Annotated in this window: 48 protein-coding genes (2 of these 48 cut by a window edge); 24 read left to right on the top strand and 24 right to left on the bottom strand. The window is 46.1% G+C overall.

Features of this window, described 5'->3' with window-relative positions:
* Together lptG and lptF are read right to left on the bottom strand one after the other, a co-directional pair.
* A protein-coding gene (gene lptG, locus SSED_RS05225) for an LPS export ABC transporter permease LptG (protein WP_012141363.1) crosses the window boundary here: on the bottom strand, window positions 1-733 show its 5' portion. The gene continues 326 nt to the left of window position 1, outside the view; the window shows 733 of its 1,059 coding nt (coding positions 1-733); the start codon lies at window positions 731-733; its stop codon lies beyond the left edge, outside the window.
* Window positions 730-1,842 carry an LPS export ABC transporter permease LptF gene (gene lptF / locus SSED_RS05220; protein ID WP_012141362.1) on the bottom strand — a complete coding sequence of 371 codons (1,113 nt, stop codon included), beginning with the start codon at window positions 1,840-1,842 and terminating at the stop codon, window positions 730-732. The genes lptG and lptF overlap by 4 nt, the downstream gene beginning before the upstream one ends.
* A 220-nt stretch (window positions 1,843-2,062) precedes the next feature.
* Here lptF and pepA point away from each other — a divergent pair, with 220 nt between their 5' ends.
* The gene (gene pepA, locus SSED_RS05215; RefSeq protein WP_012141361.1) at window positions 2,063-3,571 is read left to right on the top strand and encodes a leucyl aminopeptidase; all 1,509 of its coding nucleotides are present in this window, start codon (window positions 2,063-2,065) and stop codon (window positions 3,569-3,571) included.
* Window positions 3,572-3,819: 248 nt separating this feature from the next.
* On the opposite strand, the gene SSED_RS05210 is transcribed toward pepA, so the two are convergent.
* From SSED_RS05210 to rsgA, 3 genes are all read right to left on the bottom strand, one after another.
* Window positions 3,820-4,272: a DCC1-like thiol-disulfide oxidoreductase family protein gene (locus SSED_RS05210; RefSeq protein WP_012141360.1), complete on the bottom strand. Its 453-nt coding sequence runs from the start codon at window positions 4,270-4,272 to the stop codon at window positions 3,820-3,822.
* Between the two features lie 121 nt (window positions 4,273-4,393).
* Window positions 4,394-6,274, bottom strand: coding sequence for a methyl-accepting chemotaxis protein (locus SSED_RS05205; RefSeq protein WP_012141359.1), 1,881 nt, complete (start codon window positions 6,272-6,274; stop codon window positions 4,394-4,396).
* A gap of 497 nt (window positions 6,275-6,771) precedes the next feature.
* Window positions 6,772-7,962, bottom strand: a complete 1,191-nt coding sequence (gene rsgA, locus SSED_RS05200) for a ribosome small subunit-dependent GTPase A (RefSeq protein ID WP_012141358.1) — start codon at window positions 7,960-7,962, stop codon at window positions 6,772-6,774.
* Between the two features lie 417 nt (window positions 7,963-8,379).
* Between rsgA and SSED_RS05195 the strand changes: the two genes are divergently transcribed.
* The 4 genes from SSED_RS05195 to SSED_RS05180 all read left to right on the top strand — a co-directional run bounded on the left by SSED_RS05195 (window position 8,380) and on the right by SSED_RS05180 (window position 14,233).
* Window positions 8,380-8,637 carry a hypothetical protein gene (locus tag SSED_RS05195; protein WP_041421551.1) on the top strand — a complete coding sequence of 86 codons (258 nt, stop codon included), beginning with the start codon at window positions 8,380-8,382 and terminating at the stop codon, window positions 8,635-8,637.
* A 611-nt stretch (window positions 8,638-9,248) separates the two neighbouring features.
* Complete coding sequence (locus SSED_RS05190) at window positions 9,249-10,487, top strand: ABC transporter substrate-binding protein (protein WP_150104309.1); 1,239 nt, start codon at window positions 9,249-9,251, stop codon at window positions 10,485-10,487.
* Window positions 10,488-10,831: 344 nt separating this feature from the next.
* Window positions 10,832-11,302: a DNA polymerase III subunit chi gene (locus tag SSED_RS05185; protein WP_012141356.1), complete on the top strand. Its 471-nt coding sequence runs from the start codon at window positions 10,832-10,834 to the stop codon at window positions 11,300-11,302.
* Between the two features lie 15 nt (window positions 11,303-11,317).
* On the top strand, window positions 11,318-14,233 hold the full coding sequence (locus tag SSED_RS05180) for a valine--tRNA ligase (RefSeq protein WP_012141355.1): 2,916 nt from the start codon (window positions 11,318-11,320) through the stop codon (window positions 14,231-14,233).
* 410 nt (window positions 14,234-14,643) lie between these two features.
* Here SSED_RS05180 and SSED_RS05170 read toward each other — a convergent pair whose 3' ends face one another.
* The 3 genes from SSED_RS05170 to amrS all read right to left on the bottom strand — a co-directional run bounded on the left by SSED_RS05170 (window position 14,644) and on the right by amrS (window position 19,765).
* A complete protein-coding gene (locus tag SSED_RS05170) occupies window positions 14,644-16,365 on the bottom strand; it encodes a methyl-accepting chemotaxis protein (protein WP_012141354.1) in 1,722 nt (573 codons plus the stop codon).
* A 367-nt stretch (window positions 16,366-16,732) separates the two neighbouring features.
* Window positions 16,733-18,454 carry a methyl-accepting chemotaxis protein gene (locus SSED_RS05165; protein WP_012141353.1) on the bottom strand — a complete coding sequence of 574 codons (1,722 nt, stop codon included), beginning with the start codon at window positions 18,452-18,454 and terminating at the stop codon, window positions 16,733-16,735.
* 219 nt (window positions 18,455-18,673) lie between these two features.
* The gene (gene amrS / locus SSED_RS05160; RefSeq protein ID WP_041421979.1) at window positions 18,674-19,765 is read right to left on the bottom strand and encodes an AmmeMemoRadiSam system radical SAM enzyme; all 1,092 of its coding nucleotides are present in this window, start codon (window positions 19,763-19,765) and stop codon (window positions 18,674-18,676) included.
* A gap of 92 nt (window positions 19,766-19,857) precedes the next feature.
* Between amrS and amrB the strand changes: the two genes are divergently transcribed.
* Window positions 19,858-20,670 carry an AmmeMemoRadiSam system protein B gene (gene amrB / locus SSED_RS05155; protein WP_012141351.1) on the top strand — a complete coding sequence of 271 codons (813 nt, stop codon included), beginning with the start codon at window positions 19,858-19,860 and terminating at the stop codon, window positions 20,668-20,670.
* Window positions 20,648-21,223: an AmmeMemoRadiSam system protein A gene (amrA, locus tag SSED_RS05150; protein WP_012141350.1), complete on the top strand. Its 576-nt coding sequence runs from the start codon at window positions 20,648-20,650 to the stop codon at window positions 21,221-21,223. Before amrB ends, amrA begins: the two co-directional genes overlap by 23 nt.
* A gap of 179 nt (window positions 21,224-21,402) precedes the next feature.
* On the opposite strand, the gene SSED_RS05145 is transcribed toward amrA, so the two are convergent.
* Window positions 21,403-24,657 (bottom strand): methyl-accepting chemotaxis protein, encoded by a 3,255-nt coding sequence (locus SSED_RS05145; RefSeq protein WP_049772103.1) that lies wholly within the window; start codon window positions 24,655-24,657, stop codon window positions 21,403-21,405.
* 220 nt (window positions 24,658-24,877) lie between these two features.
* Window positions 24,878-25,438 carry a GNAT family N-acetyltransferase gene (locus tag SSED_RS05140; protein ID WP_012141348.1) on the bottom strand — a complete coding sequence of 187 codons (561 nt, stop codon included), beginning with the start codon at window positions 25,436-25,438 and terminating at the stop codon, window positions 24,878-24,880.
* Between the two features lie 489 nt (window positions 25,439-25,927).
* Here SSED_RS05140 and SSED_RS05135 point away from each other — a divergent pair, with 489 nt between their 5' ends.
* Entirely contained in the window at window positions 25,928-27,460 is a 1,533-nt protein-coding gene (locus tag SSED_RS05135; RefSeq protein ID WP_012141347.1) for an MFS transporter, read from the top strand.
* Between the two features lie 101 nt (window positions 27,461-27,561).
* Here SSED_RS05135 and SSED_RS05130 read toward each other — a convergent pair whose 3' ends face one another.
* From SSED_RS05130 to SSED_RS05110, 5 genes are all read right to left on the bottom strand, one after another.
* On the bottom strand, window positions 27,562-28,173 hold the full coding sequence (locus SSED_RS05130) for an acetate uptake transporter (protein ID WP_012141346.1): 612 nt from the start codon (window positions 28,171-28,173) through the stop codon (window positions 27,562-27,564).
* A gap of 814 nt (window positions 28,174-28,987) precedes the next feature.
* Window positions 28,988-31,288, bottom strand: coding sequence for an OmcA/MtrC family decaheme c-type cytochrome (locus SSED_RS05125; RefSeq protein ID WP_012141345.1), 2,301 nt, complete (start codon window positions 31,286-31,288; stop codon window positions 28,988-28,990).
* A gap of 171 nt (window positions 31,289-31,459) precedes the next feature.
* Window positions 31,460-32,425: a LysR family transcriptional regulator gene (locus SSED_RS05120; protein ID WP_012141344.1), complete on the bottom strand. Its 966-nt coding sequence runs from the start codon at window positions 32,423-32,425 to the stop codon at window positions 31,460-31,462.
* A gap of 109 nt (window positions 32,426-32,534) precedes the next feature.
* Window positions 32,535-33,236, bottom strand: a complete 702-nt coding sequence (locus SSED_RS05115; RefSeq protein ID WP_041421548.1) for a pseudouridine synthase — start codon at window positions 33,234-33,236, stop codon at window positions 32,535-32,537.
* Window positions 33,237-33,249: 13 nt separating this feature from the next.
* Window positions 33,250-33,870 carry a helix-turn-helix transcriptional regulator gene (locus SSED_RS05110; protein WP_012141342.1) on the bottom strand — a complete coding sequence of 207 codons (621 nt, stop codon included), beginning with the start codon at window positions 33,868-33,870 and terminating at the stop codon, window positions 33,250-33,252.
* A gap of 143 nt (window positions 33,871-34,013) precedes the next feature.
* On the opposite strand from SSED_RS05110, the gene SSED_RS05105 reads away from it, so the two are divergent.
* Genes SSED_RS05105 through SSED_RS05095 form a run of 3 tightly spaced genes read left to right on the top strand, consistent with a single transcriptional unit; the run spans window position 34,014 to window position 35,538 of the window.
* On the top strand, window positions 34,014-34,670 hold the full coding sequence (locus tag SSED_RS05105) for an NAD(P)H-dependent oxidoreductase (RefSeq protein ID WP_012141341.1): 657 nt from the start codon (window positions 34,014-34,016) through the stop codon (window positions 34,668-34,670).
* Window positions 34,671-34,691: 21 nt separating this feature from the next.
* Window positions 34,692-35,078, top strand: a complete 387-nt coding sequence (locus SSED_RS05100) for a VOC family protein (RefSeq protein WP_012141340.1) — start codon at window positions 34,692-34,694, stop codon at window positions 35,076-35,078.
* Window positions 35,079-35,118: 40 nt separating this feature from the next.
* Window positions 35,119-35,538 carry a VOC family protein gene (locus tag SSED_RS05095; protein ID WP_012141339.1) on the top strand — a complete coding sequence of 140 codons (420 nt, stop codon included), beginning with the start codon at window positions 35,119-35,121 and terminating at the stop codon, window positions 35,536-35,538.
* 190 nt (window positions 35,539-35,728) lie between these two features.
* Here SSED_RS05095 and SSED_RS05090 read toward each other — a convergent pair whose 3' ends face one another.
* Window positions 35,729-35,971 carry a hypothetical protein gene (locus tag SSED_RS05090; RefSeq protein ID WP_041421547.1) on the bottom strand — a complete coding sequence of 81 codons (243 nt, stop codon included), beginning with the start codon at window positions 35,969-35,971 and terminating at the stop codon, window positions 35,729-35,731.
* A gap of 403 nt (window positions 35,972-36,374) precedes the next feature.
* Between SSED_RS05090 and SSED_RS05085 the strand changes: the two genes are divergently transcribed.
* The 6 genes from SSED_RS05085 (at window position 36,375) to SSED_RS05060 (ending at window position 43,065) form a co-directional block, all read left to right on the top strand.
* Entirely contained in the window at window positions 36,375-36,749 is a 375-nt protein-coding gene (locus tag SSED_RS05085) for a hypothetical protein (protein ID WP_012141337.1), read from the top strand.
* Window positions 36,750-36,995: 246 nt separating this feature from the next.
* The gene (locus SSED_RS05080) at window positions 36,996-37,466 is read left to right on the top strand and encodes a YcxB family protein (protein WP_012141336.1); all 471 of its coding nucleotides are present in this window, start codon (window positions 36,996-36,998) and stop codon (window positions 37,464-37,466) included.
* A 259-nt stretch (window positions 37,467-37,725) separates the two neighbouring features.
* Complete coding sequence (locus tag SSED_RS05075) at window positions 37,726-38,604, top strand: universal stress protein (protein WP_223295949.1); 879 nt, start codon at window positions 37,726-37,728, stop codon at window positions 38,602-38,604.
* A gap of 106 nt (window positions 38,605-38,710) precedes the next feature.
* Window positions 38,711-41,527: a PAS domain-containing hybrid sensor histidine kinase/response regulator gene (locus tag SSED_RS05070; RefSeq protein ID WP_012141334.1), complete on the top strand. Its 2,817-nt coding sequence runs from the start codon at window positions 38,711-38,713 to the stop codon at window positions 41,525-41,527.
* On the top strand, window positions 41,520-41,888 hold the full coding sequence (locus SSED_RS05065) for an Hpt domain-containing protein (RefSeq protein ID WP_012141333.1): 369 nt from the start codon (window positions 41,520-41,522) through the stop codon (window positions 41,886-41,888). Before SSED_RS05070 ends, SSED_RS05065 begins: the two co-directional genes overlap by 8 nt.
* Window positions 41,857-43,065 carry a response regulator gene (locus tag SSED_RS05060; protein ID WP_012141332.1) on the top strand — a complete coding sequence of 403 codons (1,209 nt, stop codon included), beginning with the start codon at window positions 41,857-41,859 and terminating at the stop codon, window positions 43,063-43,065. The genes SSED_RS05065 and SSED_RS05060 overlap by 32 nt, the downstream gene beginning before the upstream one ends.
* 185 nt (window positions 43,066-43,250) lie before the next feature.
* On the opposite strand, the gene SSED_RS05055 is transcribed toward SSED_RS05060, so the two are convergent.
* On the bottom strand, window positions 43,251-44,426 hold the full coding sequence (locus SSED_RS05055; protein WP_012141331.1) for an acyl-CoA dehydrogenase: 1,176 nt from the start codon (window positions 44,424-44,426) through the stop codon (window positions 43,251-43,253).
* A gap of 298 nt (window positions 44,427-44,724) precedes the next feature.
* Here SSED_RS05055 and SSED_RS05050 point away from each other — a divergent pair, with 298 nt between their 5' ends.
* The 4 genes from SSED_RS05050 to SSED_RS05035 are packed head-to-tail and all read left to right on the top strand — an operon-like array spanning window position 44,725 to window position 48,096.
* The gene (locus SSED_RS05050; RefSeq protein ID WP_012141330.1) at window positions 44,725-45,609 is read left to right on the top strand and encodes a MipA/OmpV family protein; all 885 of its coding nucleotides are present in this window, start codon (window positions 44,725-44,727) and stop codon (window positions 45,607-45,609) included.
* A 5-nt stretch (window positions 45,610-45,614) separates the two neighbouring features.
* Window positions 45,615-46,034: a DUF3019 domain-containing protein gene (locus SSED_RS05045; protein ID WP_012141329.1), complete on the top strand. Its 420-nt coding sequence runs from the start codon at window positions 45,615-45,617 to the stop codon at window positions 46,032-46,034.
* Entirely contained in the window at window positions 46,034-46,747 is a 714-nt protein-coding gene (locus SSED_RS05040; RefSeq protein ID WP_012141328.1) for a response regulator, read from the top strand. Before SSED_RS05045 ends, SSED_RS05040 begins: the two co-directional genes overlap by 1 nt.
* 56 nt (window positions 46,748-46,803) lie before the next feature.
* Window positions 46,804-48,096, top strand: a complete 1,293-nt coding sequence (locus tag SSED_RS05035) for an ATP-binding protein (RefSeq protein WP_012141327.1) — start codon at window positions 46,804-46,806, stop codon at window positions 48,094-48,096.
* 85 nt (window positions 48,097-48,181) lie between these two features.
* On the opposite strand, the gene SSED_RS05030 is transcribed toward SSED_RS05035, so the two are convergent.
* On the bottom strand, window positions 48,182-48,493 hold the full coding sequence (locus SSED_RS05030; protein WP_041421975.1) for a DUF1289 domain-containing protein: 312 nt from the start codon (window positions 48,491-48,493) through the stop codon (window positions 48,182-48,184).
* A gap of 162 nt (window positions 48,494-48,655) precedes the next feature.
* Between SSED_RS05030 and SSED_RS05025 the strand changes: the two genes are divergently transcribed.
* Window positions 48,656-49,192: a DUF4136 domain-containing protein gene (locus SSED_RS05025; RefSeq protein WP_041421974.1), complete on the top strand. Its 537-nt coding sequence runs from the start codon at window positions 48,656-48,658 to the stop codon at window positions 49,190-49,192.
* A 105-nt stretch (window positions 49,193-49,297) separates the two neighbouring features.
* Here the strand turns inward: SSED_RS05025 and SSED_RS05020 are convergent, their stop codons facing one another.
* Window positions 49,298-50,767 carry an AAA family ATPase gene (locus tag SSED_RS05020; RefSeq protein WP_012141324.1) on the bottom strand — a complete coding sequence of 490 codons (1,470 nt, stop codon included), beginning with the start codon at window positions 50,765-50,767 and terminating at the stop codon, window positions 49,298-49,300.
* Between the two features lie 356 nt (window positions 50,768-51,123).
* On the opposite strand from SSED_RS05020, the gene SSED_RS05015 reads away from it, so the two are divergent.
* Window positions 51,124-51,933, top strand: a complete 810-nt coding sequence (locus tag SSED_RS05015; RefSeq protein ID WP_012141323.1) for a tetratricopeptide repeat protein — start codon at window positions 51,124-51,126, stop codon at window positions 51,931-51,933.
* 105 nt (window positions 51,934-52,038) lie between these two features.
* Here the strand turns inward: SSED_RS05015 and SSED_RS05010 are convergent, their stop codons facing one another.
* Together SSED_RS05010 and SSED_RS05005 are read right to left on the bottom strand one after the other, a co-directional pair.
* Window positions 52,039-53,175: an HlyD family secretion protein gene (locus SSED_RS05010; RefSeq protein ID WP_012141322.1), complete on the bottom strand. Its 1,137-nt coding sequence runs from the start codon at window positions 53,173-53,175 to the stop codon at window positions 52,039-52,041.
* Between the two features lies 1 nt (window position 53,176).
* Window positions 53,177-53,584 carry a DUF3302 domain-containing protein gene (locus SSED_RS05005; protein WP_012141321.1) on the bottom strand — a complete coding sequence of 136 codons (408 nt, stop codon included), beginning with the start codon at window positions 53,582-53,584 and terminating at the stop codon, window positions 53,177-53,179.
* 314 nt (window positions 53,585-53,898) lie between these two features.
* Between SSED_RS05005 and purT the strand changes: the two genes are divergently transcribed.
* Window positions 53,899-55,074, top strand: a complete 1,176-nt coding sequence (gene purT, locus SSED_RS05000) for a formate-dependent phosphoribosylglycinamide formyltransferase (protein ID WP_012141320.1) — start codon at window positions 53,899-53,901, stop codon at window positions 55,072-55,074.
* Window positions 55,075-55,140: 66 nt separating this feature from the next.
* Here the strand turns inward: purT and SSED_RS04995 are convergent, their stop codons facing one another.
* The 3 genes from SSED_RS04995 to djlA form a co-directional block, all read right to left on the bottom strand.
* Window positions 55,141-56,112, bottom strand: a complete 972-nt coding sequence (locus tag SSED_RS04995; RefSeq protein ID WP_012141319.1) for a D-2-hydroxyacid dehydrogenase — start codon at window positions 56,110-56,112, stop codon at window positions 55,141-55,143.
* Between the two features lie 42 nt (window positions 56,113-56,154).
* Entirely contained in the window at window positions 56,155-56,784 is a 630-nt protein-coding gene (locus SSED_RS04990) for an outer membrane beta-barrel protein (protein ID WP_012141318.1), read from the bottom strand.
* Between the two features lie 139 nt (window positions 56,785-56,923).
* A protein-coding gene (djlA, locus tag SSED_RS04985) for a co-chaperone DjlA (RefSeq protein ID WP_012141317.1) crosses the window boundary here: on the bottom strand, window positions 56,924-57,671 show its 3' portion. Its footprint extends 32 nt past the window's final position; only the last 748 of its 780 coding nucleotides appear in the window; the start codon falls outside the window, past its right edge — the gene reads right to left on this strand; its stop codon occupies window positions 56,924-56,926.

Genomic DNA, 57,671 nt, shown 5'->3' with positions numbered 1-57,671 from the left:
TTGAGAGCGATTCAGGCTTAACCGAAACGACACTCAGTTTATCCGGAGTCAGGGTCGACTCCCAACGGTAGAGCGTTAAATCCGTGAGTGTCACCTTATCTTCTGTCAGATCGGTCTGCCTCACGTCCATTAAGCGCCAATGGTCATTAGAATAGACACCATGTTCGGCATGAATGGTACGCACTAAAGAGAGCGTCTCATCAAACTCATACAAGGTGATATTACCCAGATGATTGATATCTTCGACTTCACCGATATTCACAAACAGATCGCCATCTTTGGCCCAGATCCCACGACTTGATTTAATCAGGCTACCGCCGGAGAGTTTGGTCGCCTGTAATTCATTGGCTTTTTGCTCCGCAACCGGGGCCCCCCATTCACCTAACGCCATAATCAACAGCATCAGAGGTATGGCGGTTTTCATCGCCGATAGGGTAATCTGCCAACGAGACAAGCCCGAAGACTGCATCACAACCAACTCAGAGTTGGATGCCAGCATCCCCATGCCAATCAGGGCACCTAGCAGCACACCCAGAGGGAAAAACATCTCCAAGTCTCTGGGAATAAGGAACAAGACATAAATACCGGCATCGAGCATGGTGTAACTACCACGCCCGACTAAACGTAGCTGATCTACCCATTTAATGATGCCTGAAAGCCCGGTAAGAATAAGCAAACATAGAGCAGAGGAACTGACTATTGTTCTGGCAATATAGAGATCTAAAATCCTCACGCAGCCACCTTCTTACGCTTAAACATACCCGATAGTTTCGCCCCCGAGGGCCGCTCCTTGCCCAAGAGCAATATCCCCAGGAACAGGGCCGAGGCATGTATCCACCACATGCCGAGGTAGGCAGGCACCACACCATCTTCTAAGGCTTTTCGTCCGGCTATCATCAAGCCGAAATAGCCAAGGTAGAGTAAGATGGCCGGGAACATCTTGGCAAATTTACCCTGACGAACATTAACCCGCGCCATAGGTACGGCAATCAGTGTCATTAAGGGGATAGCCAGCGGTATCGCTAATCGCCAATGAAATTCGGCCGTGGCCTCCGGGCCATCTAAGGCCATCAGATCTTTGATGGGCAGTGCAGAAAGCTTGCGTCGACGCTCGTCAACTTCTTGCTCCTTAATCTGCATCTGGTAGCCACCAAACTCAACGACCTGGAAATCGACCTTCTTAGGCGTCCCCTGATACTGCACACCATCATTGAGTTGTAAGCGTTGTCCACCGGAGCCGTCTTCGACAACACTGCCACCTTTAGCCATGACAATATTACTCTGCCCCGACTCATCTTCGGGGTCGGGAAGTTGAGCAACGAAGACTTTATCGAGTTGATTATCTCTGTCGATTCGCTCGACAAACAATACGGCTCTGCCGTTAGGGCTGGTCTGGAAACGCCCCTGGGTGATTGCCGCAAGCCCGGCTTCAGACTGAGCCGACTCCAGCACCTGATTCTGTTTCTCTTCGGCCCAAGGCGTCACAAAAACGGACAGGTAACCGGTGAAGAGCATATTTATCACGGCCAGCAAGAGAGTGACTCGTGTGATATACCATTCACTCACACCGACACCGTGTAATACCACCATCTCACTTTCGGCGTACATACGCCCATGAGCCAATAATATTCCTAAGAATAAGCTTAAAGGTAAGACTAAGACCGCAAGATAGGGAAGGTTGAGTCCCAACAGGGTCATGACCAGAGAGGCTGGAAATTCACCGTCTGAAGCGTTTGCGAGCACTCGAACAAAGTGTTGGCTAATAAAAATAGCCAGAAGCACGAAAAGCACCGCAATTTGTGCCTTAAAAACTTCTCTTATCAGATATCTAAATACAATCACAGGCTGGATCCGGTCTCTAAACTTATAATTATGCTGGTGTCACTCAAACTTTCATGTAGACTGTCTACTTTTGGTAGTTTTGTGACCAGCCATGAACTAAAAATGGCGAAAAAACACCTAAAAAACAGACTTTGGTGTACCAATTTTAGGCCCGTTTTGGGCGCAAGCAGACATTATCTAATAAATATTAAAATTTGTCTTTAAGAATCTAGGAGAGCTCATGGAGTTTAGCGTTAAGAGCGGTAGTCCGGAAAAACAACGTTCGGCCTGTATTGTGGTTGGCGTGTATGAACCTAGACGTCTGTCTGGTATTGCTGAGCAGCTTGATAAAATAAGTGAAGGCTATATCAGTAACTTACTTCGTCGTGGCGATTTAGAAGGAAAACCTGGACAGATGCTACTTTTGCATCATGTGCCAAACGTACTAAGTGAGCGAGTATTACTTGTCGGCTGCGGAAAAGAGCGAGAGTTAGATGAGCGCCAATATAAGCAGATCATCACTAAAACGATTAAGACTCTGAACGAAACTGGCTCAATGGAAGCCGTTTGTTTTCTGACCGAGTTGCACGTTAAAGGCCGTGACACCTATTGGAAAGTGCGTGAAGCAGTAGAAACGACTCAAAACAGTCTCTACAGTTTCGATGCCCTTAAGAGTGCCAAAGGTGAGACTCGTCGTCCACTGCGTAAACTGGTATTTAACGTACCGACGCGTCGCGAACTGACCGTGGGTGAACGCGCCATCGAGCATGGTATGGCAGTCTCTGCCGGTATGCGTCTTTGTCGTGATGTGGCTAACATGCCGCCAAACATCTGTAACCCGGCTTATCTCGCTTCTCAGGCTCGTCAAATGGGTGAGAACAGTGAAGAGCTTACCGTGACTACGGTTGGCGAAGAGCAGATGGCTAAACTCGGTATGAACTCATACCTGGCTGTGGGCCGTGGCAGTGATAACGAATCGATTATGACAGTCATGGAGTACAAGGGTGCCGTCGACAACACCGAGAAGCCAATAGTCTTGGTCGGTAAGGGTCTAACCTTCGACTCGGGTGGTATTTCGCTTAAGCCTGGCGAAGGCATGGACGAAATGAAATATGATATGGGTGGCGCTGCCGGTGTTATCGGTGCGATGAAAGCCCTGTGTGATATGAAACTACCGATCAATGTAGTGGCTATTCTTGCCGGCTGTGAAAACATGCCATCGAGCAACGCATACCGCCCAGGTGATATCCTCACGACTATGTCGGGTCAGACTGTCGAAGTGTTAAATACCGATGCCGAAGGTCGCTTAGTCTTATGTGACGTATTAACTTATGTTGAGCGTTTCGATCCTGAATTAGTGGTCGATACCGCAACCTTAACCGGTGCTTGTGTTATCGCACTGGGTAAGCACGCATCGGGTCTGTTCTCCGGGCATAACCCACTTGCACACGAGCTGTTAAATGCCGGTGAGCAAAGTGGTGACCGCGCATGGCGCTTGCCAATTTGGGATGAGTACCAAGAGCATTTAGAGAGCCCATTTGCCGATATGACTAACCTTGGCGGTCGTCCCGCTGGTGCTATCACGGCGGCTTGCTTCCTGTCTCGCTTCACTAAAAAGTACAACTGGGCACATATCGATGTGGCCGGTACGGCTTGGAACAGTGGTGCTAATAAAGGTTCTACCGGACGTCCGGTACCTTTGTTAACTCAGTTCCTGATCAACCGAGCGGGTGTTGAGCAAGGCGATTAAACAGTTGCAGAGCCCGGCTCCGATATTCGGTTAAACCAGGCGCTAAACAGACTATCAGTTTAACTCAATTAAAAAAGGTGAAGCGGAAACGCTTCACCTTTTTTGTTTGCCTACTTCTCCCACAAAGCATCAAGCCCTAGGGCTTGTCCATAACTTAATTCGAAAAAGTTGCCGTCAGAGACTCAGATACCAAAGCAATAACCGGCGGAGGAATAGTCCTCACGAACGCCCCAAACCCAAATATCCTCTTATAAGCGTCCTTCACGCTTGAGCCGTTTGTACACGGACTTGTGGTACCAAGCAGACAGCACGGGACGCACGAGACTCAGCCCCATCAACCAGGCTAAGGGTTTCAACACTGGTACCTTTTGCATTAACAGGATATACGCATCCAGCTCGGATAATACTCTTGGCTCGCCCGGTAAGCCTAAACCAGAGCCAACCTCAGCGGACGCTATTTCCCTACTCTTATTCGACTTTTCCAAGCTCTCATCTGAGCCAACAATCACATGTAACTCAGTTAACGCCTTGTGTGGATCGATCCCCCAACTCTTTAGTTGCTCATCCTTGCCGGTGATATCGAACCAGCTCACGCCTTCTGCCCGGCCTCCTGCCAGGCGCAGATAGTTATCCCGGTCCTTGATACAGCGGGGACAGGCACCATCATAAAGCACACAAATTTTAGTCGGAATCCTCTTCATAATTAAATTCTAGATGAAACCAGACTATTTGCCTCATGTCATAGCATGTAGTAAAAAGCCGTGGTCACCAAGGATCACGGCCACATCTATGCGTAACATTAACGGATATTTAAGGCTACCTTCAAAGCTTAAATTGGCTCACAATACCATTTAGGGTATTCGCCATTCCGCCCAGCTGTTGTGCGAGTTCCGTAGTGCTATCGGCGTGCTTATTGGTTTCTTTTGCCGAATCATTGATCTCCAGAACACTCTGGTTAATCTCCGCTGCCACCTGAGTCTGCTGCTCTGATGCCGTGGCGATCTGGTCATTCATATTTAGAATGACAGAAACAGAAGTCGTTATTTGTGTCAGGGATAGGTTTGCTTCCTCCGTCTTTTTCGAAGTCAGTCGAGCAAGCTTGGCATTACTCCCCATCCGCTCTACCGCTTTCTTAGCCTCTGTTTGCAGCTTTTCAATCATCACAGATATCTCATTGGCGCTCTCTTGCGTACGGCTTGCAAGACTTCGAACTTCATCTGCCACAACCGCAAAACCTCGACCTTGCTCACCGGCTCGTGCCGCTTCAATTGCAGCATTTAACGCCAAAAGATTAGTCTGGTCGGCAATGCCTTTAATCACATCGAGAATACTACCAATATTGACAGTTTCGGCCTCAACATTTTCGATGACATGGGTGACATCGTTCATCTCGTTGACCAGTGAACGGATATTGGCATTCATATCCTCTACCACCTTCATTCCAACCTCGGAATGCTCGTTAGTGCCCTGGGCCGACTCTGCCGCTTGCAGTGCACTTCGTGCCACTTCATCGACTGTGGAGGTCATTTCGTTCATCGCCGCCGAAGTCTGCTCGAGCTGCACTGTTTGTGCCTTTGATCCATCACTCATAGTCTCTGCTGACGATGATAGGGAGACAGAGGAGCGATTTAGTTCACCTGTCGTTTCATTGATATTGGTGACAATGACCCTAAGATTCTGTGCCATGGAGATCACATTGCCATAAATACCTTCCTTCAACCCGGAAGAGGTTAAATCCATACTCAAATCACCCTCTGCCACTTGCTTAACAATGTTTGAAATCTCCAGTGGTTCACCGCCAATAGGCTTGTAGATAAGACGAATAACCATCTGGTAAATAACGATCATGAGTGCAGCCAGAGAGATGAAAATCAAGATTAGCGCGTCATATAGATTATTCATGCTGGCAGCTTCAATAACATTAACCGCTTCATAGCTAGCCACAGTCCAATTACGAACCTTCAACTTATTACTTGTAACGAAGTAATCGCCCAAACCTTGAGCTGTGTATGTCATCGACTTGTTTGATTCTGATATCACCCTGTATTGTGGGCGTATTTCAAATATGTTCTTACCAATATTATCTTTATCCTCACTCGATAAAATATAGCCATCGCTGCGGTAGACGAACATCTGGTTGTTACTGGTAAGAGAGGCGGCGAAATCACTGAATAACTTAACCGGGATGTTGATCAACACGACTCCGGAAGTTCGCCCTTGGTGCATAATAGGCACTGAAAGGCCAAACACTTCGACGTTCTTAGTGACATCCACAAAAGACCTTGAAACTACGTAATGCTCACCTTCAAAGATTTTCAAGAACCACTCACGCTTAGCCGTGATCGCATTGAAATTAGCCACAACCTTGCCATCACTAATCAGGGTGCCATCTTTCAAGCCCAAATAGATACCGGCCTCCCCTTTTACCGTTCTGGCAATCTGCTCAACGGTGATATTTGCTCGTTCAAGATCGAGCTCACCATTGTCGTCGAAAAAGAATGCGGCGGAATCGATCACATCGAAAAAGCGCATTAACTTTTCATCTAATGCCTGAGCCACCAACTTAGATTGCGTTTCAACCTTTGCCTGGTAACTAGCCTGGCTGAACTCTGCAAAATTTTGATAAGCAACAATCGATACAAGAAGTACCATAAAAAATGATAACGAAGTGAACAGCCCCGTTATTTTATGTTTCAGTAGCATAGTTTTCTCAGCCTATATTTCGAACAAGCAATCAAAGTTTTTACCTAACAATTACAGGTTAGATAAGAAAAATTCATTTTTATTACATGTTAAGATACAAGCGAATTTCGTATCGAGCAAAGCAATTGGACCAGACTTTTGAAGCACTCAGCAACAGGGAAAACATGTGCAAACTCTGTCCACTTATGGAAATAATTCCAAAGAGATAAGTACGTCAGAGAACGGAGGAATAAAGAGAACTGAGATAAAGAGGGACTGAGAGCATGAACTATAGATACTACAAAAAAACCAAACAAAGAGAAACGATATGTCCCAATAAACGAGTATAAATGTGGCGGTAACCTTCAACCATTAGGCCGTTAATTGACATCCTTGTCATCACTCATTCGAGCATCCATGCCTCATGCTATAAACCCGGAAACACCAACTTCCCCAGTCCCGCGACAACTTGAATGAAGAACGCTGTAAGCATTACCTAGTCTTGTTAACTCCCCTGATCACTCGCCGCGTTTATTGGCTCTCGAGCTATCTTGTATGCGTTTGTATAGCTTACTCTGACTACGTCCCTGGGCACGCTTCTCGGCGATACTGGCACCATTGAGGGCCTGTTCGCGCAGCAGTTTTTGATAACTCACGAGGCGGCGCTCACTCAAGCAGCCCGATAAGATAGCCGCTTGAACCGCACAGCCCGGCTCCTCTTGATGCTGGCAATCACCAAAGCGGCACCGCTCGGCTAAGCTAACCAGCTCAGAGAAGGTGTCATTCACTCCATCTTCGCAATCTGCCAACTGTAGCTCGCGCATCCCCGGCGTATCTAGCAATAGACCACCACTTGGCATCAGATGCAGGGAGCGTCCCGTGGTTGTGTGTCGCCCCTTACTGTCATCAGTCCGAACGCCTGAAGTGCTCTGCTCACTCTGACCCAGTAAACTGTTAACCAGAGTCGACTTACCGACACCGGATGAGCCTATCAGCGCCACCGTTTTACCATTGCTGCAGTAACTCTCGAGCGCCTGCACGCTGTCACTATCGAGACCATTAACGGTTTCGATGAGTAAGTTGCTGTCCAGCGCCCTGAGCCGCTCGGTATAAGCACTAATATCATCGCAGAGATCTCGCTTGGTCAGCACGACTACAGGTGTGACTTTAGCGTCATTGACCAGCGCCAGATATCGCTCGATACGGTTGATATTAAAGTCGTGATTGAGCGATGAGACGATAAATACCCAGTCCAGATTCGATGCGATCAGTTGCCTTTCAGACCGACTCCCCGCCGCCTTACGACTAAAGAGCGAATCACGTTCAAAAAGGTGTAAAAAGCGCTCTTGCTCATCGAGCAGTAACCAGTCTCCCACAGTCATAGGCGGGAGATCGCTTTTGATGGCTAAGTTGGTTTCACCCTGCTCAGTCAACAAGCCGTACTGGCCACGATGATGGGCAGAGACTCGCGCCGCTCTTCCACCTTGAAATTCCAGACTCGCTAACTGACGCTGAAATGTCGCACGCCAACCCAGCCGTGACAGGCTTAAGTCGCTTACATGCTCGACAGTAGGATCACTGTCAGCGATTTCTCTACCAACAGTTTCTCTACCAACAGAGTGCTCGACGACCGAATTAGGATTAGCTTGCTGTGTAGTAATGGTTTTTTTAGTGGAGCGGATAGAGGCGAAACGATTTGATTTTGTCATATTGACCCCAGCGCAAAGCGCCTGAATATTTTGATTCTGGGATTCTTGATAATACTTATAAGACCCCGGTAAAAGTGAACTTCACTACCGGGCAGGTGCAGGTTTAACTTAAGTGGAAACCCTTCTTGTCAAATTAAGAGTGGTAACTTAAGCAAAGTTAACTTGCAGTGTTTGCCCGGTAAAGGGAAACGACAATCATCAAATACTCCTTGGCTTGCTGTTGGTTTAGATTTAATCAAAATATTGTTTGGTTACTATTTCGGCTGACAGTTCAACCAATGACTAATTTACCAGTAAGCTAGCTGGCTTACCAGCGGCTTGTCTCACACTTAAAGAGGACTAATGAAATTATATTGATATAAACTTGCCCCAAGATAAGACATAATATGTCAACAAACTCTGAATTAAGGATAATAGATGAGATTCGTCGCTTTTTTCGTTCAATCATTATTGTGGTTATCCATTGCATGTTCACCAACGCTCATCGGCGCTTTTATCGGGGTCATGATTAGCCTGCAATCGGGAGAGGTGTACTCTCAATACGTACCATTATGGGCAGCAGTTGGCTTTCTTATCGGCGCTTACTGGGCAGAACACGTCAGGAAAACCATAGGTTTATCTCACTTTTTTGGCCGACTCCTTGGTGCAAGGGATACCCAAAAAAAGACAAAGTGATAGGACTCCCCTGCTACCCTGTTTACCCTGTGCATAGGCAGTATAGATTTGCCCTCAATGTGAGTTAGCTTCGAATAAAGCTGAATTACATTTTCTATGCAGGTTATTGCTATTTACTGATGTGTTTGAAAGCCTTGCCTTCATTACTCTATCGCTTGCACAGGGCTTATGTGTAAGTCATCTCTCGGTATGCTGGCTATTGATTTCAAAAGAGTCATCCTTCAGCGCTATGCGATTTTAAACAACGTCCGTGTTTAGATGCCTGCTCGGTAAAGTATCTCCATATACAAATACCAGTTCAGCCTCCATTCTTCTCGTTCATAAGCTTATGGCTTTGCAATATTCCCCCGACCTCTCGCTCAGTGAGTTTCACTATGTGAAACTTCGCCCTGAAATCGAAGCCCTCTCTCTCACTTACACCGAGTAATTTATCTCTTCGATTACCTAAACTCTCGGTATCTATAACCACAATGGTCGTTGCTTCACAGAAATTTTACGGGCTCGCGGTTAAAATCGTTGCAAATATGTTGCACTAAGCAACTGAATTGGTTGTCAGTGAGTAAGCTAAGCTGTTCAACAGACTAACTTATTAAGTTTTTTGAAGGATTATTTTGTACAAACTCACAAAAATTCTGCTATCGATCGGATGTATATTTTGTTTACTTCCAACAATAGGGGCTGCAAAAGAATCATTAAAGATTACGCTAATGGTTTCTAGTGCCGACCAGAGAAGCACTTTTTTTAATAAGATTAAAGAGTTTGAGAAGGAACATCCAGAAATTGAGGTTACGCGTAAAGAGATAGGACAAGAAGCTTATAAAGCAGCAATTGAAGGATGGCTTCATTCCAAAAAATTCCACAGCGATGTCTTGTTTTGGTTTGCGGGAGCCAAACTCGATGAGTTTGTGTCAAAAGAATGGGTAGAGCCGATTGACGACATATGGAAAAAACAAAATTGGGATGAAGAATTTTCTAAAACTTTCAAAACCGCAGTTACCACTCATGATAAAACCTATGGTCTCCCGATATCTTATTATCAATGGGGATTCTATTATCGGAAGTCGATTTTTAGACAGCATAATCTCCGGCCTCCTCAGAATTGGAAAGAGTTTATTCAAGTAGGAGAAAGCCTGAAAGCGAATAATATCGCTCCTATTGCGTTAGGTACTAAGGACCCTTGGGCTGCCGCAGGTTGGTTTGATTATTTGAACCTCCGCATCAATGGTTTAGCCTTCCACCAAAGCTTAATGAAAGGCAAAGTATCTTATACCGACCCTCGCATAAAAGAGGTATTTCGATATTGGAAAGAATTGCTGGACCATCAATTTTTCCTGGAGCCTCACAACAAGCTCGATTGGCGAAGTACCCTACCATATATTTATCGGGGTAAAGCCGGAATGTTACTGATGGGCAACTTCCTTGTACCTCAGCTTCCTAAAAGTATAAGAGACGACATTGGTTTTTTTCGCTTTCCTCAGATCAAGTCAGACCTTCCATACTATGAGGAAGCTCCTATGGATATTCTTATCATTCCGCATAATGCAAGAAATAAGAAAACAGCTAAACAATTTCTGGCCTTTATGGGGAGGGCCGATATTCAATGCGCGATGAATAATCAAATGGGAATGATTTCTCCCAATCAAGCAGCTGAAAAAGGGAAGAACCAACTCATACAGGCGGGATACAAAATTCTTGAAGAGGCAGCTGGAATTACCCATTTTTATGATAGGGATACGCCTTCAGATATGTCTGCTCCGGGTATGGAAGCGATGATTCAATTCTTAAATCAACCGATGAGTACTGAGGAAATACTGGAAAAATTGGATAAGGTAAGAAAACAAGTATTCTAGTAACGGCTATCGATAAAGAGTGTTGAGGTAAAAGGCAAATCCTACACTCTTTTACGCTCATTACCTGTTTGTGAGTGCGTTGCCTTTGCGAAGTTTCTCGTAGGCCTACCGCTATTTACATAGTTCTATAATCTCAATCCATATCTACATAACAGTGAACCGTTAATTTTAGAGTTACACTATTTCTGTCTAGAGTAGTGTTGAGCAAAAAAAGTTAAAATCAAAGCTAAACGCCACAATAAACCTTGATGACAAAAATGGAAGTCGGAGAACAGAAAAAGTGGCTGATCACTAGCCGCATCTAGTGTAAAATCTCCTCTTTCGTCCGCTGAATAAGCCTAACTATGACACAGACCCTATTTTATCTTATGCCAACTGAGCCTCGAAGCTCGGGAACGGCATTAGAGCAGATGTATCATCTGGCTTGTGAACTGGCTCAGCAGGCATTTATGCAGCAGCAACTGGTTTATCTTCACTGCCAGGATAGAGAGCAGGCCTATGCCATCGATGAACTTTTATGGCAGTTTGAACCGCGCTCTTTCGTTCCCCATAATTTGAAAGGGGAAGGACCCACCACCGGTGCTCCGGTTGAAATCGGCTTCGATAAGCTGGGTCCCAATAAAAATCGTCATCTTCTGATTAATCTTGCAGACCAAGTCCCCTCATTTGCGGTAAACTTTGGTCAGATTATCGATTTCGTTGCCAACGATACCAGCCATAAAGCGATCGCCCGCGATCGATATCGGCAGTATCGGAGCCTGGGAGTTACATTGAACACCCAGGATTTAGCAAAACAACCACTTAATTTAGTTTGAGAAGCATACGCTCCCATGGAAAAAACATACAATCCGCAGTCTATTGAACAGTCTCTCTACCAAAGCTGGGAAGAGAAAGGTTACTTCAAGCCACATGGCGATGAGTCGCAGGGCAACTATTGCATCATGATCCCGCCACCAAATGTGACGGGAAGTCTGCATATGGGCCATGCCTTCCAAGATACCATTATGGATACCTTGACTCGTTATCAGCGTATGAAGGGCAAAAACACCCTTTGGCAGGTCGGTACCGACCATGCGGGTATCGCGACTCAAATGTTGGTTGAGCGTAAAGTCGCCGCCGAAGAGGGGTTGAATCGTCACGATTTAGGCCGTGAGAAGTTCATCGACCGTATCTGGGATTGGAAGAACGAGTCCGGCGGCACTATCACTAAGCAACTACGTCGCCTTGGCGCATCGGTTGATTGGGATCGTGAACGTTTCACCATGGACGAAGGTATGTCTGAAGCGGTACAGGAAGTATTTGTACGCTTGTACGAAGATGACCTTATCTATCGTGGCAAGCGCCTGGTTAACTGGGACCCTGCCCTGCACACCGCTATCTCAGATCTCGAAGTTGAGAACAAAGAGAAGCAAGGTAGCATGTGGCATTTTCGCTACCCACTTGCCGACGGCGCGTTAACTGCCGACGGTAAAGACTACTTAGAAGTGGCGACCACGCGTCCTGAAACCATGTTGGGTGACAGCGCCGTTGCGGTTCATCCCGATGATGAGCGTTATGCGTCACTGATCGGCAAGTTCATCCTGCTGCCAGTCGTTAACCGTCTTATCCCAATTGTTGCCGACGATTATGTCGACATGGAGTTCGGTACCGGCTGTGTGAAGATCACCCCGGCCCACGACTTTAACGATTATGAAGTCGGTAAGCGCCATGAATTGCCAATGTATAATATCTTAACCTTCGATGCGGCGATTCGTTCATCTGCAGAAGTGGTTAACACAGATGGCACGGCTAACAATGAATTAGATAACAGCCTGCCTGAGCGCTATGCCGGTCTCGACCGCTTCGAGGCTCGTAAAGTCATTGTTGCCGAATTCGAGACGCTTGGCTTGCTGGGTAAGATCGACCCACACGGACTGAAAGTCCCTTATGGCGATCGCTCTGGCGTGGTTATCGAGCCACTGCTTACCGACCAATGGTATGTCTCGGTTGCACCTATGGCTAAAACAGCGATGGAAGCCGTTGATAATGGTGACATCAAGTTTGTGCCACAGCAGTATGAGAACATGTACAACTCTTGGATGCGTGATATTAACGACTGGTGTATCTCACGTCAGCTTTGGTGGGGACATCGTATCCCGGCTTGGTATGACGAAGCGGGTAAAGTCTATGTTGGACGTGATGAAAGCGAGGTTCGCGCTAAGCATAAGCTTGACGATTCAGTGGTACTTCGCCAGGACAACGATGTGCTCGATACCTGGTTCAGCTCTGCGTTGTGGACCTTCTCTACACTGGGCTGGCCAAAGAACACCGAAGAGCTTAAAGCCTTCCACCCAACCGATGTGTTGGTGACAGGTTTTGACATCATCTTCTTCTGGGTTGCCCGCATGATCATGATGACCATGCACTTCATCAAAGATGAAAACGGCAAGCCACAGGTACCATTCAAGACGGTTTATGTTACGGGTCTTATCCGTGATGAAGCCGGTAACAAGATGTCTAAGTCTAAGGGTAACGTACTCGACCCACTGGACATGATTGACGGTATCGATCTTGAGTCACTGGTCACTAAGCGCACCGGCAACATGATGCAGCCTAAGCTTGCAGCAAAAATAGAGAAGAGCACACGTAAAGAATTTAGTGAAGGCATCGAAGCCCACGGTACCGATGCGCTACGCTTCACCCTAGCGTCTATGGCATCAACCGGCCGTGATATCAACTGGGATATGAAGCGTCTCGATGGTTACCGCAGCTTCTGTAACAAGATCTGGAACGCATCACGCTACGTGTTGATGAATACCGAAGTTCAAGTTGAAGATGCCGCTGACGATGCAATTGGCGAAGCACTAGATTGCGGTCAAATCTTAGTTGACGGCAAGCCGGGTGAAATGGAGCTATCTCTTGCAGATCGCTGGATCATCGGTCTGTTCAATGAAACCGTTAAAGCCTACGACGAGCATATGGAGAACTACCGCTTCGACCTAGCGGCTAATACCATCTATGAGTTTACCTGGAACCAGTTCTGTGACTGGTACCTGGAGCTGACTAAGCCAGTGATGCAAAGTGGCACAGAGGCTCAGCTTCGCGGTACACGTCATACGCTTGTGACAGTACTCGAGAAGATGCAGCGTCTGATGCACCCGATGATGCCTTACCTGACAGAGACTATCTGGAAGCGTGTACAGCCACTCGCTGGCGTCGAAGGTGATACTCTTATGTTGGCTGAGTTCCCGCAATATCAAGCGGACAAGGTTGATGACGCAGCGATGGAAGATCTTGAGTGGGTTAAGCAGGTGATCACTGCGGTACGTAACATTCGCGCCGAGCTGAACATTGCACCATCTAAGCCACTTAACGCCCTTCTTCGCGGCGTGAGCGAGCAGGACAAGGCACGCCTCGAGGCGAACCAGACCTTCTTCAAGACGTTGGCTAAGCTTGAGTCTATGACAGTTCTTGCCGACGGTGAAACAGCCCCAATGTCTACCACTCAGTTGATTGGTGATATGGAGCTGCTTATCCCTATGGCAGGCCTAATCGATGTGGCTAAAGAGGTCGCTCGTATCGACAAGCTACTCGAGAAAGCGGCCGGTGAGTTTAAGCGTATCGAAGGTAAGCTCTCTAACCAAGGCTTCGTGGCAAAAGCACCTGCTGCCGTGATTGAGAAAGAGCGTGCTAAGCAAGCCGAGTACCAGCGCGATATTGAGAAGTTAACCGAGCAGAAAGCGGAACTGGCTAAGCTGGAAGGTTAAAAGAAGCGATAAGTGTTGAGCTGTAAGCTTTAAGTTCAAGACAGAGCAAAGAGAGGCGGCCATCAGGCTGCCTTTTTTATTGCCCGTGTTCCGTCATTCCGGCATCTTGTTGGCCGGAACCCACGCTTTTACCGGGAACAGATAAGCTAATAAGTTAAACCAAAAACAACAGCTGAATTCTGAAACATTCGCGGCTAAAGCCGCTCCTACATAAAGAATGTCGACTGTTATAGTCGAGTGGCTCGTAGCCTTTAAGAATTCGCGGCTAAAGCCGCTCCTACATAAAGAATGTCGCAGCCCGTGCCTCGTTCCCCGTTCCCCGTTCCCCGTGCCTCGAACCTCGCACCAATACAAGAAAAGGGCTGTCATCCCGACAGCCCTTTTTGCATTCTCAATTTCATCAAATAACACTACACCCGATACTGCGCGATCTCCTGCTGCATAGACTCAGCCAGATTAGCTAACTCCTGGGTAGCCACATTGCTCTGCTCGGCCCCTGCTGCCGTCTGATCTGAGATATCACTGATATTGATGATGTTCTTATTTATCTCTTCGGTAACCGAGCTCTGCTCTTCGGAAGCGGTTGCGATCTGTGCATTCAGGGCGTTGATCTGTTCGATACTGGCCATAATTTTCTGCAGTGCATCACCGGCTTGCTGTGACTTATCTACACTCAATTTCGCCTGCTCGGTTCCACGTTCCATCATCACCATAGAGTCATGAGCACCTTGCTGTAGTCGCTGGATCATCTTCTGGATCTCTTCCGTGGAGTCCTGAGTACGCTTAGCTAAATTACGAACCTCATCGGCCACGACCGCAAAGCCTCGCCCCTGCTCACCGGCGCGAGCAGCCTCGATGGCAGCATTGAGTGCTAACAGGTTAGTCTGTTCAGAGATCCCTTGAATAACATCGACCACAGAGCCAATTTCATCTGAGTGTTGCGACAGTAGCTTCATCGCCTCGGTCGCACTGTCCATCTCTTGTGAGAGGGTTTCTATGACCTTGATGCTCTCATCGACAACACTCTGACCATTACAGGCAGCAGTATTCGCTTCTTCCGACGTCGTTGCAGCGGCAGCTGCACTCTGAGCCACCTCACGTACCGTCGCCGTAAATTGATGAATAGCCGTTGCGATCAGCTGAGTCTGCTGTTGTTGATCGATCACATTTCGTTGGGTCTGAGTCGAAACCACAGAGTTTTGTTCGGCAGAACTCGCCAACCTGGATGTCGAATCATGGGTATTTAGCACCGCACTTTGAAATCTGGAAGTAATATGATTCACGAACTCTGCAATATGTGAAAACTCATCATCTCCACCCAGTTTGATACGCTTGGTCAGATCGCCATTAGTGATATCGACCGCAGTATTTTCAAGTTGCGTCACTGACTGGTTAACTCGTCTGACAATCATAATAGAACAGATACTGATAATCAGGGTACTGATGCAGGAAAGCATAGCGACTAACAGAATGAAGGAAGCCATATTCTCCTGAGACTGTTCAAAACTCTCTTCCCCTTCGGCGATCTGAAGATCCAAAAATGACTGCGCTTCTGTGGTGATATTCTTAAATAGAGGGTTAATTTGAGTCAGTAATACGTGATTCGACTCCTCATACTCTCCCCTTCTTAACGCATCGAGTGCGGGCTCAAATCCTGAAATGGTGACCTTATCCAGCAGCTCAGTTAATCGATTAATTTGCTCACGTTCCTCAGCTTCCAGAGGAGAGCTTAAAATCTCATTATCAACGATATGATGCAGCAGCTTGATAGAGGCTTGGGTATCCTTGATATGCTTTTCCAGCGGATGATTATGCATCTCTGAAAATTTGCCACTCGGGTCGTGTTGAAATGCCAGCAAAAGTCCACTGCGTGCACTTGCGAGCTCATTGAGCACCTTACCAGCCCTTATACTGTGCTGCATGCCCTGGCTGTAGAGATTCTCGATAGAGTCTCCCGCATCCTGCATGCCGGTGATCCCCTTATACCCCAAAAGTATAAAAGAGATAACCGTAAGAAATACAATTAACTTGAGTTGAAACCTAACTGACCTTATCTGCTGCATAAGGCCAGACCCCGATGTGATGGAGCTTTGAGCACTTCCATTCCCTGATTGAGCGATTAAAGCAGACATAATGATTCCCTATTAATATCTAAGACAGATCAGCTAAATATGGGCATTTTTAATAATTTTAGATATACAAATATAGGTATCAGCTTAGTACATTACCTACAATTAAGTAGCTTAAAGTAAAAGGAATGTAAAAAGAGTTGAGCCCTATCACATCATAAGAATGAGTGTCTCTTAACGCACAATAATAAGATTGAGACAGTGGTATTACTGGGGGCGGCACATCGAGTCAACCTCCAAGGCTTCGCGGCTAAAGCCGCTCCTACATAAAGAATATCGCAGCCCGTGCCTTGTAGCCCGTAGCAAGAATAAAAAAAGGGCTGTCATCTCGACAGCCCTTCTTTCGTTCTAAATTGTAGCTCAAATAACGCTACACCCTGTAGTGGGCGATCTCCTGCTGCATCGACTCGGCCAGGTTAGCTAACTCCTGAGTGGCCACATTACTCTGCTCGGCCCCTGCTGCGGTCTGATCCGAAATATCGCTGATATTGATGATGTTTTGGTTTATCTCTTCGGTAACCGAGCTCTGCTGTTCGGAAGCGGTCGCTATCTGAGCATTCAAAGCATTGATCTGCTCGATACTGGCCATGATCTGCTGCAGCGCATCACCGGCTTGCTGGGATTTATCGACACTCAACTTCGCCTGCTCGGTTCCACGTTCCATCATCACCATAGAATCACGGGCACCTTGCTGTAGTCGCTGGATCATCTTCTGGATCTCTTCCGTAGAGTCCTGAGTTCGCTTAGCCAAATTTCGTACTTCATCGGCCACGACGGCAAAACCTCGTCCCTGCTCTCCGGCGCGAGCGGCCTCGATGGCAGCATTGAGAGCTAACAGGTTCGTCTGCTCTGAGATCCCCTGAATAACATCGACCACTGAGCCAATTTCATCCGAATGTTGTGATAATAGCTTCATCGCTTCGGTGGCACTGTCCATCTCTTTAGAGAGGGTTTCTATGACCGAAATGCTCTCATCGACAACACTCTGACCATTAGTCGCGGCGCCATTAGCCTCTTCCGACGTCGTCGCTGCTGCGGCGGCGCTCTGAGCCACCTCACGTACCGTCGCCGTAAATTGGTGAATAGCCGTTGCGATCAATTGGGTCTGCTGCTGCTGATCGACCACGTTACGTTGGGTCTGGGTCGATACCACTGAATTTTCTTCGGCCGAACTCGCCAAGCGGGATGTCGAATCATGGGTATTTTGCACCGCATGCTGAAACCTGTAGGCAATTTGATTCACATAATCTGCAATATGTGAAAACTCATCGTCTCCACCCAGCTCTATGCGTTTAGTCAGATCGCCGTTAGCGATGTCGACCGCCGTACCTTCCAGTACGACAACCGCCTTACTAACCCTACGGATCAGCAAGGTTGATGAAATAGTAATGATTAAAATACTTATAGTAGAGAAGAGTATGACCATTGGAATAAAGGTGGCAACACTCGATTGGGACTCATCAAACTTGATCTTGGCTTTATCTAATTCTAACGTCAGGAAAGCCTCCGTCTCGGCAGTGATCTCTTTAAACAGAGGATTAATCTGAGTCAGTAAAATTCGATTGGAACCCAGATAATCCCCCTGCCTCAGTGCATCTAAAGCCGGATTGAAACCCGATGTTGTCACTTTATCAAGAAGTCGCTCCAGCTGCTTTATCTTGGCCAGCTCATCTCCTGCCAGTGGTGATTCTAAGATCTCATTATCGATGATCTGATGAAGGCTTCGGATAGAGCTCTCAGTATCGGCAATATGTTTATCGACTTCATGGTTGTGCATTTCGGAAAATGGGTTAGTTGGATCATGCTGAAATGCCAGCAGCAATCCACTACGGGCACTGCCTAACTCCTCAAGAACCTTAGTCGCCTGAATGCTCTGCTGCATCTCTTGGTTATACAGACTCTCTATCGATGAGCCTGCCTGCTGCATTGCCGTCACGCCTTGGTAGCCAAGAAACAGAAATGAGATGATCGTGAGGAATGCTATTAACTTTTGCTGGAACCGGACCGATTTAATTTTATCCATCAATCCGTTCGTTTGGTTATTGGAGTGTTGAACCCGAACATTCCCTGTGAGGTGATCTACCGCAGACATAATGACTCCCGTTATCTCTTTAAATATCTCTGTTTGGATATTCAAGCGCTTTGATTTTTGTTGGTACTAGTACGCACTGGTCTTAACAGTACGAATATAGCGACCAGCATAAAGTAATACCTCCTGTTGGGTAGTCATTAGTTAGGGAAGGGTTAAAATAAGTGACGAGGGTCACACCTAAAAAAACAAATATTCAACATGACTCACAGAGCATCATGCTCAACCAATGGAAATCGGGATCCTGTTACGACCAAAGTGACCCGGAGCACCGGAGAAACGTCCCGGCAGTTGAGTCCCGCAATAGGTACATTTACCCTCTGCGTTAAGGTGGTACTCTCCGAGCTCATACCAATCTCTGTTTATCACCTGCTTCTTGCAACCCGGACAGTAGGTACTGCCACCTGCGACATCGAACACATTACCGGTATAAACATGATTGAGCCCCTGTTGAAGGGCGATATCCCTAGCTCGTAATAGGGTCGAAGCTGGGGTTTTTGGCTTATCCAGCATATGAAAATCCGGGTGAAAGGCACTAAAATGCAGGGGGACATCCGCCCCCAGGTTGTCATGAACCCATCTGCACTGCTGCTCCAGCTCTTTGGAGCTATCGTTTTCTCCGGGGATCAGCAAGGTGGTGATTTCGAACCAGACCTGTGTTTCATGACGAAGATAAAGCAAGGTATCGAGTACGTCACTGAGGTGACCTGAGCAGATTTTATGATAGAACTGCTCGGTAAATCCCTTAAGATCGATATTGGCGGCATCCATATATTTGAAAAATTCGACCCGAGGTTCAGGGTTAATATAACCCGCGGTGACGGCAACGGTTTTAATCTGATGCTCTCGGCAGGCCTTTGCGACATCGACGGCATACTCGAGAAATATCACCGGGTCATTATAGGTAAACGCGATACTCTTACACCCCATTCGCGCGGCCGTTCGCGCCAGAGCCTCCGGGCTCGCACTCGCGCTGAGGGTATCGAACTCACGGGATTTACTGATATCCCAGTTTTGGCAAAACTTACAGCAGAGGTTGCAGCCGGCTGTACCGAATGAGAGCACTGAACTTCCGGGATAAAAGTGATTCAGGGGCTTTTTCTCTATAGGATCGATACAGAAACCGCTGGAGCGTCCATAGGTGGTCAGCTTAATCATGCCATCGAGATTCTGTCGTACGAAACAGACTCCCCGTTTACCATCGCGCAGCTGACACTCTCGCGGACAGAGATCGCACTGGATACGCCCATCGTCTAATTTATGCCAGTACTTGGTGGGAACAATGTTGCTATTGCTATTGCTATTGATATTCATGACATTGGTTTCGGCACTCACCGCAGACCTCCTGCATCACCTATACTTAAAGCCTAGTTTAAATTTGCTTATTAAGCTTCGGGAAGGTTCAAATGTTGAGCTCGATTCGCCAGGCCGCCGTGGCCGATCTTTTCTATCCGGCAGATCCCGTCGAACTGACGGCTCAAATCAAACAATTCCTCTGCGCGACTAACGACAAATGCGGTGAACAGGGAATAAAGCCCGGCGGCAAGCAGCGACCTAAGGCACTCATCGTTCCCCATGCGGGATATATCTATTCCGGGGCTGTAGCCGGACGCGCTTTCGCTCGCCTCCTTGACGATAATAAGATAGAGACGGTGGTTTTACTGGGGCCGGCACATCGAGTCTACCTCCAAGGCTGCGCCCTCCCCGAGGCCAACACCTTTGCGACCCCCTTAGGGAAAATACCCATTGAGCAGCAGAACTATGAAGCGTTAAGCGCCTTAGACGCCGTGACCATCTCAGATCTACCACACCTCGATGAACATTGTCTGGAGGTGCAGCTGCCATTTTTGCAGCTTTGTCTGCAGCGATTTAAATTGCTTCCCATCGTGGTGGGTGAATGCTCCCCCTCTGTGGTGGCCGATATTCTGGAGCTGTTTAGCCAACGGGAAAATACCTTGATAGTGGTGAGTACAGATCTCAGCCATTACCACACCTATGACGAGGCCTGCAGGCTCGACAGACAGACCTGTGAACAGATATTGGACTTAAGCACGCAAATATCATCTCATCAGGCTTGTGGCTGCTATGCCCTCAATGGGCTGAACATGTATGCTAAACGCCACGAGCTGGCCATTAAGCAAATATGTTACCTCAACTCCGGCGACAGTGCCGGTGATAAGAGTAAGGTGGTAGGCTATGCCAGCTTCGCCCTGTATTAATCTCACCATAGAAGAGAAACAACGCCTGTTAGCCTTGGCCAGACAGACCCTGGTTGATTATTTTGCCCCGCAGCAAACTGACATTGAGAGCCTGTCAGATGATGCCCTGCTCTCCCGCCATGTCGGTTGCTTTGTCACCCTATTTCTCGATGGGGATCTTAGCGGTTGTATGGGAGATATCGAAGGTCATCGACCCCTATCAAAGAGCATTCCCGAACTGGCGCTTTGCAGCGCCTTTAAAGATAATCGGTTTCTTCCCCTGCTTGCATCACAAATGGAGCGGCTCACGGTTGAGCTCTCGGTGCTCTCCCCCCTTAGTCAGTTAAAGATCAGGGATGAGGATGCACTACTTCGTTATCTGGCAGAACATCGATACGGCGTGGTATTAAGCGATGCCTTTCATCGTTCTGTCTACCTGCCTCAGGTATGGGAGCAACTCCCCCAGCCCGGAGAATTTATCAGGGAGTTAAAACGCAAAGGTGGCTGGGCCTCCGGCCATTGGTCTGATGATATGCGGGTCGAGTTATTCACCGTAGAGCATTTTCGTGAGTAGAGGGCTTTAATGAATAGCGCGCTAATGAATAGCGCATCTTAGAAAGCTGAAAGCATTGTTTGTGAATAAACTGGCGAAGAGACCCACAGGGGCAAGTAGAAAGGTCTTTCAAAGGGGCTATTTGAACTGACTATTCGAACAGACAAGGCCCTTTCTACTATCAAATATTGAGCCGTCGGTCACACCACTTTAAGTATGCTCGATGAGCGTAGCTGAAACTTCTCAATCAGATTCAATAAATTGACCGCTTGTTGTTTAACTTCACCAACATTTCCATTGAGGTTATCGAGCATCATGGCACTTTGTTGAATGTTACTATCGACACTCCCGACAGAGTGAGTAACATAAGAGACTTGTTTTTGCTGCTCTTTCATCGCCAATGTGACTTCGTCTACATTATCCCGTACATTCTCACTCGATATGGTGATCTGCTTAAGCAGCTCTCCCGATTCTGTAACCAGGCCTGCACCTGCGTTGACCTTATCCACTGAGTCATTAATCAGCCCCGAGATCTCCTTGGCGGCATCGGCACTACGCTGGGCTAAATTTCTCACCTCTGCCGCGACAACCGCGAAGCCTCTTCCCTGCTCACCCGCTCTGGCGGCCTCAACCGCCGCATTCAAGGCTAACAGATTAGTCTGAAAGGCTATCTCATCGATAACCCCGATAATATTAGACATCTTAGAGCTGGACTGAGTAATGTCTTCCATCGCACTAATCACGTGCTCGACGACACGCTCGCCATCGACCGCAAACTGGTAAGCTTGCACAGACATATCCGCCGACGCCTGAGCCTTGCATAAAGAGTTATCGATTGAGGCCTGCATTTGAGTCATTGAACTTGAGATGGCTTCCAGGCTGGCAACTTGCTCATCGACTTGCTGGTTCAGACCAGAGGTTTCATCTGATGCATCCTTAGTCTTGTGATTAACAACATCTGCCGAACTTCGGATCTCTTGAATCATGGAGACAAGGTTATCAACCGTACGATTAATACTCTGCTTCAGGCTGGCATACTGACCTTCAACCTCAAGCTGAAAAGATTGAGTCAGATCTCCTCTGGCCACAGACTCCATCACGTCCTTAGATTGACCCAAAGTGGACTCCAGAGAGTCACAGGTAAGGTTCACAGATTGAGACAATTGATTAAAATCACCGGCGGTGTCGATACTCACTCGCTGATCCAACTGCCCATGAACCAATGAATTCATCACCTCAGATATGGCCTTAACCACTTGATCGCATGTCATGGCGGCTAAATTAACACTATCTTTCAACTCCAGCAGTTGCCCTCTTGCATTAACCACCACCTGCTGCTCAAACTCGCCCCGCGCGATCTTCCTCATTACAGTGATGATGTCATTGACCACATCATTCGAGCCGGACGCAGCCTGATTGATGCTGAGTTTAAGGCGAGCAAGATCGCCTTTAGCTTCCACAGTGACATTCTGACTGAAATCTCCCTGCGCTAACCCCTCCATCACCTGGATGATCTCTCTGATAATTTCATCAGTAGTATTGGATGCTGCATTAACGCTATGTTTAATCAAGGCTAATTGACCTTGAGCGTCACATTCAACTTGCTTGCCGTACACCCCTTCTTGCATCTGTTGCATCACAGAGACAATCTCTTCGATAATCGTCTGGGTATTTTCAATATTGTGATTAATCGCCTGCTTAAATGCGGCAAGCTCACCTTGAGCGGAGGCATTAACCCGTACGTTATAATCTCCCCTCTCCAGCTTCTGTATAACATTCACGGCATCTTCAATAAATATCGCCGTAGTTTGCGCCGTGTTATTCACCATATCAGTCAGATCATTCAACTGACCGTGGGCCTCAACCTCGACCCTTTGGGTGAAGTCCCCTTTCTGAATAGACTCCATCACTCGACCAATATCATCGATTGACTCCGTAATCGATTGAGCAGAGTTATTAATCGTTTGCTTGAGCTCGTTAAGGTCTCCAACTAAGGGGGTTTTTACACGATGACGAAAATTCCCCTTAGCAAGCTGCTCAACAGTACCGTTGATATCCTGAACCGCGAGATCGAGCGAACTCAACATCTCATTTAAGGCCGTAGCAGCCTGCCCCGTTTCATCCTGGCTGCGCACCTGCGCTCGCATAGAGAAACGCCACTGTCTCTTCAGCTCTAAGATAAAGGTCGATAGCTCCTGTATCGGAGAGGCAATAGAGCGTCCAAATTTTATCGCGACCAGCAGAGTCAGTATCAGTAACCCCACGACCATCACAATAAAGAGTAACTTCAGCGAAGATATTGCAGCATAAGCCTCCTCAGAACTCTGCTCTACGATTACAGCCCACTGCGTCCCCATAACATCCAATGGCGCAAAGGCCGCGACGACATCGTCTCCGCGGTAGTTAGTGCTCTCGATGAAACCGGACTCACGCTTCAACGCTTGTTGAACCTGTAGGCTATTAACCAGATTCGCCTCGCCTTGGCTGAAGGACTCGCTGACCGAAAAAGCTTTATCAAAAAAGCTATCTGAACGCATCTTATTATCATCACCGACCAGGTACGACTCTCCCGTAACACCTAAACCAAATGTTGAGCTCATTACCTGGCTCACTCTGTCTAAAGGCAATTGAAAAATCAGTACTCCGGTTATCTCTCCATTTGCCCAAATAGGGCTGGCTATAAAGCTTGCCGGTGCTTCATAGGAAGGGGTATAGGAGGAGTAATCAACGAAGGAGACTTTTTGGGTTTGCATCACCTGCCTATAAGCTTTGGCTAAGCCACTTTCTTTATAGGGGCCGGCCTGTAAATTTGTCGCAAAATCCAGCTCCTTATAAACCGAATAGACCACATCATGACTGGCGGCATCGATAATGAAAATATCGTAATAACCAAATTCAGAAACGTAACTGCTAAAGTCTCGATGAAACTGATTATGTGCACGTTCATAGGCGGTATCACCACCGCTATCAATGAGCTTATCTTTCTCTCCTAGAGGGTGAGTATTGAGACTGATATAGGTCGTTTGTAACGCTTTAGCTGTTGGCGAAAGAGCCGCCACCAGCCCGGTGCCATCTATCTCGGTGCGAGTCTCGGCAACATACTTTTGTTTGAATTCATCCAGGTAATAGGCTGACAAAGATTGGAGGCTGTAAGGTTCGCTCGAGTCTGAAAGATAGGAGTGATAGCCACCGGAAAAAGCCTCCAGCGCCCGGTGAGCCAGTCCACTGCGGCTTAAGTTGCGAAGTTGAGATTCGGCAGTAGCAAAATACTGTTCGATAATGCTGGTCTTTAACTCGACCACAGCGGTCAAAGCCGAAGACTTATCATGGGAGAGGGCTTGTGAACTGTTATAGAGAGCGATTGAGGCGATGACTATGGCTGGAAACAAACCTATAAAAGATAGGACAAGAGTTAACTTTCTGGCGAGTGGCATATCTTTAAAAAATTGATTCATGGCTAGCCTCCTTTGCTGACACCATAAAAAAAGGATCTGAACTTCCATAAGATCCCTGTTTAACCTCGATAGCTAGCAAGTATAGGTCAAGACTTAACAATTCAATTGAAAAGATTAATCATTTAGGTTTATTAAAAGTGTAAACGTTGTTTACACTTGCCAGCAAAACCTTTCATTTTCATGGGTATAGACAGTAAAAATAAAATCATATCGTTTAAAATCAATGCTCACCTCTCAGGCGAAGGCTCATTCGTGTAAATGCATAGGAGCGGGTATCTATCCTGAACATATCTTCAAGCTCACCATTTTTGATAAAACCCGTCGCTTGATAGAGACCGACAGCAGGCAAGTTTTCGGATAGCACCCAGAGATCGATCCACTCGATTCCGGCTTCATCTTTAGCCCACTGTTTGACGGTTCTTATCAGTTTTTGACCCAATCCCATGCGTCTGGCATCTCGATGTACGCCCATGCCAAGCAAGGCCCTGTGCTGCGTGTGGGCCTCCGGATGACCACGAAGATCGATATGACCCATGATGACTCCATGCTTATCGAATGCTCCCCAGACTCGTCGCCAGCCAGATTGTGGGAAATCGACGGTCATTCCTGACGTGAAGCGCTGCTCCATCTCAGTGGTTAAACCTGTAGAGCGCCGGGACATAGGCTGAAAAAGCGGGCCATCGCCCTGTCCATTCTCTGATAATTGCTCACTCAAATAGGCAAAGAATTGCTCGAGCTCTCGCTCCACAATGAGGCGAATTTCAACTTTAGTCTCTTCCATCGTTTAATCTTTCCTCTCAGTTAGTCACACTAAACCAAATGGAGATATCTTCTCATCGTATTGATTTTGGTTCCATTTCTCATATACAGGTCAAACATACATCATAATCAAGATGTTCCCAAGTTAATCACCAAAGCCATAGAAACCTAACAATCAAATCAAAACTAACTTTAATACAAGCAGTTAAACGGGTTAAATATTAATTTTCAACACTATAAAGAGGAACGAACACTTTTCAATTTAAACCTATCTGTATGGCACATAACCTGCGATATTTAAGCTCTTCCTGCGGTGCTAAGACAAAAACGATAAAAGTGCTGAAACATAAACTCTGTTTAAATATCTATATTCACTTTGGTGTTTTTCACCAAATTAGGTAAAGTGTCGGCAGCAATCATTAACGTTCCGGTAATCTGAATAATCGTAATTACCACGAACATTTAAAATAAAACCAATAATTATAAATAATATAATATTTGAAGGAAGGGTATGAGCGACTCAAAAGATGCTTACGCAGGTAATGACCTGCGAGAAGTCAAGCAGCTGGGTATGTGGGCCTCCATTGCCAGCTTAAGTTACATTTTCTGGATTGTCGGCGGCATGGAGCTCGTTGAGCGAATTGCTTACTACGGCGTAAAAGCCAGTGCCGGTCTTTATGCTAAAGCACCAGTTTCTGAGGGTGGCTTAGGAATAAGCCTGAACGACTACGGTATCATTATCGCTCTCTGGGCCATGATGCAGACCTTTGTCCCGGTATTTACCGGCGGGATCTCCGATAGAGTCGGTTATAAAGAGACCATCTTTGCCTCCACCTTAATCAAGATCTCCGGCTATTTAGTGATGGCCTTCTTCCCTAGCTTCTATGGTTTCCTGTTCGGTGCCATATTACTCGCTGGAGGTACTGGTATTTTTAAACCCGGTATTCAGGGAACCCTGGTACTTTCCACAGGCAGACAGAACACCTCCATGGCTTGGGGCATCTTCTATCAGGTGGTCAATATTGGTGGCTTCCTTGGTCCTCTGGTTGCCGTGCATATGCGCCAACTTTCCTGGGATAATGTCTTCTACGCTTGTGCGGCGATAATCTCCTTCAACTTCCTCTTTCTACTCGCCTATAAAGAGCCGGGAAAAGAGGAGCGATTGGAGCGCAACCGCAAAATAAAATCCGGTGAAATTCAGCAACAGGCACTGTGGCGAGATGCACTGCATGAGCTTAAAAAGCCGGTGGTTATCTACTATATGCTGGTATTTGCCGGTTTCTGGTTCCTGTTTAATTCACTCTTCGATGTACTCCCAATCCATATCGCCGAATGGGTCGACACCAGCGTCATCGTCACATCCCTGTTTGGTCCGGAGGGCACCTCAAATGGTTTCTTCCAATTTTGGCTGGGACTGGACAACACAGGAACTAAGGTGATGCCGGAAGGCATGCTCAACCTCAATGCGGGTATGATCATGACGACCTGCTTCCTGGTCGCGGCATTAACCGCTAAATACCGCATCACCACTGCTATGCTTGGTGGCTGTCTGCTGAGTATTTTCGCCTTCGTGTTAGTGGGTGCAACCAATGCGGCCTGGATGATAGTACTGGCCATTGCCATGTTCTCTTTTGGTGAGATGATGATCAGCCCCAAGAAGAATGAGTTTATGGGTAACATTGCACCGGAAGGCAAGAAAGCCATGTATCTTGGCTTTGTCATGTTACCCCAGGGCATCGGCTGGACACTTGAAGGCTATTTTGGTCCTAAACTCTATGAGATGTATGCCTCGAAAGAGATCTTCTCTCTGGATCTATTGTCAGAGCGTGGCATGAGTGCTGCCGAGGTGAGTGCCATCCCGCAGGGTGAGGCCTTCAGTACATTGGTCGCCTATACCGGCGAACCAGCTCAAGAGCTGACGACCTTGTTATATAACACCCATAACATAGGTATGGCCTGGTACATCATTGCTGCAATTGGCACCATATCTGCCGTGGGGATCTATCTATATGGAAAGTGGTTGCTGAAACTGCAACGAGCTTAATAGTTAACTTATCTCAGGACGAGACAGTTAAAACAAAAAAGGCTGACATCAAGTGTCAGCCTTTTTTTTGAATCTAATCCCCATCGGTATAAAGCAACGAATTAAGCGACTTTTAGATGAGCTTCAGCTTGAAAAGGCTGAACCGCCTTCGGCGCTAGTTCACCAACAGGCAAAATAGTGCGGCCATATTCGGCATTCAACACCTGTGCCATGGCGAAGTAGATAGCGCTTGCACCACAGAAGATACCTTCGAAACCGGCGATAGTACCGATAAGCTCGCTGCCGGTAAAATCTCTGGCCGCCAAAAGAAAGAACAAAATCGTTAATGAACCAAATACAACCTGCTTGGCGCGTGGGTAACGTAGTGAGCCGACAAACATAAACGCAGTAAAGATACCCCATAGTGTCAAATACCAGCCCATGAAACCTGCTGGGCTTGCAGCTGCCAGTCCCATCTTAGGCAATACGAGTAAGCCAACAAGTGTTAACCAGAACAAGCCATATGAGGTGAAAGCGGTAGTGCCAAATGTATCACCACGCTTAAAGCACATGCAGCCAACGATTACCTGGCTTAAGCCACCGTAGAAAATTCCCATTGCCAGGATCATAGAATCAATTGGGAAGAAACCCGCATTGTGAATGTTTAATAGTACGGTAGTCATACCGAAGCCCATAAGGCCTAATGGTGCTGGGTTAGCTAGTTTCGTCGACATCGATTTCCCCTACAGGAATTTTCCAACAGAATTAATTATTAAAAATATATCCAAATCACCTAACTATTTACGTAGGTCCGCATATTGAAGTGATCTGGACATAAATCATGCGCGGCGCATTCTAGAGGAAGGGATTTAACATATCAAACGAGTAAACAGCTGCGTGATTAAGACGGATAATAATCGATGTACCTATTAACAAATGCAGGAGTAAAATACGATAACGCACTGATTACAAAGCTATTAAGAATGAATTTATTCATGTTAAACGCTTATTCGCAAAATAAATGGGAAAACGGCCACACACCAGAAAACTAATTTATTTCAAAGAGTTAATAGATTGCGAGTATTAGACCTGAAACCTTGCCACGACAAAGAGTCGACTCAAGTCACGCAAACACCAATAAGCGTGACCAGGCACGCAGTAATGCGATATTCGATATAACATGCAAACTCCCTAAACTATCTAAACAGCACGCCTTAAGAACCAGGTTCACAAATACCCGATTTATTGAGAGCAAGGTCTCAAAATCGTTAAATAGGATCTCTATTGAGTAAAACTCACATGCTTTCGTCTGGATCTATAGAGTCCAGCAAAAACAATGAATCCGAACAAATGAAAAAAAGATGTTATGAACCACTATGTTAGCGGGCCACAGAAACACTCAAAGCAGTTACAAGGCGGTATCAAGTTGATAAAAAATGGGGCCCTAAAGGCCCCAAAATCAACAAAGATCTGTTAACAAAATGCCACTTAAAAAAATCTGTGGGATGCAGGGATGATCCCACAGAGGGTGAAATATTATATTAGTATCTAGTGAGCCCCCCCCGCATGCATCTTGTCGATACCATAGGTCTTACCTTCGCCATGACAAGTTGAGCAAGACTCAACAGGTAGAGCCGAGGTAGCAACCGCTTCACCTTCTACAATCGCACCATTGCTCTTGAAGTGAGCCAGAGCTGCAGGTCCTGAGTGAGCGTGACAAGTACGGCAAGCTTCTGCGACAGGTGAGATAAACATGGTTGCACCACCATCGACTGCGATAGCACGCTTACCGGAAGTTAACCCACCGTCGGCAGCGAACAAGTTAACACCATCTTTATGACATGCACTACATTGAGTCTCAACGGCTGGGAAACCTAATGTTTCCATATCTGAATTAAGATGTATTGCAGGGAAGCCTCTGTTGTCATCCCAAAGACCCGTATGGAAACGGTGTGCAACAGCGAACAGGTCACGAGTGTGGTAAGTCAGACCTTCAACTGGCTTGAAGATAGGATTACCATCGGCGTCAACCTCATCACTCTTGTACTCAACACCGACATGATATGAGCCACCCCATGTATTATTGTGACAACCTACACATTGGTCGAAGCGCTCGTTACCATAGTGTTTAGCAATACCCAGCGACGTATGACAAGTATTACACTTAGCTTCATCGGCCGTCATGCGTAGCGGATCACTTTGACGGGCAATGGTTGCCCCGCTGCCATCGGCATTAGCAAGGTTCCAATAAGCTGCATCCATAGTGACGGCAACATAGCCGATGTCATACTGGGCTTCACCGCTGCCATCTAAGCAGGCAACCATCATGCCTTTCGAGTCAGTACACACAGAGAAACGTGGTGTAATGGCAATGCTCTTGCCACCCAAGTTATATTCGGCGGTTTGAGTCACAACCAACTTGCCACCGGCAGCCGCTGTACCATTAAGATTGACTGATGCGCTACCGTAGTAAGTGCCGTCAGTATCAACCCAGCCGGTCTTCATCTCGTCATACTTAGTGAACTCAGTGAACTCGAAGCCATCGGCAACTGGAGCACCATCAACCGTCACATCGAAAGTAACAACGATTTCATCTTCAATGGGTGACACATTTTCAGTATATGAGACAGAACTAACGGCAATCTCAATCGAGTCTGTTGCCATCGCACGTATACCCACGTTGTGCGCCTGTATAGGACTCAGACTACCAGCACCATGACAACCTGAACAGGCTGCGTCACTTCCGGGAACGATACCCAGGTGATTTTCACCGGTTGTGAAATCGACATCCATATGACATCCCTGACACGCTTCGGCGTAGACATTATCATTCCAGCCCGATGCGCCATCATGACAGGTAGTACATTCGTTGAGTTCACTTGGGAAGCCTATTTCACCAAACTCCTCTTTCGCCTCACCAACAAGCTCGTCACCGAAATGATGACCCTTATGTATGGTATGGATCATCGCATTGAAGTTGGCGTTAAAGCCTTTCTCGGGATCGTCTTGTCCACCCGCGTACGCAGGGTTATGACAGGTGATACAGTTTTCAACTTTTTGATAGTTATGGTGAGCACCGATATTAGCGATACGCACATCACCTTCTCCATAACCATCCATCTGAGTGTGACACTTGATGCAGGCTGCGTTGGAAACGATATCCTTTGTTGAAACGGCGAGCTCGCCGGTGGATGGGTTAAAATCAAGGGGAGTAGAGAGTAACTTATCGGAGATCCCTTCGCCTTGACTGTCGACCACATTATATGAGCGGATCATGACTCGATAGAGAGTATTTGGATCGCCGGCGGCCAATACGACGGGTGCATTACCGTCATGCACCCATGAGCCGGTATAAGTACCTGGGTTTTCAGCGTCTTCAACTAAGGTACATGCATCCACTTCTGCACCACCACGAGCTGTGGCCTTACCTGTTGGTGTACAGTACATGCTTGAGCCAAATTCATTGGTTAGGGCATTGTTGGCCCATAGCATGGGGGCACCGGTATCAGTGGTATTAACGGTCTGATTAGTCACGTATAGCGCAACTTTATCTAACCCAACAAAAGGTACAGCTTCACCTTTACTGTTTTTACCGGTAACGGTGAATTTGAGTGAGAAATCTTCAGTTCCAACAACAACGATATCGGCTGGCGCTAAGGTCAGTACAAAATCAGCTGCCGAGTTTACAGTGTTAGTAAATGAGCCTGCAGGTAATCCCGGAGTTCCCGGAGTCCCCGGTGTTCCAGGATCTCCCGGAGCACCATCTTTACCATCATCGCCATCACACGCGGTAAGGCCAATGACACTAATCAGTGCCATGGCCAGTAAGGATCCATTATATTTTTTCATCATCAGTCCCTATATAAGTTTTTCCTGCTATCGCAGTAGAACAAATATAAAAGAACCTGACAAAAATGTTGTAATTTAGTGACTAACTTGTGATTAACAATTGAAGATTCAGATATAGTAATTTCAATATCTGCAAAAGGTAATTTCGATAAGTAGAATTAAAGTCGATTATCATGAAGAGGTCAGTAACCCCTTAATAATATTGATTATCATTTCTCGACTTTCAACTGTGTATCGGCGATGGGAAGTCGGTTTCTCTATTAAATAATATTGTGGAGACATCATATCGCCGTGAAGTTTCTTCATCTCTGCTTCGGGTAACTCCTCTATGCGGATCCCGGGCATATTGTTAATAATTTCAGCCTCTACCGCCGGAGCAAAAGCCAGGCTCCCCATGGTTAATAAGTTGCTGTACCACTGCTCCTTACCTTTGACCTTTTCGACACTTAGAAGCTCTATTCCCGACTGGCGGCAATAGAGTTCCAGAGGATCTATCTTGTCATTGAATCCCTTACCTTCCAGATAGAGGAAAGGGTGCTTACAAATTTCATCTAAGCTCAAATGAGGAAGGTGCTCCCAAATGGGATGTCTGGAATTTCCTGCCAGATAAACTGAATCTAAGGTACCTAAGTGTTCGAAATTGAGATCGAGATGATGCGAATTATCGAAGGCCAACCCTAAGTCCAGCCCTCCGCTGTGGATCAACTCGGCAGAGTCATCCTTCCACGGATGGAGTCGGATCTTACCTATGCTTTTCAGAGAATCATTATTGCATAACACTAAAGAGAGACTCGCCATGATGCCCGGCGTCACAGCAATATTGAGAATGGGGGTTGAATCAAAATGGTTGACTTCAAACGCCACCTGTTCGATTTTTGCCACCGAATCGCAAAACTGGCAGATAGGCTCATAAAGGTGCTCGGCTAACGGGGTTGGTTTCAACCCTAACTGACGACGATAAAATAGCTCATCATCAAACGTCGTCCGCAACATGGTCAGGCAGCGACTGATTTTAGGTGCCGAGACATTCAGCTCTTTTGCAGCCGAATTAGCATGACCGGTTTGAAAAATGATTTTAAATACCAATAAACAAAATACGTCCAGTTCACTGATCTTCTTAAGTGTATGATTAGTCATTTTGTATTGAATTTACCTATTCGTGGTGATAGGTATAGCACATCAGATATGTTAAATGAATGATCTGGATTAATTGAACCTTAAATCATCTCTTTGACTTTATTAGAAACTACAGCGCTATCTCCTTAGGGGTAAGCACCCGACTCTCCCCTGGTTTCAAGTTATTATCGAGTACTATGTTGCCCACCGAAATTCGATGTAATCCTATGACAGGGTTACGGAAGCGACCAAACATGCGCTTAATTTGGTGGTAGCGCCCCTCATAAAGCGTCACTAATGCCGTATAACTATCGATAATTTCGAGCTCTGCCGGCAAGGTGGTAATATCTTCAAACTCAAAATACATACCTTGAGCAAACCCGGAAATATAGTCGGGAGTCAGAGGGTTCTGCAAATGGACGCGGTAAAGTTTACCTACCTTATGCTCAGGATCCATTAACCGCTTCGACCAACGCCCATCGTTTGTAAGTAATAGCAGACCGGATGTATTGAGATCCAATCGACCCACGATATGCAGGCTCTCCTTATCATCTTGCTCTAACAAGTCGATCACTGTTCTGTGTTTATCGTCTATCGTCGCACTCACCACTCCAACGGGCTTATGCAACATGACATAACTGGCCTCGTTAGCCTGTAGCACCTTGTCGTCTAGGCAAATATGAGAAAACTCATCCACAACTTGGTCGATATCACGGGCAAGCTCACCATCGACCCTAACGCGCCCCTTGGCCAACATAAGCCGAACATGTTTACGGTTAATACCTGTATTGACGCTGATAAATCGGTCTAATCTGGCGCGCTTCGATTCCATCTCTTTTTTACCACTAGTTAATCGGTGTAATCCGGTAAGCACAGCGACGTGCACCCTCGATAATATGCTCTTCACGGCTAACTTCTGCCTCCTCCTTTAACAAGATTTGAAACAGATTTAACTCCGAGCGACAGAAGTTGAGGCACTTACTCGCCGCGGCGCAGATAGGACAATGATTTTCCAATAGCCAAAAGTCATTCCCCGCTTCGTTAACCGTTGCCATATAGCCCTCAATCGATCTCAGTTCGGCCAAGGCTCGAAGCTTAGACTTAAGCGTATCTTCACCGGCTAACCTCTGTTGGTAGAGCTCGAGGGAGCTTTGCTCTCGGTGCGAAATGAGCTTATCCAATCCACTATCGCCAAATACCGTAATAACAGAATCGATCAGTTGAACTGAGAGTTCTTCGTGGCGGTCGGAGAAGTGAATGTTGCTTTTTGGCGTTAGAGACCAGTACCGGGTAGGACGTCCCCGGGGGGCTTTTTTATCCTCGAAGCAGATATCCCCTTCCTCCTCCAAGGCTTGCATATGCTGACGCACTCCCATTGTCGTGAGAGACAGCTCAGTGGCAAGCACCTTAGCGGTAAGCGGGCCTTGAGTTTTAAGTAGCTGCATGATCTTTTCACTGGTTTTCATAAGATGCTCCTCTCTCCCGCCATTATTACCTATCCAGACATTAAGTAAACTTTTTTATTTACTTTTTATCTGAAGATCCCTTTACAACATTTAGTAAAGTATCTACATTATAAAACAATTAGTAAACAAAAAGGTTTATTTAAATGAGATTACTTATTGTCAGTGGCAGTCAGAGAGCTCAGTCACAGAGCGCTAAAGTAGCCAAATACATGAGTTCGGTAGCGACAGGTTATTCAGAGGTCAGTCATATAGAGCTGTGTCGTTTCGACCTGCCGTTTTGGGACGGTGAGCCCGAGAGTAAATCCGGAGAGGGAAACCCATGGACCATGATAAGTTATAAGGTTCGTCGAGCCGATGCGCTGATCCTTATCACTCCGGAATGGGGGGGCATGGCCTCTCCACTTCTGAAAAACTTCCTATTGATGTGCGATAACCAGGATACCGCCCATAAGCCAGCCCTGTTGGTTTCGGTCGTCAGCGGGATCAGCGGTGCCTACCCGATCGCAGAACTTAGAATGAACGCACTTAAGAACAACAAACTGGTTGCGCTACCGGACCATCTGATTATTCGAAACGTAACAGAAGTCCTCAATACTAACGCCTCTCTCGCTAGTGCCTCCCTCGATGGTGAGCAGGAAATCGAGTGTAAATTTGAGTCTAAACGTGAAATTGATTTAAGGGCGCGCATCGATTACAGCTTACATATGCTGCACCAATACAGTGGCGCCTTGGTTGAGATCCGAAATAGACATGACTCAACTCCCTACCCTAAGCAACAGGAATATTGCTACGGCATGTAGTTTTAGAAAGAGGTCAGAACCATGAGGATGAATCAAATCACTTTCCCGGTATATGAGATGAAAGCTGCAGTCGAATTTTACCAAAAGATGGGCTTCGAATTGATTGTCGATACCCCCCATTATGCAAGGTTTCACTGCCTGGATGGCGATGCCAGTTTTTCTCTCTCTTTACAGGAAAAAAGCGAGAAGAATACCAGCACGATATACTTCGAACATGAACACCTCGATGAGTTGGTTCTGCATCTGGTTGAACGCGGTTTCGTATTCGACCAGATGCCAACCGACCAGACATACCTCTGGCGCGAGGCCATACTGCATGATCCCAGTGGCAACCAAATTAAACTTTTTTGGGCCGGAAATAACCGTTTATACCCGCCCTGGCGAGTAAAAAAGCACGACCAACTTTAACAATCAAGAAGTTCAAGCTAGATTCAACAAGGAGCAAATCATGATACATCTCGAACACGTAAACTTAGTCGTTGAAGATATCCCTAAAACACTGCACTTTTATCGTGCAGCATTTCCCCATTGGAAAGTTCGGGGGGGCGGAGAGGGAAGCTGGCACGGTAAACCCAGAGACTGGGTCCATTTCGGTGACGACTACCAATACTTAACCTTTAACAATGATGGAGTCGGTGAAAACCGCGACCTAACGGGTCATCAAATTGGGCTGGCTCATTTCGCATTTGTCACCGATGACCTGGATGCAATCATCGAACGACTGGATAAGGCTGGATACCCGGTTGATAAAGAGGGTGCTGAAGATGATTTCAGGCGTAATGTTTACTACATAGATCCAAATGGCTATGAAGTTGAGTTTGTACAGTATCTAAGTGATATTCCGTCTGAGCGAAATAGATACGACTAACACAAGGATAGAGGATAGAGGATAGAGAAATAGCATTGAGCCTGATCAACTCAACTTCTCTCGAAAACAAAACTGGGTATGCAGTCCTTATGGCTCAAACCTGAATGCCACTTACAATTAGCGAGGGGACTCCACTTAGGTAGAGCAACAGATATTATACAGAGGAGAATGATGAATGATGAGGCTAGCCTTACCAGATGATCAGGGTAAGCAGGACCAGATAGAAAAAGAACCCAGTGATATATACAGAAAAGAAATCATTCTTCGCGAGACGCTTTTCACTATTGAAGACTCCTGGGAAATAGAGCGGCTTTTGTATGCGACCAAAAGAGAGCACACCTAAGACAACTGCACCAGTCGTATACAGGAGGAATGAGAGTAAAAACTCCCAGAAAAACCAGAAAAAAAGTTCAGCTATGCTTCCTAACAACATGCCTTCTCCTTGCTCATCATCTCATTCAACCAATCAACCAATCAACCAATCAATCAGGGTTTATCTCTTAATTGACACGTTACCACTGTAACGATTCGAGGTGTAAATGTCATGTTAACTTTTGTTAACTGCAGGTTTAGTAAGCGACTAAGCCCATTTAAATCATGCTGAACATTCATCTTAAATTATACAAGGCAATTACCGGGTGGTACAAGCAAGCTTGCAGGGCGTGCACTTGAGGTAAACCATTAAGATGCATTATAAATATTCATTTTGTTGGTTATTGATCTCAATCATTGTTCCTCCCTCCAATTTAGCCCACACTCACGTTTCAAATGTTAAAAGTTGTCACAAAGTTATATCTTAAATAATAAGAAATTAAATCGCATATAAGGAAAAGGGAATGAAGTCTTTATTAGCAATAATTCTGATCGCCAGCACTTTTCAAACCGTCGCCGCAGAGAAGGAACAGCCAAGTTACTCTGCAGATGAGATGGTTTTTATTCAATCAGTCATGTACCAGCCATTGGCCAAATTTTGTAACCGTGAAAATAGTGATCTCTCTTTTCAGGGTGACTTTAAATCATGGCAGAAAAAAAATCAGACCAGCATTACCCATGGTGCAGAGGACTTCGCATTAACGGTTGAAGAGGGAGGGCAGAGAGTCGAGCGGGTGATAAAAATGCTCATTCATCAAGTTGAAGCCGATTGGGGAGGCAGCACAGCCGATAATCGGTCGGAGAAATGCCAGCAGCTCAAGCAACTTTTTAACTCTTAACTTTCGCCTGCGACCTCACTTCAGAATCGACATTCGCTTGCTCAGACTCTTAATGCCTCTATTGTCTCATTAAGAGTACTGAGTATGATGACCATGAATATAGCCCTTAGGAACGAATGACATCGTTATGCCTTAGCTGGTTTGTGCTTATCGATTGAGTTTAGATACACCATTGTGACTAATACAAGATTTGAATTGAGATTGGTTGCGGTTAAACTAACGCCAAACTCAATCAAGCCGATACTTATGAACTCTCCTTTTAGTTTTACCAGTCACTACACTCTCGATAAAACCTATTTCAGTGAATGTTTCGATGAGTCGGTAACTGTCGATACATCTCTCAGGGCTTATTACAAGGCTATCGGATTTGTTTTAGTCGGTACGGCGTTATTACTCACTGGCGCGAATGCCTATGCTTCTCTCTTTCTTGTTGGACTAGGTGCTTTAGAGGCCTTAAGTGTTAAGTTCAAAAAAACCTGGTGGTTATGGCGACAGATGATGAGCAAGGCAGCGAGTAATGACGTGAAACTCACTATCGATGAGCAGGGTATAAGAAGCGAGTCACTCTATGTTGATAGCACTATTTTGTGGGGTGATATCAGTGAACTCACTATAACCAACAAAGGCTTTCTTATTAAAAATACCAATGGCGTGAATTATATATCTAAGCGCTCTCTGGATGCCGCGGCCATCGAGTTTATCAAGAGTAAGGCCTAACCACTTAAGTAAGAGCCCACGCTCTCAGCCCCCCACCTCCATTATTCATCGAATTAACGCAGGGCTTGTCTATTGACAGGCCCGAATATTATGTAAAAACAAAAGTAAAAATCCCGAACAAACAGTCTGTTAAAAAAGCTAGACGATTAGGCAATATAAAAGAGTAATCTTAGTTAAAATCATTCTTATTTACCGCACTTCATTTTCTGATGTTTCGTCTACAGTTTATCAAGGGTTCCTGAATAAGATGAGCATAGTTATGATTGCATACAGACATATCTTAGCCGTAGTCGACACTCGCTCATCGACACAAGACGCTCTGCATAAGGCTCTAATTTTAGTTGATAAAACTCATGCTAAGTTAACTTTACTGGAAGTCACACCTAAGAATACTCTCCTCTCCCGGCTGACCCATTCAAGTTCAAGCATCAACCCGTTTGTCATTCATAAAAAGTCTATTGAACAATACCGTGCTCAAGGAATCAAAATAGAGAGCAAGACTCGCCTCAATAACAGCGTCTCCAAAGCGATATTAGAGGAACTCGAGCAGGAACAATACGATCTCGTCATTCTCAACTATAAGCACCATCACCCTCTCTTTCATGAGTTTTCATTTGCCGATGAATGGCGACTACTCAGGCAAAGTGACGTTGCCGTGATGCTGGTTGGAGCAAATGAGTGGAGGGAGAATGGCCATATTCTTACCGCTATAGAGACAGATGATGCGAGTCATCAACACCTTACCTTCAATCAACGACTACTCGATGAAACCGAGCATATAGCCAACCTTCTCAGTAGCGATATTCACCTTGTAAACTGCTTTCTTGAGCAAAATATCAGTATGGCGATAAAGCCTCCCAAGGTGAAACATCATCGTCTGAATAATCAGAGTAGTCACTGGATAAACTTAGTCGATTCCGCCAAGTCTCATCAGATTGAAAGCAGCCACTTACATCTGGAAGAGGGGCTACCGGATCACATCATCCCCAATATGGCTGAAAAGTATGGAGCCAACATAGTCATCCTTGGTGCCGGAGAACATCATGGATTATTCAGCCAATTTAAAGGGCACACCAGTGAGCACATCATAGATCAGCTTAACTGCGATATTTTCGCAATCAAGCCAGCATCAAGCTGAATATATAAGATTCACAAACTGAAGATTTTTACGCCTCATCAGGCTAAAAAGGCAATAACTGCTATTCTTATCTATAGGATTTAACTCGCGCGAGTACAAAGGGACTATGTACGCAACTCAATCAACGGACCTTACCCCATTTCCCATCATGGTTTGCAGCAAAGAGGGCAGTATTCTATCTGTAAACTCCAGTTTTCAAGATGAATTCAAAGTTTCAAATGAGATGGTTTCAGGAGAGCTAGCCTACCTATTTTTTAACCTGTTTAAAGACCTCAGTGTTACAAACAGTTCGGCTTTTATTCATCATTTAATTGAAAAAAAACAGTTTTTCTCCACTCTCTCAGTTAATAGCCAAAATATTTGTGTCAATGTCAGTATCAATGATAGCCCATTAACTCCCGGGGAATACTGGCTAATCGTCAACAGGTGCGGTGAATGCCGAGCTAAAAAATATCAGGCAAAGCATAAGCTTGAAAGGCTAAACCATGCTATTAAAGGCGCAAATATTGGGATATGGGAATATAGCCCGCATTCAAAGTTTTGCTATTTCTCACTGAAATTCAAAGAGCTTATAGGCTTAGAGATAGACACCTCCCTCAGTTGGCAGCACTTCAAAAGTATGATCGATCCAAGGGATCAACATAAATTAGATGTGTATCTGGATGATATTTTTGAACCGGGAACCCGGTTTCACCTCGAATTCAGAGCCCAAATTACTGGAAAGGAGCGATGGTTTGAGCTGAGAAGCGAAGCCGTTTTATCGATAGATAATCACAGTACACATACAGGTTCATTAATCGATTGCACCGAAGCCAAAGAGACACTTTTTGCATTACACGACGCCAATGAAAGTAAGAATATCGCTCTTGATGCGGGAAATATCGGTAACTGGCGGGCAGAAATTGATAGTGAGAATAACTGGGTGTGGGACTGGGATAGTCGAGCAAATAATATGTTTGCACTGCATCCTGAAGACATTGGCAACTTAGATAAATGGGCAGAGAGACTCCACCCTGATGATCTGGATCGAATCATCGCCGCGGTCGATCACTCTTTAAGTACCGGTGAGCTGTTCGATCAGCAATACCGCTCAATTTTACCCCATGGAGAGGTAATCTACGTACATGCAAAAGGCAAGGTTGGACAGAACAGAGACAAACAGAATTGTCGAATCGATGGGATCTGTATCGATCAATCTCCGATCTTTAAAATTCAAGCCGAATTACAAAAGGCAAACGATGAGCTAGAGGCAAGAGTGACACAACGCACTCAAGAATTTCAACAGGCCAAAGTGCGGGCAGAGCGGGCCAATCAAGCCAAAAGCGAATTCCTCTCTATGATGAGCCATGAGCTGCGAACCCCGATGAACGCCGTTATCGGCTCCTTAGATCTACTCACTCTTTCCAAACAAAACCCAGAATCCATGTCCTTAATAGAAACGGCAACGACCTCAGCGACCAACCTGATCTATATTCTCAATGACATTCTGGATATCAATAAAATTGAATCCGGAAAGATGCAACTGGAACAGCGCGACTTTTCAATTACTGAGGTGATCGACAATGTGGTTCAGGTCTTCTTGCCTCTGGCCCATAAGAAGCGACTCAATCTGCACATCTACGAAGACCCACAAATACCTAAGCTGCTCGAAGGTGACGCTGTAAAAGTTCGTCAAATACTGTTTAACCTGCTGGGCAATGCGATAAAGTTCACCCACACAGTGGAGGGCAAACCCGGGGAGATACGTTTAATCACCAACATTTCAGAACACAACGACATTATCTATAAAATAAGCTTCTCCATTATCGATAACGGAATTGGTATCGACAAAGAAACACAAAAAAAACTATTCACCCCTTTCATGCAGGCCCAACGGTCAACGACCAGAAAATACGGGGGAACAGGCCTGGGTTTAGCGATCAGTGGTAATTTGACCAGTATGATGGGAGGAGAGATAAAGTTAAACAGTACCCCCGAACAAGGCTCAACTTTTACCGTGGTTCTCCCATTTTGGCGCTCAAAAGCAGACTCTTTTCAGTCGCCGTCGGTACTAAACAATACCTCTGTCGCCCTTATTAACCTCTCCGACGACAACACCTCTCAACGCGTAATAGTTAAACATCTGCAAGCGGAAGGTGCGGCCGTAGAAACTGTTGAAGCTGCAATTTATGAGGCTGAACTTATTGAAGATGAGAATATTGAAACTGAAAGTACTAAGGCTGAGAATATTAAAGCTGCACTGCCATGCTATGACGTCGTATTACTACTCATTCAGTCTCTTTCTGCCTCACAAAAAATACTGCAAATTCTAGCCCAATCAGACATAAACACATCAAACTTGCTTCTGGCTGCTCCACGAAAAGAGATGAGAAAAATACGAAAAATAATCCCTCAGGTTTCAATATTACCAACCAAGCCTATGACTAAGGTGCAACTCATATCATCGGTTCAAAATATTATCGAGAATGAACTATGCTTAGACTTGGATGAACTGGATATTAACCCGCTCAGTGTTAACTCAAGCATGAACACAATATCTACAGCACAAGCCGACGTCTTAGTCGTTGAAGACAACCCTCTCAATCAAAAATTAATCTTGGAACAATTATCGACATTAGGTTATCGGTGCGATCTTGCCGAAGACGGCAACGATGGTATACAACATTGGAAAAGTATCGACTACAAGTTGATCTTAACCGATTGCCATATGCCCAATCTTGATGGTTACGATATGACAAAAGAGATCCGAAATCTGGAACAAGAGCATAATAAGAAAGCGATCCCAATCGTAGCGGTGACAGGCGCCGCGATGAGTGGAGATGCAGAGTATTGTTACTCAACAGGAATGAATGACTTTGTCAGTAAACCCATTCTATTAAAAGATCTCAAAAAAATTATGGATAAGTGGTATAGCAATGACTGAAAAGCAGCTGAAGATTTTAAACAGAAACGTGATGATTGAACTCATTGGTGATGAGCCGGAGATGATCAGGCAGTTTGAGATCGATTTCTTAAAACAGGCCAAAGTGTCTCTTAGAAATATCGTTACCATGTATAACGACAGCAGAATTTTAGAGATTAAAGAGGAAGCTCACTTTCTCAAAACTTCCGCAAAAGCGGTTGGAGCAGAACAAACATCATACCTACTTCAAGCCCTGGAACAGTCAGGGTTAGAACAGGATAAAGCTAAGTGCAAGGATTTGATTTTACGAGTCAAAGAAGCATTACAACGAGTACATGGAGTGATAGTCAATGACAAAACAATCTCACCTAGCATGCCGTAACCCAAAAGTAATCATGATCTATGAAAATGAGGAAGATGTTCTGGGTGCGGCCAGTATCATTGCCGATCAAGTAGAGGAATATCGTACGATTCTGGTAAACTTTGAAATTGGTGACAAGGTAAAAAACCTTAAACCTTCTGTGATACTGTTTGCTCTCACAACAGTACAGAAGAGCATCGAATTATATACAAAGCTCATTTCAGACAAATTCCTGGATTACCCTCATTACAGTATCTTACTCTGTAAAAATCGTGAGTCTGCTACCGCATTTCGTTGTTGCATCAAAGACATTTTCGACAACTATTTTGTCTACCAACCTCTATATGAAAAGTTTCGTTTAAAAATGATCGTGCATAGTGGCTTACTCATCAGTCAAGCAACGAGCCATTATGCCGGATTACATGAGGAGCAACTCGAAAATATTGGCCAGGAGTTGGTCTCACTCATAGATAAAAGCAGTGAATGTAAACAATCACTGCTAGGCTCTATAGCCATTTGTAAACAAAGTCTGAATGAGCCTCAAAACTTAGTCGTAGATAAAGAACTTGATACGAACTTATCTTCGAAAAAACTAATGGAAAATATTAACAAGAGCCATGTCGAGCCCCTCCTTGCAGAGCTGGAAGATAACATAAAATCCAGCCTGGATAGCATGATACAGCAGCTACTCTCAAAGCAGGTCGGTATCGAAGTATTGGAGGCTAAGTTAGCCGATCTATCCAGAGTGCTGCCACCCGATCGTCAGACAGTATCGGAGGCACTATCTGAATCATCGATGCTCACCTCTAGAGCTGAAAATGTGGAAGTACAAAAACCTAAAAAAATTCTGGTCGTAGAAGACAATCAAATATACCGTGACATGTTGGTTAGGGTATTGGCGAAAGAAAACTTTCTGGTGGATGAGGCAGAAGATGGCTTAAACGCACTTCAGAAGATTCGAAACAACCAATATGCTCTGGTCTTAATGGATCTGTTTATGCCTAACCTGGATGGCATCAATACGACCATACAGATCAAATCGGTATCAGGCGGAAAAGAGTTACCAATAATCGCGCTAACCGGGAATAAAAATAAAGAGTTAATAAAGACCTGGGCAGAGCAAGGATTAAAAGGCTATATTCTCAAACCATCGACGAGAAATGAGATACTCGAAGCCGTTAACAGAGTCATTAATTGATGCAGCAGTGAGTTCATTGAGTTTGGGTCTAAACATCGGCAATCGAGGCGAACGAATTGTCACTAAGAAAGTGGCCTACGAACCCTTTCTGATAAGCTAGACCCATAATGCGGGTTACCTTTTGGCTCTTCTCCGCTTAGGTAAGTCCACTCACAGAGGAAAGAAGCCAAGGCTTCACCCTTGGCTCAACAAAATGCTTGGATGCCTGTCTGAGCCCTTCCTAAGATCAATGCGTGAATATCATGGGTTCCCTCATAGGTGTTTACCGCCTCCAGATTCATAACGTGACGAATAATATGAAACTCATCGGAGATTCCGTTACCGCCATGCATATCGCGAGACATACGGGCAATGTCCAGGGCTTTACCACAGGAGTTGCGTTTAATCATAGAGATGGCTTCGACGGCCAATGCGTCATTATCCATTAGGCGTCCTGCCTGCAAGCACGCGAAGAGACCCAGGCTTATCTCTGTTTGCATATCGACCAATTTCTTTTGAATCAACTGATTCGACGCTAAGGGACGATTAAATTGGATCCGATCCAGTGTATATTGCCGAGCGGCATGCCAGCAAAACTCGGCGGCACCTAATGCTCCCCAGGCGATACCATAACGAGCCTTATTCAAGCAGCCAAATGGCCCCTTCAATCCTTCCACATTTGGCATCAGAGCCGTTTCAGGCACTTCGACATTATCCATGACGATCTCCCCGGTAACAGAGGCTCGAAGTGAAAATTTACCCTCAATTTTCGGCGCACTCAGCCCTGGCATCCCTTTCTCGAGAATAAAACCACGGATCTTGCCCTCAAGTTTGGCCCATACAATGAAAATATCGGCAATCGGTGAATTGGTTATCCAGATTTTTGCCCCATTAATTCGATAGCCACCCTCTATGCGTTCGGCTCTGGTCTTCATTCCCCCGGGATCTGAGCCAGCATCGGGCTCCGTTAACCCGAAACAACCGACCCATTCGCCGCTGGCAAGTTTTGGCAGGTATTTGCCCCTTTGCTCTTCCGTACCATAGGCATGAATGGGATGCATCACGAGAGAAGACTGCACACTCATTGCCGAGCGGTACCCGCTATCGACCCGTTCAATTTCACGAGCTATCAGACCATAGCTCACATAGCTGACATTTGAGCAGCCATACTTCTCTGGCAGGGTCGCACCCAGCAAGCCCATTTCACCGAGTTCGTTCATGATGTCACGATCAAAATGTTCATCTCGGTTTGCCATCAATATCCGGCTCATGAGTTTGTCCTGAGCGTAGTCATAAACGCTGTCACGCACCATCCTCTCCTCCTGAGAGAGTAAAGCGTTAAACTGCAGGGGATCTGTCCAGTCAAAATGCACTCGTGCCATTTTTATTATCCTTTCTAAAGATTATAACCAGTTATGATGAAACGGGTTTATCGATAAATACTAGCTTAAGCATAATTGTAATAAAAATATACGGATCGTCATCTGTATGTAAACTGAGTCAAGACGAAAACACACAAGTAGTGATCACAACAAAAACACTACAGAAACAAGGTAAGAACACTCTGTGCCACGCTGTATCAGTTTGCATCAAAATTGATTAAATCACTGCCTATTCTTCTTTGAAGTGATACTCTGTTACCCATTATGTTAATTCTGTGATGAGTATATAAACGGCGTCATGACAAAGCTAAAAGTGCTTCTGCTAAGCTGCATCCTTTTCCCCATATCGGCCTGGGCCGATGTGGTGGACTCCTGTGGAGAAAAGGTTGAATGTATCGAAATTGGCAGATGGGATGTAGGCATCGCACTTGGCTATGGTAACAGAACCAATCCTCTTAAAGATTATGACGATATACCTATCTATTTAGTGCCGACCTTTGCTTATTACGGAGACACCTGGTTCTTCGAAAATGGCAACTTTGGTTACACTCTCTCCGAACAGGAGAAGTTCACGATAAACCTGACCACGAGTCTCAGCAGCGATAGTGCCTATTTCCATCGCTGGGACCCTTCAAATATCTTTATTGCCGGCACCAATAAATTTGAGCCAAGATCATTATTGTCCTCGACGGCACCAACACCCACGATATTAAAAGCGGCGCAGGAACCTGAGATTGGTGAATTAGAGAAGCGACACTTTACCTACTTTGGTGGTGTAGAGGCTTTTTTCTACACCCGTGCAGGCACGATTAACCTCTCGTTGGCACATGACCTGTTAAATGTGCACCAGGGAACGGAAGCTAAGCTAAAATGGCTTTACAACCTGGCTATCGAAGATTGGAAATTTGAATTGGCCCTCACTCTTGATTGGAAGAGTGAAGAGCTTGTAGATTATTACTATGGTATCAGACCCGGCGAGAGTCGCTACTGGAGTCAGGCGTATCAAGCCAAATCAGCACTCAATACCGGGGTTGAACTAACGAGTCATTATGTAATAACAGAGCATTGGGATCTGCTTTTTTTAGCCAGATACACACAAATCGGTGACGAAATTGTTGCAAGTCCCCTGCTAAATGAAGACTATACCAGTACCTTTTTTGTCGGCGCAGCCTATAGGTTTTAACACGGGTGTTATTGTCGATATTTAGATCTATATTTTTTGGGAGCATTAGCCTCGCCTTAGCGAGCAGCTTTGCCGTGGCCGCAGATGAGTACGAGACATCAGGCTATACACTTAAGATGACACCCGAATTTTGCATCACTTCAGAAGATGAATTGACCTGTGAGCTCACAGTGGTACTCGAGTGGGAGAATGAACCTTTTAGGCCCATATGCATCTTATCTGACTATAAAGAGATGACAAAGTGGTGCGCCGAGTCGGCGCAGATCCACTCCTTAACCTTGGATATCAAAGCAACTGACGATATTCAATTTGTAATGATCGATAAAGAAACACACCAAACATTAGCTGGAGTCAAACTTAAAGTTACACCGGCTTCCGAGCCGAAAGTTAGACGACGCTATCGCAACCCATGGAGTTTATTCTAATGACAGAGCCTCAATCGACCCATAGAGTTTTACTGGTAGAAGACGACATTCGTCTCGCGAACCTGATTGTCGATTATTTAAAGTCGCATGGAATGCACGTAGAAGTTGAGCGCCGGGGAGATACGGTTCTAACTCGGTTAATCAGCTACAAGCCTGATATTATTCTATTGGATATCATGTTACCCGGAATGGATGGTCTGACACTGTGTGAAAAGTTACCTGACTACTTTGCCGGCCCCATTCTACTCATGAGTGCGCTTGGCTCAAATGAGGATCAGATCAAAGGACTGGAGTTAGGTGCCGATGACTACGTTGTTAAACCTGTCGATCCTGCTCTTCTGATCGCCAGAATTAACAATCTGTTACGCCGCAACGCTAAGCCGCCTAAGGTTGAATCTCACTGCCTGAGCTTTGGTAAATTAAGTATCGATCCACACACACAGGCAATCAGGCTCGGTGATATTGAAGTCGATCTGACCAGCCATGAGTTTGAGCTGCTCTGGTTATTGGCTTCACAGGCAGGACAAGTATTGAGCCGCCAATATATCTACCAATACCTGCTCAATATTGATTTTGACGGTAAGGATAGAAAAATAGATGTCAGAGTCTCCCGTCTGAGAAAGAAATTGGGCGATAATATCGAGACGCCATTTAGGATCAAGACAGTTTGGGGACAAGGATATCTATTTGCCCCTGAAGCTTGGAGCAACTAGCTGAGCTATCTATTTATCGAGTGAGCACCGTTTAACATATTGTTATGGAAAAATAATTGAAACGACTTTTTATCAGTCTTTACCTGCTACTAAGCCTCAGTGTTTTAGGTATAGGTTGGACACTCGATAGCATTTGGCAAAATAATGTCGAAGAGAGTGGTGCATTAGATGCACCACTTATCGCTTTGGCGCAGCTGCTGGCTAAGCTCCCCGAAGAGCAGCGTCATTTTTATCTTCAAGAGTTAAAACAAAACCCTGACTACCCCATCAAGCTGATTGATGCCAGTCAAATAGCGATATCGGACCAAAGCACACTCACTGCAAACAGTGTGCTTATCACCGAGCAAGACGATGACCATGAGCTGCATTTCGTTAAAGTAAACGATCAGATCTTAGTCGCCGGCCCCATCGAGATAGATCCCCGAAAGAGATTACGCGGGTTATTCACCCTATTCTTCTACCTCTCTTTAGCCTTTATTGCCTTAATCTGGGTTTGGCCACTCTCGAGGGATATTAAGACTCTGAGAAACGCGACTAAGGAGTTTGGTCAGGCAAATTGGGACACACAGATAACCTTATCATCCCGCTCTCAGGTGCTGCCTCTGGCTATCACCTTTAATGAGATGGCACAGCAGATCAGTACCCTTATCGAGAATCAGAAACACCTTTCGAACGCCGTTTCCCATGAGATCCGTACCCCACTTGCCAGACTGAAGTTTGCCTTGGCCTTAATGCCGCAATATTGCAAGCCCGACTCAGACGTGCAGCGAAGAACAGATTTTTTGAACGATATGCAGCAGGATGTGAAGGAGATGGAGAATCTACTCCAGGAGCTCTTAACCTACGCTAGCCTCGAGTCACAACGTAAAGAGGTTCAACTCGAACATTGTGACCTCAGCGTATTAACTAAACAAACCGTCGATAGGCTATCGTCAACCATATCGGCCCCGATTGAGTTTGAAAACAGCGATACCCCAGTCTATCTCATGGGCGACCCCTCTCTCATCGAAAGGGCGATACAAAATCTGATCACCAATGCCCAACGATTCGGGCGTCAATCCATTCAGGTTGAGATAAAGCAGACTCGAGAACTGGTATCACTATCGGTTGCAGACGATGGTCAGGGAATACCGCTTGAAGACCAATGCAAGATATTTGAACCCTTCTATCGCAGTCAGTCAGTACAGAATGGTAATAAAGGCCACGGGTTAGGCCTGGCAATCATCAAGCGGATCATGGAACGTCACAACGGTAAGGTGACTCTGGAAAGCCGGGATGGATACACCTGCTTCACACTTATCTGGCCCACACCGGCCCAGGCTAAGAATAAGAGTCAGGTAAAAAAATGAGTGAATTAATCTAAATCGATTAAGTAGCTGGACTCCAGAGCAGCCTTAGCTAACGCTTACCGCACCGGATTAAACTGAGATAGGCTCAATCCGAAGTTAAACCATCGATTGGTGATCCGGGTTCAATCTCCTCACCGACGCCAAAATCCAGTGATGAGTTTATCACTGCTCTTTGCTGTAGCAGTTGGGCTTTTTTCGCCTTTAATATCGTAAGCTGCCTGCGACGCTTACGTTGTTTACATAAACGAATAACATCATATTTTTTTGCATCAGAAAACTCGAGCCAGTTAAAGCGCTCATCTCTATTGCGCAAACAGCCCTTACAATAGCCTCTCGCATCGGTCTGACAGATACCGATACAGGGGCTGGGGATCTCAAAAAACTCTAACTGCTCCATAACCTGACTATGCCGAAATCCTTTGGTTATCTTAATAGGTAATACCTTAAACATAACTGATAACCATTCAGCTGGCTAAGTTTTATTCAACTGAAACTGATATGATTAATGAATCCATTAATATCACATCTGATGAATCAGCCCTTACATAGAGAAATTATGATGAAACTTAGTCGCTTATCCGCTTTGCTCCTCTCTGGTTTATTATTGTCAGCCTGCGCCGCTAAGCCAAAGAGTGACTATGATATCGGTTACGACTTTAGCCAACTCAGCACATTTATCGAGTTCTCACCGGCTCAAACCAACGACCCCATCAGCTCTGCCAGGATCATCGATGCCATCACCGATGCGTTAACAGCTAAAGGGTTTGTCAGGGATGAAGGGTATCCCAGTTTCAAAGTCACTTACGCCTTTAAGGTAGCGGACAAGCCTAAAGACTCTGGCGTATCGATAGGGCTGGGGACAGGAACTTGGGGAAGCAATGGTGGCATTAGCATAGGGACAAGCGTGGGAGTGCCTATCGGCAGCGATACAGCCAAGATCCAGACCATACAGATAGATGTGATAGACACACAGAGCAACAAGCTCATATGGCGTGGCACTGACAAGTTTAACTTCGATGCGGGCGGGGCAGAAAAAGCCGAAGATACAGCGAAAACAGTCACTAAAATATTGACTCTGTTTCCGCCGCAAAAATAACCGGTTAAAGGCCTATAGGTGAGTATTCACCGTGCGTCCTGAGGTTAAATGCAACCCATGAGTGCTTGGAGCTTCTATCACATAACACCAGCCACTATCGATAGCCTACAGATGAGCGTTCACCGTGCGACCCGAAGCCCAGTCTCTGAGAGACTGGAGTTTCTCTCGCATCACCACAGAGAGAGGCCGGGTTTTCATTAACTCTTCGATGAGCAGGCTCTGCTCCACCTCCCTGTCCGATGCCTTTGCCGTATAGATGGCGGATATGATCGCCTGCTCTATCTCTGCCCCGGAAAATCCCTGACTCACCTTAGAGAGTTGAGCGAAGTCGAAACGGCTGGGATCTAACTGGCGGCGCTTGGCATGAATAAGGAATATCGCCTGACGGATCTCATCATCGGGCAGATCGACGAAGAAGATCTCATCCATACGACCTTTTCGCATCAATTCGGGCGGTAGTGCCGATATATCGTTTGCGGTCGCCACCATGAAGACATCAGATTTACGCTCGGACATCCAGGTCAAAATAGTGCCTAAAATTCTTTTTGAGGTTCCGTCATCACTACTGCCGCTGCTTAGCCCTTTCTCTATCTCATCGATCCACAGTACGCAGGGGGACATAAGATCGGCCAGCTCTAATGCATGACGCAGGTTCTTCTCGGTCTCACCGATATACTTGTTATATAGGGCCGACATATCCATTCTCAGCAGCGGCCTTTGCCACATGCCAGCCACGGATTTCGCCGCCAGACTCTTACCACTGCCCTGCACTCCAAGCAGCAGTATCCCTTTCGGCTGATCTTCAAGGGTCTGTGTTTTCCCCGAAGGCGCTCTGTCTTGTAACCACTTCTTCAGGTTATGCAGACCCGCCACCTGAGAGAAGTCACTGGTATCGTATTCGAATTGCAACACACCTTTCATATCCAACAGCTCAAACTTGCCCCGGTTCACCATATCGACATCTGAGTGTGTGATCGCCCCATCATCGACAATGGCCTTATGGGCAAGGCGACGAGCATCATCAAAAGTTAGTCCTCTGAGGTTATCGGCGAGCTTAGATACTGCGGAGTCATCGACATTCAGCACAACCCCTTCACTCTTAACTTGCTCTATCTGTTCATAGATAAGGTTTTGTAACTGAGCCGTGTTAGGCAGGGAGATACGAAAATGGGCGCAATAACGCTTAATCTCAGGTGGGATCTCGAAGGCATGGCTCACCAGCACTATGGTATGTTTTAAAGACTCATATTCGAGCGCTATCTCTTTTAGCAGGCGAACATTCTTAGGTGCATTATCCACAAATGGATGAAAATCACACAGCACATAGATCCCCTGCTGCTCGGTAGATTTGATTTGCCCTAAGATATCGGCGGGTTCGCTATTAAATTTTTGAGTACCTATAGCACGATCGACGCGAGTCAGCCCCTGAGTAATACTCCAGGTAAACAAAGGTTGATAGAGAATGGAGGAGACTTTCTTCAGCAGTTCGACAACCCGGTACTCCTCGTAAGTTTCGATAACCACAATCGGAGTATTTGATCTTAATACGGCGGTTAAATCTCTGATATCTTGCATCTTTAATACCCATTCCGTTAATTATCTGATTATTCAGCGGGAGCCTCCCGGCTACTCCATTTTGGTATTACCTGATAAAAAAAGTAAAGGGACAATCTAATGTCCCTTTATTTTCAACTCCTAGCTCGTAGCTCGTAGCTCGTAACTCGTAGCTCGTAGCTCGTAGCTCGTAGCTCGTAGCTCGTAGCTCGTAGCTCGTAGCTCGTAGCTCGTAGCTCGTAGCTCGTAGCTCAGCATAGTAAGCGGCTTATGCAAAGACACATCACTAATTTAGCCACTTATTGACCACGTTATCTTTTTAGTCTATTAATTACTCACCTTGGCTCTAGGGATAAGCCGCAAATTAAGGAAAAACAATGAAAGGATTCACACTCGCAACGATCATCACTATCGCTTTTTTAATACCACAGCAGAGCAATGCCTCCCCCGATAAAAACGGGCTTGTACCTGAATGCCAACAAGCCGAATGTATCAAGTACTTTCAGCAATATCGAATGTATACCCGTCGTGGTTACTCAGATGCAATGTACACCCTGGCTGAACTCTATTACCGAGGTTATGGTACTGAAAAAAACTTATCGTCAGCACTTAAGTGGTATCGCAAAGCAGCAAAATTCGATAATGCTGATGCGCAATATAAAGCGGGGGTCCTCTACCTGAGAGAGGGTGAATATCAAGACATAGAACGCGGCCTTAAGTATCTTAGATCTGCGGACAGAAACGGGGTCGCCGAAGCATCTCACCTCTTAGGACTAATCTACCTTGAGGGACAACTTACCGAACAAGATCTAAAACTTGCTGATGAATATTTTAGCCATGCAGTGAAATTAGGTCATCGAGATACCATCAACTTTTTCAGCCAGCTTGATTCAGAGCAAAGCAATCAAAAACAGCAGCTAAAACTGGCTGCGACCCTGGTCAAAGATCCCGCTTACTTAGCTAGTGACACCGACGCCAAGCCAGAAGGTGAGATGGAAACGATTACCATAACAGGCCCCGATCTTTCTGAGATATTTGATTATCAGCTCGCGCAGCTGGACCTGATGTCACCGGACGCGGTAAAAGGAACCGGTACCAATATACCGGGTCGAACCTGTGATGAGATGATCGCCTGTGGCCATGTAGACAGAGACAGATATAGAGAGTTCTTCATGTCTGGCTGGTAGACATAACCGCAGCAAAGAGACAGCTGAAAAAAGGGCTAAAGATCATCATCTTCAGCCCTTTATATTATTGAAAACCCTACTCAATAAGCGAGTAAACCGACTCTATTAATGAAACAGGTAGTTGAGCCAGCCTTGCATTCTCAGCAGGACCTTGCGAATTACAGAGACATGATGGAAATGCTCGGTATAGATGGCCGCCTGACCCGCTACGCCGGCAGGAAATGCGCTTTTCACATCATGGTCGTCCAGCTCAATCAAGACTATCGCCCTCCCTCTTGGCATTAATACCATAGAGGAGATCAATACGCCTCGCGATTGTAGCTCCCCCTCGGCCATTGCGGGTAAGATTTTGGCTACTCGCCCCTTAAACACGACACCTGGGGCTGCATCTAAGATCACTTCGGCCTCATCTCCCTCTTTTAAACGTAAAAGAGAGTTCTGCCAGAAAGCACCGGCAAAATACCGCTGCTCCTCGGGAATAAAGCTCACTAATGAACGCAGTGGCATAGGTACCGCCACAATACCAGGACGCAGCGCCATCTGAGTGACCATGCCATCGCTCGGCGCTCTGACGACCGTCATCTCCAGATCAAACAGCGCTTTCTCGAGCTCTCCCTGTATTCCTGCAACCTTAGTATTGACGCCATCGACATTCGATTGGAACGCGAGCCGGACTCTTAGCTCTTCTGCTTTAACCGCGGAGAGGCTTGCTTCAGATGCCAGATAGAGTTGACGTTTATTATCGAGTTCCAATTCTGTAAATGGTGAGTTCACGCCACCTTTCTTCTTACCTTTGGCATAACGATCGAACGCTGACTTAGTTCTATCTTTGTCCGCTGTCGCACGCTCGACGCTGGCTAATGCAGCTTTCCATGCAGCCTCGAGCTGTGGAACCTCTTGTTCTGCAGAGACTAACGCCGCACGTTTTTGCTTTACAATGGCCTCGAACGGACGTGGGTCGAGACGAAACAGTACATCTCCTTTCTTGATAGGAACATTTGGTTCAACTTCAACTTCCGTCACTATCCCACGTACGGCCGGATTAATCGGTACCGTAACAAATACCTCTTTAGCAAATGGAGTATAGGGGTGGTTATAGTTCATCAACAGGATCAAGGCGCCGATGAGAAAAATACCTCCCAATATTGCAGTAGGAACGGTCCACTTTGTCAGTGGAATTTTAAATATCTTAAAAATGGCAATACAGATCGCCGTGTAAGTAAGAATGAGTAATAGATCCATCTTATACCTCCGTCTTACTTGTTGTGTGTTCACCGACATCGGTTTGCACTTCGGCGGCTATGACCGGCTTCTCACCAGAGCGCTCGATAGATTGCAAACGTAACTCCAACTGAGCCACTGTCTCATTGAGTTGCTTTACCTCGCCTTCCAGGGCTAACTCACGCTCGACAACAGAACTGAAACCCCAACCTCGATCCTCCCGATACAGGGTGGCCCAGATCCAGAGAAATGGCCAGATGGCGTGCAGGGTGAACAGGCTCACCCAACCGGCTACATGCAGCGCATCCTGCTGCGGATGGTTACGCTTCTTGGCAATTTCGTAGGGAATATCATGAATAACGATAACACCGTAAAAAATGATAATTGCGACAAAGAAAATCACACCTAATGCAAAGTAATCCAGAAACACTACTCGCTCCTTACACCCGTATATCCACCGTCATTGGCAATACTAAGGTGTTTGTTTTTATTGATTAAGACTGACCCAACTATAGCAACATTCTCCCAACAAACCATTAGCAATGCCAGTGTTTTTTCAGTCAAAACACTGTGTTCCCTTTCCCTAAAGTGATCCACTACACACTTGCAGCCCTTGTTTCCACTATATTCAGCCATCAATGTAATATAGTGGATAAAAGAGCAAGCATAAGCTCAAAAACAGAATAAAACTAACTTAGCGTTAACAGCTAACTACCTGTATAAAAAATAATGAAGGTACCCACAATGATAGGAACACCACATTCAAATGGCGCGCTTCGCGCCATGCTTCTCGGCTGCGGCGAACTCGGTAAAGAGGTCGCAATCGAACTACAACGCATGGGAGTCGAAGTGATCGGTGTCGACCGGTACCCTAACGCTCCGGCGATGCAGGTCGCCCACCGATTTCATGTCATCAATATGCTCGATGGCGATGCACTGAGCAACATTATTGAACAGGAGCAACCTCATCTGGTTATTCCTGAAATTGAGGCCATTGCCACTCAAACCTTAGTTGAGATGGAAGCGGAAGGTGTCAATATCGTGCCTACCGCTAAAGCCACTAAGCTGACCATGGACCGAGAAGGGATCAGACGGCTGGCGGCAGAAACCTTGGGCCTGCCGACCTCACCCTACTTTTTTTGCGATACACAAACCGAGTTTGAGCTGGCCATCGAAAACATTGGCATGCCCTGCGTTGTAAAACCTGTGATGAGCTCATCGGGTAAAGGACAGAGTGTCATCAAAGAGGCCGGGCAAGTGCTCAGCGCCTGGAACTATGCTCAAGAGGGAGGCCGTGCAGGTGGTGGCCGAGTCATTGTCGAAGGCTTTGTCTCCTTCGATTACGAGATCACCCTACTCACCATCAGCGCCGTTAATGGCATCCATTTTTGCGACCCCATAGGTCACAGGCAGGAAGATGGCGACTATCGTGAATCATGGCAACCTCAGGCCATGTCGCCTCAGGTATTGGCTAAGTCACAAGAGATAGGTCGTAAGGTCGTCGAAGCTTTGGGGGGTTATGGCTTATTCGGCGTCGAACTGTTTATTAAGGGCGATGAAGTCTATTTCTCTGAAGTTTCTCCCCGTCCACACGATACGGGACTTGTGACCTTAATCAGCCAGGACCTATCTGAATTTGCCCTGCATGCACGCGCCATTCTTGGTTTACCCGTCTCCAATATTGCCCAGCATGGCCCAAGCGCTTCGGCAGTGATTCTGGCAGAGGGACAATCTCACAATATTCGCTATCAGGGAATGGCTGCGGCGCTACAAGCCCCTGACACCCAGTTACGTCTATTCGCAAAACCTGAGATCGATGGACGTCGCCGTCTGGGTGTCGCCTTAGCCCGCGGGGAAAGCATCGATAAGGCGATAGATAAGGCGCTGGTTTGCGCCGGTAAGGTTGAAGTTATTTTATAGAAAGGTCGATTTCAGTAGTTATACGGTTCCCGGGTGACTTTCCAAGACAAAGTCGTCCGGGAGCAATTAATTCACTCTATTTCGGGGCTTTTCGGATAAAAAAGCCTGCAAGTTACCTATCGCAATATTCAGTAGGTTCTGTCTGGCCTCACGTGTGGCCCAGGAGTTATGGGGACTGATGCTGATATTGACGGCGTTAAGCAGTGGGTTGTCCGCCTGTGGCGGCTCGGTCGAGAGCACATCGACACCGGCGGCTGCGATCTCCCCTTCATCTAAGGCCTGTTTCAACGCTGCCTCATCGATTAATCCCCCGCGAGCAGTATTGATCAAGATGGCACTCGAGCGCATCTTCTCAAGCACAGTGCGGTTGATAATCTTATCTGTCGCCTCGGTCAAGGGACAATGCAGAGAGAGGATATCGACCCGAGGTATCATAGAATCGAAAGCAGCCCATTTTACACCGGGTGGCAAGTCGAGGGGTTCTGTGCGCGTATTGACTAATACCTTCATGCCGAAGGCTAAAGCTATGTTCGCAACCTGCCTGCCGATAGCGCCATACCCCATCAATCCTAAGGTTTTCCCCTGCAAGGATTGCAGCGGCGCCAGGGTAAAACAGAAGTCTTCACAGTCAGTCCACTTTCCCTCTGACACGGCACTATGATGAATACTCACTCTCTGGGTATGGTGCAAGATATGAGCGAACACCATCTGCGCCACGGCGTCGGGGCCGTAGCCGGGCACATTAGTCACCGCTACGCCCCGCTCTCTTGCGCAGTTCAGGTCGACCACATTCGTGCCTGTAGCCAACACGCCTATGTATTTAAGGTTCGGAAGTTGAGATAGAGTTTCAGCTGTTATAGGTGTTTTATTGGTGAAGATGATATCAGCACCCGATGCACGGGAAATAAGCTCAGCCTCAGAGGTTCTGTCATAACAGTGAAATTGTCCCTCACGACCCTGTTTGGCAATCTTCACCAAAGGTTGCCAGTCAAGATCGCCGGGATTTAACGTATAACCATCGAGTACGACTATATTCATCTGTCACCTTAAAATCAGAATTAAAAACTTAGCCCCTAGAATCTAGAACTTAAGCTTAACGCCGAGGTTAGCCTGTCCTTGCCACATGATATCGGAACTGATAGACCAGAGGCAGTCCCCACCATCGCAAAACAGAGCGCTACTGCTATTAACAAATGTGGCATAGCCCCTGGCATCGGCAAACAGTGAGAAGGCTTCGGTCATCTGGTATTCGATACCTGCACCAAAGCCCATTGAAAATCGAGATTCCGTCGAGTAATTATCACCCGGACGCATCTGAGTCAGACCAAGGCTTGCCGTTACATAGGGCTTCAGATTGCCATTGGGAAAATAGAGTGAGCCACCGAGATGGAAATAATCCACGTTTAAGTCAGTAATAACATTTGGGCTGAAACTGCCACCAGATCTAAGCTCTGTTCCTTGATGACTATAGAGAAAATAGATATCTCCAGGGTCTTTCGTCGTCACACCCGCCATGAAGCCGTAATGATTTGATTCAGAGATCTTAAGTGAACCCAATTCATCGGTTTTCTCATCTGTGATAGAAAAATCACTGGCACCGAAACTATAACCACCAAACGGTGCGACAAATACTTCAGCCATGGCCTGAGTGGAGATCAGGGCTGACGCCGCAATTAAAGCCGAAATCGGTAACTGTTTTCTGATTTTCATAACAAGTCCTTTTTCTATAAACGACAATATCATATCTATACATGCCACGAGTTTACGTATGACTACTCAGCACGACACTTCTAACCCTAACACTAACCAAAAATGACTAAAAAATCGCCTTCCCCCAGACCAGAGAAGCTTAACGCATTCCCCTGTCGCTCTTCACTCTGTCATAGGCCGCCTGGATGTCCTGCGCTTTTATTTTAGCTAACTCCATCATCTCCTCCGGCAAACCTTTAGCGACCAACTTATCGGGATGATGCTCATTCATCAATTTACGATAGCCACGTTTGACCTCCTGATCCGATGACGCTTCCGACATTCCGAGTAGATCATAGGCATCTTCAATCGTGGTCTGCTGATTATTGCCACCTTGGTGGAAATTAAATTCAGCCTGCCAACGCTTAAGCAGTTCATCAAGCTGACTGGCACTAAATCCTAACTCCTGAGCCACGGTTAATAGAACCGAGCGCTCCTTAGGGTCGAGTCTTGCGTCAGATAAAGCCGTCTGGATCTGGATCTCCAGAAACATCTGCAACAACTCTTTACGTCCCATAGAGATGAGTCGAAATGTCTTAAGGCAAGCCTTAATATCGAAGTCACTCTCTTTACCCTCTTTAAACGCCACCTGAGCTTCTTTTCTCGCCTCGCCCTTGAGTTGCATCTGATCCATCAACAAGGTCGCGATACGGATATCATTTTCGGTGACTTGACCCGAGGCTTTCGCCACGTGCCCCATCACGGCAAAAGTTGTATTAAAAAAGAGTGTCTGCCTGTTAGCGCCTTTGCCTATGATGCCACTTAGCTCGGCACTTTTCTTATCATAAAGATGGCCCAACCAGAGACCAATCAAGCCACCAATGATTCGACCAAACATGAAGCCGATA

The organism is Shewanella sediminis HAW-EB3 (assembly GCF_000018025.1).
GTDB classification, from domain to species: domain Bacteria; phylum Pseudomonadota; class Gammaproteobacteria; order Enterobacterales; family Shewanellaceae; genus Shewanella; species Shewanella sediminis.
Note: the sequence above shows the minus strand (reverse complement) of the source record. Positions and strands in the feature narration are given on the sequence as shown.

What these genes read in the sequence shown, in the direction of transcription:
- pepA (WP_012141361.1), top strand. Translation starts at nt 2,063, where the DNA reads ATGGAGTTTAGCGTTAAGAGCGGTAGTCCGGAAAAACAACGTTCGGCC.
- SSED_RS05210 (WP_012141360.1), bottom strand. Translation starts at nt 4,272, where the DNA reads ATGAAGAGGATTCCGACTAAAATTTGTGTGCTTTATGATGGTGCCTGT.
- SSED_RS05205 (WP_012141359.1), bottom strand. Translation starts at nt 6,274, where the DNA reads ATGCTACTGAAACATAAAATAACGGGGCTGTTCACTTCGTTATCATTT.
- rsgA (WP_012141358.1), bottom strand. Translation starts at nt 7,962, where the DNA reads ATGACAAAATCAAATCGTTTCGCCTCTATCCGCTCCACTAAAAAAACC.
- SSED_RS05195 (WP_041421551.1), top strand. Translation starts at nt 8,380, where the DNA reads ATGAGATTCGTCGCTTTTTTCGTTCAATCATTATTGTGGTTATCCATT.
- SSED_RS05185 (WP_012141356.1), top strand. Translation starts at nt 10,832, where the DNA reads ATGACACAGACCCTATTTTATCTTATGCCAACTGAGCCTCGAAGCTCG.
- SSED_RS05180 (WP_012141355.1), top strand. Translation starts at nt 11,318, where the DNA reads ATGGAAAAAACATACAATCCGCAGTCTATTGAACAGTCTCTCTACCAA.
- SSED_RS05170 (WP_012141354.1), bottom strand. Translation starts at nt 16,365, where the DNA reads ATGTCTGCTTTAATCGCTCAATCAGGGAATGGAAGTGCTCAAAGCTCC.
- SSED_RS05165 (WP_012141353.1), bottom strand. Translation starts at nt 18,454, where the DNA reads ATGTCTGCGGTAGATCACCTCACAGGGAATGTTCGGGTTCAACACTCC.
- amrS (WP_041421979.1), bottom strand. Translation starts at nt 19,765, where the DNA reads ATGAATATCAATAGCAATAGCAATAGCAACATTGTTCCCACCAAGTAC.
- amrB (WP_012141351.1), top strand. Translation starts at nt 19,858, where the DNA reads ATGTTGAGCTCGATTCGCCAGGCCGCCGTGGCCGATCTTTTCTATCCG.
- amrA (WP_012141350.1), top strand. Translation starts at nt 20,648, where the DNA reads ATGCCAGCTTCGCCCTGTATTAATCTCACCATAGAAGAGAAACAACGC.
- SSED_RS05145 (WP_049772103.1), bottom strand. Translation starts at nt 24,657, where the DNA reads ATGAATCAATTTTTTAAAGATATGCCACTCGCCAGAAAGTTAACTCTT.
- SSED_RS05140 (WP_012141348.1), bottom strand. Translation starts at nt 25,438, where the DNA reads ATGGAAGAGACTAAAGTTGAAATTCGCCTCATTGTGGAGCGAGAGCTC.
- SSED_RS05135 (WP_012141347.1), top strand. Translation starts at nt 25,928, where the DNA reads ATGAGCGACTCAAAAGATGCTTACGCAGGTAATGACCTGCGAGAAGTC.
- SSED_RS05130 (WP_012141346.1), bottom strand. Translation starts at nt 28,173, where the DNA reads ATGTCGACGAAACTAGCTAACCCAGCACCATTAGGCCTTATGGGCTTC.
- SSED_RS05125 (WP_012141345.1), bottom strand. Translation starts at nt 31,288, where the DNA reads ATGAAAAAATATAATGGATCCTTACTGGCCATGGCACTGATTAGTGTC.
- SSED_RS05120 (WP_012141344.1), bottom strand. Translation starts at nt 32,425, where the DNA reads ATGACTAATCATACACTTAAGAAGATCAGTGAACTGGACGTATTTTGT.
- SSED_RS05115 (WP_041421548.1), bottom strand. Translation starts at nt 33,236, where the DNA reads ATGGAATCGAAGCGCGCCAGATTAGACCGATTTATCAGCGTCAATACA.
- SSED_RS05110 (WP_012141342.1), bottom strand. Translation starts at nt 33,870, where the DNA reads ATGAAAACCAGTGAAAAGATCATGCAGCTACTTAAAACTCAAGGCCCG.
- SSED_RS05105 (WP_012141341.1), top strand. Translation starts at nt 34,014, where the DNA reads ATGAGATTACTTATTGTCAGTGGCAGTCAGAGAGCTCAGTCACAGAGC.
- SSED_RS05100 (WP_012141340.1), top strand. Translation starts at nt 34,692, where the DNA reads ATGAGGATGAATCAAATCACTTTCCCGGTATATGAGATGAAAGCTGCA.
- SSED_RS05095 (WP_012141339.1), top strand. Translation starts at nt 35,119, where the DNA reads ATGATACATCTCGAACACGTAAACTTAGTCGTTGAAGATATCCCTAAA.
- SSED_RS05090 (WP_041421547.1), bottom strand. Translation starts at nt 35,971, where the DNA reads ATGTTGTTAGGAAGCATAGCTGAACTTTTTTTCTGGTTTTTCTGGGAG.
- SSED_RS05085 (WP_012141337.1), top strand. Translation starts at nt 36,375, where the DNA reads ATGAAGTCTTTATTAGCAATAATTCTGATCGCCAGCACTTTTCAAACC.
- SSED_RS05080 (WP_012141336.1), top strand. Translation starts at nt 36,996, where the DNA reads ATGAACTCTCCTTTTAGTTTTACCAGTCACTACACTCTCGATAAAACC.
- SSED_RS05075 (WP_223295949.1), top strand. Translation starts at nt 37,726, where the DNA reads ATGATTGCATACAGACATATCTTAGCCGTAGTCGACACTCGCTCATCG.
- SSED_RS05070 (WP_012141334.1), top strand. Translation starts at nt 38,711, where the DNA reads ATGTACGCAACTCAATCAACGGACCTTACCCCATTTCCCATCATGGTT.
- SSED_RS05065 (WP_012141333.1), top strand. Translation starts at nt 41,520, where the DNA reads ATGACTGAAAAGCAGCTGAAGATTTTAAACAGAAACGTGATGATTGAA.
- SSED_RS05060 (WP_012141332.1), top strand. Translation starts at nt 41,857, where the DNA reads ATGACAAAACAATCTCACCTAGCATGCCGTAACCCAAAAGTAATCATG.
- SSED_RS05055 (WP_012141331.1), bottom strand. Translation starts at nt 44,426, where the DNA reads ATGGCACGAGTGCATTTTGACTGGACAGATCCCCTGCAGTTTAACGCT.
- SSED_RS05050 (WP_012141330.1), top strand. Translation starts at nt 44,725, where the DNA reads ATGACAAAGCTAAAAGTGCTTCTGCTAAGCTGCATCCTTTTCCCCATA.
- SSED_RS05040 (WP_012141328.1), top strand. Translation starts at nt 46,034, where the DNA reads ATGACAGAGCCTCAATCGACCCATAGAGTTTTACTGGTAGAAGACGAC.
- SSED_RS05030 (WP_041421975.1), bottom strand. Translation starts at nt 48,493, where the DNA reads ATGGAGCAGTTAGAGTTTTTTGAGATCCCCAGCCCCTGTATCGGTATC.
- SSED_RS05025 (WP_041421974.1), top strand. Translation starts at nt 48,656, where the DNA reads ATGAAACTTAGTCGCTTATCCGCTTTGCTCCTCTCTGGTTTATTATTG.
- SSED_RS05020 (WP_012141324.1), bottom strand. Translation starts at nt 50,767, where the DNA reads ATGCAAGATATCAGAGATTTAACCGCCGTATTAAGATCAAATACTCCG.
- SSED_RS05015 (WP_012141323.1), top strand. Translation starts at nt 51,124, where the DNA reads ATGAAAGGATTCACACTCGCAACGATCATCACTATCGCTTTTTTAATA.
- SSED_RS05010 (WP_012141322.1), bottom strand. Translation starts at nt 53,175, where the DNA reads ATGGATCTATTACTCATTCTTACTTACACGGCGATCTGTATTGCCATT.
- purT (WP_012141320.1), top strand. Translation starts at nt 53,899, where the DNA reads ATGATAGGAACACCACATTCAAATGGCGCGCTTCGCGCCATGCTTCTC.
- SSED_RS04995 (WP_012141319.1), bottom strand. Translation starts at nt 56,112, where the DNA reads ATGAATATAGTCGTACTCGATGGTTATACGTTAAATCCCGGCGATCTT.
- SSED_RS04990 (WP_012141318.1), bottom strand. Translation starts at nt 56,784, where the DNA reads ATGAAAATCAGAAAACAGTTACCGATTTCGGCTTTAATTGCGGCGTCA.